This is a genomic window from Acinetobacter sp. C13 (genome assembly GCF_016809775.1).
In the GTDB taxonomy this organism is placed as follows: Bacteria; Pseudomonadota; Gammaproteobacteria; order Pseudomonadales; family Moraxellaceae; genus Acinetobacter; species Acinetobacter pittii.
Window position 1 is genome coordinate 1 of the sequence record NZ_JAFBJL010000008.1, and the last position, 57,671, is coordinate 57,671.

A 57,671-nucleotide genomic window follows, 5' to 3' on the forward strand; every position below is an offset into this window, starting at 1 on the left:
ACCATAGCAAGAGTGAACCACCTGATCCCTTCCCGAACTCAGAAGTGAAACCTCTTAGCGCTGATGGTAGTGTGGGGTTACCCATGTGAGAGTAAGTCATCGCCAGCTCATTATTCTAAACACCCCCATTCCAACGAATGGGGGTGTTTTTTTATGCGCGGAATTTATACCTACAATTCTTTATATGATTATAATGGAAGAAATTCATATCAAGTCTAATAAGGATATAACATGTCTACCGATCAGCAATTTCCAACGCCCAATAATTTAGGTATCGCAGTTTATTCAAATAATGCAGAAGCTATTGGTAATACGCCTTTAGTTCGTATCAACCGTTTAATTAAAACTGGTGCAACTGTATTAGCGAAAATAGAAAGTCGTAATCCTGCCTTTTCTGTGAAATGCCGTATTGGGGCTGCACTTATTGCAGATGCAGAAAAAAGAGGTGTGTTGAAAGAAGGCATGCATATAGTTGAACCAACTAGTGGTAATACAGGGATTGCATTGGCTTTTGTTGCGGCGGCGAAGGGTTATCCAATTACTTTGACCATGCCAGCCAGCATGAGTCTTGAACGCAGAAAAGTATTAAAAGCTTTAGGTGCTAATTTAGTTCTAACCGAACCGGCGAAAGGGATGAAAGGTGCGGTTGATGAAGCGGTACGATTAGCAACTGAGCAGCCAGATGTTTATTTTTTGCCACAACAATTTGAAAACCCAGCCAATCCACAAATTCATGTGGACACAACTGGCCCAGAAATTTGGCAAGCAACAGGTGGGCAGGTTGATATTTTAGTTGCTGGCGTAGGTACTGGAGGTACGATAACGGGTATTTCTCGTTATTTTGAACAGGTCCAAAATAAGCCATTGTACTCAGTAGCAGTTGAACCTGCTGAGTCTCCAATTATTACTCAAACTAAAAATGGTGAAAGTATTACGCCTGCACCTCATAAAATTCAGGGGATTGGTGCAAACTTTATTCCAAAAAATCTTGATTTAGATTTGGTTGATGAAGTCTTACCAGTGAGTAGTGAAGAAGCAATTCAATGGGCGAGAAACTGTGCAACTCAAGAAGGTATTTTGGTAGGTATCTCAAGTGGAGCTGCCTTGGCTGCTGCAGCTAAAATTGCAGAACGTCGTGAAAATGCTGGTAAAACAATAGTTGTTATTCTTCCTGATAGCGGAGAACGTTATTTATCTTCTGTTTTATTTGAAGGTTTATTTGACGAATAAAATTAACTATGTAAAAAAGCCCATTAATAGATGGGCTTTTTTATTTGATCTGAATTTATAATGCACTTTTTAAAGTTTTCTGATGACGTTTCACAGATCGAGCATATTTTTTTGCTTTGTGTCGTGTCCAGAAGCTTCGCTCATATCCAGTCGGTCCCACATTATAATAAGCTGTTGCTTTGAACCAACTATCAGCTGACTGATAATAGTGATTTAAGATATAAGCCCCACATTGGATATTAGTAGTTTCATCATACAAATTCCCAGCACAAGTTTGTTGCCAATAACTCGGAATAATTTGAGTTAAACCGACAGCACCAGTAGGAGAGCGAGCATTACTATTGTAACTAGACTCTTGCCTGATGACTGCTGCGAGTAAAAGAGGGGGGACATTATATTGGTCAGCACTTTGAATAATCATTGGAGATAGCCGATTGGCTGTACTCGCTGGAACAGAATAAGCTTTTTGTAAGCCAGACGAGAGTTTATTGGAGCGCCAAGAAAATGAGCCACTGTTAGGTCCTAAGCTTGTACACCCTGTCATTATTGTCATCAATGCAATAATAAAAAATTTGAGGCTAAGGCGGTGTAATTCTGATGGTTCAAAATGATCTTGAGCTAAAGATGAGGTAAGCAAAATACAAAACCAATAATCAAATTTCAAATGAAATGATGGTATTCAGCCGTACTTATCGGATCAATATAAGTTCTGTTGCTCAGCACATCTATAAAGTAAGAATTTTGTATAATTGAAATGAAAAAACCCCGACATCCTGTCGAGGTTTCTTCGTATTCAGCTTTATGTAGCTAACTCCTGTCAACTACCGCTTCCTGCGTTCTTATTCTTCTTCAATGAGACATCCTGTCTCTCTATGGTTTATATACTATGAAAAAATACTAAAGCTGAATATCCGCAAATCACCGCAAGTTTTGTACGTTTTAACTTACAGGCGTATTTTTTCAACTTTCTTAAATATGATGTCGACTAATTTCTGGGCAATAGGAGCACAAATCAATACACTTGGAAAAGCCAATATCCATGCAATAATCCAAGCCGATACCCACAATGAAAGGAAATGGTGATTTAGTCCCACTACTTTAAAAGTTGAAATGCCTGAAATTATAAAAGACATCATTCCTGATAAAATTAAGAGGAATAAAAGTTTCTGTGCTTTCATGGTCTTATATTCCTTGATAAGCACTTAAGGTTAATGCAAAATTTTCTCCAAATTGTTGAGCAGTTTTAATATCTCCTTCCTCAAACCCATCGGCATTACTGCCATGTTCAGCCTGAGCCATTAAACCTGACCATGAGCCGAGTCGGTTAGCTGCTTGTGTATAGGCAACACCTTGATGTTGTTCTGGTAGAATTGGGTTACCTACCCATAACATGCCATGTTGCATACAAAAGGTAAAAATTGAAATTAGTGTGGATTGTTTATCACCAGCAGGTAGAGATGAAACGGTAAATCCAGCCGCTAATTTTCCTTTAAAACTTTGTTTTTTCCATAATGGACCAGTTGCATCCATGAGTTGTTTTAACTTGGAAGATACACCACCTAAATAAGTGGGGGAGCCCCAAATTAAGCCGTCATATTGGATGAGAATTTCTGGGCTGTTGATAATATCTTCAGTATTGAGTAAATCTGCTTTCATATTTTTATGGCTCAAAATACCAGTTTGAATTTGCTGAGCAATAAATTGCGTATGACCTTGGCGGCTATGGTAAATGATGGCAACAGTCTTCATGAGCAGTCTCCTTTTTATTTAAATTTGAAATAGTTTTGCAGTGAGATATAAGCCACAACCAAAAACACTATGGTTCATTAAACTTTTTAGACAGTTCAAAAAAGGATGGGGTGTTTTTAATGAAGCAAAGCCACTACCCATCGCAGGTTGCATAATAAAAAATGGAATGAGGACGGTGACTACACCAAACATTAGTGCTGAATAAAAATGAGGTTGGCTAAGCCAAGTTGAACCAATAATGAAAAGAAAACTCAATGCAAAGATAATCCCAACACTATAGTGAGCAATCCAACCCAATAAATATTCACCCTTAATTTGTGGGCTTTTTGCAATAGATTGATGGATGAGTTTCCCTTGAAATATCCAACCAACCCAGCGGCCGAGGAAGGCAAAATTTAAGGTCGGAATTTTGAACATCTTTAATATTAATAGCCATATATCCATAACGACGGTTGCACCAATACCAAGACATAAAGCTTGAAAGAACAACGTAGAGGTATTCATTTTTACACCTTGCTTTTATACGTATGAAACGTGATAAATTTATTGTGCAAGTTCAAGTTCACTTGAAGTCAAGAGGCTATTATGGATATCGGTGAAGTTGCTAAAAAGGCAAAAGTCACAACTGCAACGCTACGCTTTTATGAAGAGAAGGGGCTAATTAAGTCGATTGGGCGGCAAGGCTTACGTCGACAATATGGCAAGCAGGTCATTGATCAATTGGCATTAATCTCTTTAGGTCGTGCTGCGGGTTTTTCCTTAAATGAAATCGCAACAATGTTTGGGCAAGATGGTAAGCCTGAGCTTGACCGGCAAAAATTAAAAGATAAAGCTCAACAATTAAAGCAAATGGCAAAACGATTGCATTTTATCAGCCAAGGATTAGAACATGCTGCTGTATGTCCTGCCGAAAATCATATGGAATGTCCAACTTTCCAAAAATTTTTAAAAGCAGCAATTGCTGGAGAATATCAGCCAACGAAACTTTAATTCGTTTTGATGAAGTTATTTAGTTTGTGTTTGTATTGCACAGTTGGGTTTGTCATATTTTCGCCATAAAGATTTCATCTTTTTGAAGTAAAAACTTCATATAAGCTTGATTAAATTTGCTTAATTTTTTACCAACTGTATAAAACCATGAGCAAAAAAACATTAGCGGTATTATTATGCTGTGCCAGTTTAGGATTGGCGGCATGTAATGATGATAACGACCAAGAACAAAATTCACCTACTGAAAATGTTACCGAACCAACCTTAATTTCTTTTGCTAAGTTACCTGTAGAAACTTATGCTGCTGGTCCAGACTCTGGCGCATATGTGAAAGGTGCAAATGGAATTTATCCTCCATTTAAAGGTCAACCTGTACAAGGCTTTTCTGCTGCATTAAAAAATGAAGATGGCAGTTATATGGCAATGGCCGATAACGGTTTTGGCACTCAAGATAATTCATCAGACTTTTTACTTCGTATTTATAAAATAAAGCCTGATTTCAAAACTAAAGCTAAAGGCACGAGCCAAGTTACTGTACAAAGCTTTATCCAACTGCGTGATCCGAATAAATTAATTCCATTTAATATCATCAATGGTAATACACCTGAGCGTTTATTAACGGGCGCTGATTTTGACCCAGAGTCGATGCAGCGTACTAGTGACGGGACCTACTGGATTGGAGATGAATTTGGTCCATATTTACTCCATTTCTCAGCAGATGGCGTGTTATTAGATGCACCGATTGCTCTGCCAAATCCGTTAAATCCGACTCAAGAATTACGTTCACCACAAAATCAGTTTAATAAAGCACAAATTAATTTTGTAGAACCTCTAGTTCAACAAAGTGGCGGTTTTGAAGGAATGGCGATTTCGCCAGATGGGCAGTATCTTTACTCTCTTATAGAAAAGCCAATTAAATCAATTCGAGAAACGGAAAGACAATTATTGATTTCTCAATTTGATGTGAAGAAAAAAGCGTATACAGGAAAATATTATTGGTTCCAGTTAGACAGTAAGGCAACCAATATTGGTGACTTCCAACTCTTTAATGATAAAGAAGGGATCATTATTGAACGTGATGCCACCCAGAATAATTTAGGCGGCTATAAAAAATTAATTCGTATTAAATTAAATGAATCAGGTCAACTAGTTAGCCGTGAAGATTTAGTCGATTTAATTAAAATTGCTAACCCGAATATGTTGTATGGCACAGCTAGAGAGGGTGATATTGGTACGGGACAGGTTTTTGCTTTCCCATTTGAAACCATTGAAGATGTGATTATTGAAAATGGTACGACACTTACTGTTTTCAATGATAATAATTTCCCTGGTTCAACAGGACGTAACGCAAAACTGGCTGACGATAACGAGATTATTCAAATTCGTTTGCCAAAAGCTTTGTTCTAAGTTCTATAAATAAAAAATTCAAACTGCGGCGGATTTTGGTCCGCCGTATTTATTACAAGAATAAAATATTGAATAAACTTTAATCAAATTAATTTCTATATTGTTGTTTTCGCATGTTTTATAAACAGGGAAAATGAATGAAATTCATGTTAAAATGATCGGCTTTCATCTTTAGATGTCTCTCCTCCATTTGCTAGCCGAGATTCGCAAGCCATGTCTACTGCCTACACCATGCAGACTGCGCCCAAAGCGCTGTTTGATTACGACAAATATTGGGCGTCGTGTTTTGAACCAGCGCCATTTTTGCCGATGTCACGAGAAGAAATGGACCAACTCGGCTGGGATGCGTGTGACTTTATTTTAGTCTGTGGTGATGCTTATATTGACCACCCATCATTTGTATCGGGTGTGATTGGACGTGTGCTTGAGGCACAAGGTTTCCGTGTCGGAATTATTGCGCAGCCAGACTGGACCAATGTTGAAAGCTTCCGCGTTTTAGGTAAGCCAACGATTGCTTGGGGTGTAACCGCAGGTAATATGGATTCGATGATTAACCGTTATACGGCAGATCGTAAAATCCGTTCGGATGATGCATATTCTCCAAACAATGAACCGAATAAACGTCCTGACCGCGCAGCAACAGTTTATTGCCAACGTTGTCGAGAAGCATTCCCTGATGTACCTGTGTTATTGGGTGGTATTGAAGGCAGTTTACGCCGTATCGCACACTACGATTATTGGTCAGATAAAGTCCGTCGTTCGATTTTGATGGACTCAAAAGCCGATTTGCTCATGTACGGTAATGGTGAGCGTGCCATTATTGATGTAATGCATCGTTTGGCTAAAGGTGAAAAAATCCACGAGATTACTGATGTTCGTGGTACGGCATTTATTATTAATAAACATAACAAAGCATCAAAAGCAAAGTTTGTTGAAGTTGCAAGTAATGATGTAGATACGGTTGGGCGTGTTGATCCAATTATTAACCCATATGTCATGACAGAAGATATTGATGGCTGTGAGGTTGAAAAAGAAAAGGGTAACTCTTTAGCTCAGTATCAAAATTTCCAAAAAGAGATTGTTGCAAATCCGATTGTGCGTGAAGGCGACAAACTTGATGACGATACTCAAATCGTTCAATTAAAGCCGGCACCGTCAAAAGCGATTAAACACAAATTGCCACCACGAGAGTTGGCGGTTATTCGTTTGCCTTCTTTTGAAGAAGTGGCAAATGATCAAGTGCTTTACGCACATGCAAACCGTATTTTGCACCTTGAAACTAATCCAGGTAATGCTCGTGCATTGGTGCAACGCCATGGTGAACGAGATGTGTGGATTAACCCGCCTCCAATTCCTCTAACTACAGAGGAAATGGATTATGTGTTTGATTTACCTTATGCACGTTTGCCACATCCTACTTATGGTGATGCTCGTTTCCCTGCATTTGATATGATCAAATTCTCGGTCAACATTATGCGTGGCTGTTTTGGCGGCTGTACATTCTGTTCAATTACAGAACATGAAGGGCGTATTATTCAAAACCGTTCGGAAGATTCGATCTTACGTGAGATTGAAAAAATCCGTGATACTGCACCAAACTTCACTGGTATTATTTCAGATTTAGGTGGCCCAACAGCAAACATGTACCGTTTGCACTGTAAAGACCCAGAAATTGAGAAGAACTGTCGTAAACCTTCTTGTGTTTATCCGGGTGTTTGTCAAAACTTACATACCGATCACGCGCCATTAGTGCAGCTTTATCGTAAAGCGCGCGCTATTAAAGGTGTGAAGAAGATTCTGATTGGGTCAGGTCTGCGCTATGACCTTGCTGTACTCAACCCTGAATATGTCAAAGAGCTAGTACAGCACCACGTAGGTGGTTATTTAAAAATTGCTCCTGAACATACCGAGCAAGGCCCGTTATCTAAAATGATGAAACCGGGTATTGGTACGTATGATCGTTTCAAACAAATGTTTGACCGTTTCAGTAAAGAAGCAGGAAAAGAGCAATATTTAATTCCTTACTTTATTGCAGCACATCCGGGTACTTCAGATTATGACATGATGCATCTTGCAATTTGGTTGAAAAAGAATGGTTTCCGTGCCGATCAAGTACAGACGTTCTATCCATCGCCAATGGCAACTGCAACAACCATGTATTATTCGGGCAAAAACCCGCTTGCTAAAGTCGCTCGCTATACTGAAAAAGTTGATATTGTAAAAGGCGAGAAACGCCGTCGTCTGCATAAAGCATTCTTGCGTTATCATGATCCAAACAACTGGCCATTACTTCGTGAGGCCCTAAAAGAGATGGGGCGCGCAGATTTAATTGGTAATTCAAAGCAGCATTTAATTCCGACTTATCAGCCAAAAGGCACAGAAGGGGAATATAAGTCTGCTCGTAAGAAAAATTCGTCTACAGCAGGCGATTCGGTTAAACGAAATAATCAGCAAACGAATCATCATTCGAATCAGAAGCGCCCACAAAAAGGACAGGTTCTAACGCAACATAATGGTTTACCTCCTCGTGAAACAGGAGAAAAAAGACCGTTTGGCGGGAAAAGTAAACCTAAATCTAAAGTTCGTGGATAATGATAAAACAGGCTCTTAAATAGAGCCTGTTTTGTTTTTTATGACTCTATTTAAATCGTATAATGAGATTTTTGAGGATTTAAAGTACAAAAAACGTAACGAATAATGATAAATAGCCAAAATCTGACGAGCTGCACTTGATTGTTATTGATTCTATGATTATAAATAATGTGAGGGTGGCTAAATTTAAGCCAAGCTTGATAACTACAAGTGAAATTACTAAGTGAACCTTTTAAAAAACGGCTGTGTCGTTATCAATTAAAACAAAGTGTGATCTAGCAAAATCATTATAAAAAACTTAAAGGATTAGGCCCATGTATTATTTAATCACGATCTTATTATTATTTCTGGTTGTTGTTATGGCAGTGAAAAGTCTGTCACGAAGGCATCAACATGATAGTGCTTTAAAGCGCCGTGCAGTGTTAACTAGTCATGAGCAAATGACCTTAACCAGACTACAAACTGTTTTGCCCAAATTTACCGTATTAGCGCATGTATCTTTTGATGCACTTTTAACTACGAAATACGCGCATACACGTCGTAAATATCAAAATATGTCAGCTGATTTTGTTGTGCTTGATCAAAATTATCAGGTAGTTGTAGTTGTTGTTCTAGGGGAAAATGGGTTACGCCGAGCGCATCAACAATATGAGCGTCGCCTATTACAATTGGCTGGCTATCGTGTGCTTCATTATAGTAGTGTGCCTGATTATCATGACTTAAGAAGAGACTTATTGAGTTCTGAATCAGAGTTAGCAACTTTGCATGCGACACCCCAGCTAGAAAGAATGTCAAATGCTTTTGTGAAGCCTTAAAAATTCGACATTAGCGCAACTAATCTGAGAGCTCATTTAAGAATATCTTAATAAAATGCTGAAATTCAAAATTTTAAAATTACTAAAAAATTGAGCAATATCACCCAAGATATTGCTCAATTTTACATGGATTTATAATTATAAAAATTATGGAAGTACCGCAACAACCGTCATTTCTACAAGTACATCTGGTGCATAGAGTTTTGATTCTACACATGTACGTGCTGGTGGGTTCCCTTCGCTAATCCATGCATCCCAAACCGCATTCATAGCTGCATAATCTTTTTCAATATCTTTTAAGAAAATCATGACAGAAAGGATATGGGTTTTATCTGTTCCAGCTTCTGCCAATAGACGGTCAATATTATCTAAAGTTTGTTGAGTCTGCCCTGTGATATCTGCGCTTGTATCATCGGCGAGTTGCCCCGCTAGGTGTACCAAATTACCTGAAATCGCAACTTCGCAGTAGCGTGAAGTAACGTGCAGGCGTTGAATCGTCATGATGATGAACCAATAAAAAAAGATGCTTAGAATTGTACTTGATTGAATTAAGCAGTGGAATTTTTTTAGTTGATATTGGTGGCTATAATTAATGACAAGATTTATTATAAATTGCTAATATCTGCATTGAATAAAATAATATATTGGACATGATCATGCAAAAAAAAATAGAGATTATTATATTGGGAGGATTATTGGGAATGACAACAATAACGCATGCTATAAATCCTGATCAAGAATATATATTGTTCTTTGAAAAATATAAACAGTTATCGAATGAGAGTGATCCGAAAGGAATGGAACTCTATGCAGACAATGCCAAACTTCATCAAAAACAAATCACACCGGATGGTATTGAACAAAGCATGAGTATGTCTGGGAAAAAACTAAAAGAACTATTTTTAGAAAATCAAGAAATGCTTCAAAAGCTAGGATATACATCTAACTATAGTGATGTGAAAGTGACGAGAAGTCAAAACTCTGCAAAGATTTCAGCGACGAGATATAGCACTAAGAACTGTTTTACAGATCGTGATTACTATATGGTGGTTTCTCGTGGGGTGGATAAACAGTTATATATTACAGAGGAATATTCTACAAGTGTCCCTCAGAATTTGTGTAAAGAAAGTATTAAGGATGATTTGCCGCTACAGTTAACTTTTGGGGCCAAGATAATCAATAAAAACTTGCCTATGCAAGTAGATCGAGAAACAAATTTAGAGCATGTTGAGGCCCAAGGGAAAGAATTAACGTTGAATTATCGTCTGATTCATATAACGTCTGTGGATATGCCCGCAGAATGGGTACAAGCAATGGAAGTTAATGGTGTTCCTGAAATTGTTAAAGGTGTTTGCAATAATATAAAAATGAAAGAATTATTAAATAAAGGAGCGCAACTTAATTTAAAGTATTTATATAAAGATAATGTACCATTAACTAAAATTAAAATGACCAAACAGGACTGTAATATATAAATGTTTTTATTAAAGAATAAATTATAATAAAAGGGCACATTTGTGCCCTGCAATATTCGGATTTGGTCGTCACGCCAATCACAGGACGATATGCCTAAAGTAAAGGTTGCTTTGGCATGTTGCAAATACATGGGTAATGAATATGCGTGGATTAGGTTACTCTAAAGTTTCAGTAAAAGGGAGTCTATTTTGTTTAAAAGTTGCTCTTTTGAGTGAAAAGTAGTCAATTACCAGAGGTTAAGCTGGAAGTCATCAGCTTGCGTTTGTAATTGATAAACGCCTATACCAATCAAGCGAAACTGGAAATGTTCGGGAATCTGCATTTCATTTAACAATAAAAATAAAACTTGGATTAAGTCCTGTAGCGACTGGATCGGTCTTTTAAAGCTTTTACTATGTTGTAAAGTCTGAAAATTCTTAAGTTTAAGTTTGATATTCACACCACGTGCATTAAGCTGTTTTTTCTCTAGTGTTTGCCACACTTTTTCGGCTAATCCCTGCCAATAGGGCTGACATTGAGCCAAAGTAAAATCACTGTCAAAAGTTGTCTCTTTCGAAATTTGTTGGCGAGCTCTTTCAGCTTGAACAGGTCTATGGTCAATGCCCTGAGCATATAGATAGAGTTGTTGTCCATATTTACCGAAGTGGTGAACCAAAACAGCTTCTTCAATTTTCTGTAAATCACCTAACGTATGTAGCTGAAGCTGTTGTAATTTTTCCTGAGTGACTTTACCCACGCCTGGAATCTTTTTAAGCGGAAGGTCTTGAATAAAAGTAGCAACTTGCGAAGGTTTGATTACACATAAGCCATTAGGTTTGTTCCAATCCGAAGCAATTTTTGCCAAAAACTTATTTGGTGCCACACCAGCTGATGCGGTCAATCCGGTTAATCTAAAAATATCTTCCCGAATATGCATGGCAACTTCAGTTGCACTCGCAATCTGTTTTAGGTTTTCAGTGACATCTAAATAAGCTTCATCTAAAGATAAAGGTTCAATAAGTAGCGTATATTGCTGAAAGATTGAGTGAATTTGAGCGGAAACCGTACGGTATTTTTCAAAATTTGGTTCAATAATGACAACTTGAGGACATAGTTTTCTTGCCTGACTCATCGACATGGCAGAACGCAAACCAAATTCACGGGCAGGATAGGAGGCAGCAGCAATCACAGCTCGCGGATGATGCGAAGATATAACGACAGGAAGATGCTTTAGATCAGGACGCTCTCGCAATTCGACCGATGCATAAAAGGCATCCATATCGATATGAATGATTTTGCGCATATTATTGTGCTTTCACGATGCCTTGCTGCTGTAAAAATTGATGCCACTCTTTGACTGAACCCTCATAAACATTGAGATCTACAGACTTTGTGATTCCTTCAATTTTACCCTGATTACTATGCTGCCAAAAGAGCCATTTTCTTTTGTCTTTCAGCTCAGGTTTTCCTTCGTAATCTCTGACCCAAAGTGGTGTATTAGGGAAACTTCCTATTAATACAATATGGTAAAAAGTTTTGGAAATATAAAAGATAGGCTGTTTGCCATAGTGCTGTTTTAAGCGGTCATGCATGATGCCTATTTCTTTAAGTAATTGTTCTTTGGTGTGCGCATTAATACAGTTACCGTCATATTCTAGATCGATAACAGGAGGAAGGGCATCGGCTTTGTTGGGTACAGTCGCAATAAAGTTATCAGCTTGCGTTTTACCATCACGGCATAGACGATAAAAGTGATACGCGCCTACATGAAACCCATGTTCACGTGCCTTGAGCCAGTTTTCCTGAAATTTTGAATCTTTGTAATCGCCGCCTTCAGTCGCTTTTAAATAGACGAATTGAAATTTTTCCGGTGATATTTTTTTCCAGTTAATATCTCCTTGATGATGAGAAACATCGAACCCTTGCACCGGATAATCCTGTGCAACAGCTTTTTGTTGATAGAACAGACCAAAATAAGCTAAGACTCCCATAACACAAGCTAAGCCAATTCCGATTAGGGTATTGTGCCGTGATGTGAAAAAAGTTTTAGCCAGTTTGCTCATTCAAAACTCGTTAAAATTTGAAGTCGACATCATAGCGTGATTCGCGAGCGAGAAACCATGCTAAAAATGCAACTGCTTATACAGGCGTATCCTTTGGAATTTGCCAGAAAATAAAAGCAGTAATGACATTGATACAACCGAGACAAATGAGAGTGACATGAAACGCTGTTGTCACGTGGTCTGCACCATAATAATGAGTAAAAATATTAATGAGGGTACCTGCCAGTGCAACACCAATACTCATTGATAGCATCATGATCATCGACAAGAAACTATTACCGCTACTCGCATCTTGTTGAGGCAAGTCTTTCAAGGTTAATGTATTCATGCCAACAAATTGCAGTGAATTTAATGTTCCAAACAAGAAAAAGTGCAAGGCTCTAAACCAAGTTGGAGTATCGACGGTCATGATTGCAAAAGAGGCAATACATAGCCCAACTAATGTTGTGTTAATGAGTAAAAAACGTCGGTAGCCAATTTTTTGAATAATAGGTCTGACAATTGGCTTTGAAAATAATGAGCCCAAGACCAAGGGAATCATCATTAAACCTGCAATAAAGGGTTCAAAACCAAAAGCAACTTGTAGCATGAGTGGTAAAACAAAAGGTAAGGCATTCCCACCAAAGCGAGCAAAGAAATTACCTAAAATACCAATCGCATAAATTTTGTTTCTAAAGAGTCGGCTGCGGAATAATGCATTTTGATGAGTATGTGAATGGTAGGCATACCATAGTGTTGCGATTATTCCGACGACTAATAGCGAAATACTAAACCATTTTGAATATTCAGGTGAGGCTAAGTGTTCGATCCCTAAAGACCATCCAATCATAGCCACGACTAATAAGATGAATCCACCCAAATCAAATGTTTTGACTGAGGGTTCTTTTACATTTGGCATGACTTTTAGTGTCATTAATATGCCAAGTATACCCATAGGAATATTAATCAGGAAAATCCAATGCCAAGTTGCAACTTCAACTAACCATCCGCCCAAAGTTGGCCCCGCCAACGGCCCGAGTAAACCCGCAAGGCTCATTAAGCTCATCGCAGCTAAGAACTGAGTTCGAGGAATAATTTTTAAAAGTGATAGCCGGCCAACAGGGAGTAATAAGGCGCCGCCTATGCCTTGGATGACTCGGAAAAATAACAGCTGATTGAGACTCTGAGAAAGTCCACATCCTAAAGAAGCCAGAGTAAAAATTACGATTGCCGACAAAAAAATATTTCTGACACCAAAGCGGTCTGCTAACCATCCACTTAAAGGAATACAAGCGGCAACCGATAATACATAGGCCACCACTACGCTGTGCATGCGTAAAGGATCTTCATTGAGATGATGAGCCATTGCAGGAATCGCGGTATTTACAATGGTTGTGTCCAAGGCCTGCATAAAAAAGCCAATAGAAACCAAAAGAACCAGTAAGCGATATTCGGGTTGCAAAGCTTGGTGTGTCGGCGTGGCATTCATAACATTTGAAAATTAACGTTTTGGTCTAGTGTAAAACAAATTGAATTTAAAAGAAGTAAGCCAATGTTGAATACCCCTTTACTAAATCTAAGTTCTTTTGAAGGCAGAGGTGAAAATAGTTAAAATAAAAAAAGCGGCAGAACCGCTTTTTAAATAGAGTAGGTGGACAACTAGACAACAAATCTTTTTGGCATTTTTAAGTTTTTAATGACGTTATAAATTTGGCCAACATCATCACAGACAATTAATTTAGCTCGGTGCTGAAGGGGAAGGAAACCTTCTTGAACTGCATGGTCCAATTGGGCAATTAATGCATTATAAAAACCATTTACGTTATATAAAATCATGGGCTTTTGGTGTTGGTTGAGTTGGCCCCAAGTAGCAATTTCCAATATTTCTTCAAATGTCCCTAAACCACCTGGTAATGCAATGAATGCACTCGCGCGTTCTGCCATCATGGCTTTACGTTCGTGCATAGTTTCGACCACATGTAATTCAGTTAGACCTGCATGTGCGACTTCATAATCAAGCATAAATTCAGGGATTACACCGACAGCCTCTCCGCCGTTTGCGAGAACGCTATCTGCGACTTGTCCCATTAAGCCGATACTGGCACCGCCGTAGACTAAACCAAAACCTTGGTCAGCAATTCCATGAGCAAGTTCAATTGCTTTTTCTCGGTAAATTGGATTATTTCCTGCACGTGAACCACAATATAATGCAATAAGAGGTTGTTTTGTTTTTACAGCTGTTATTGGTGAATCATTTACTGCCATTGTTAATACGCTATTCATTGCTTTATTTTCACCTTATCACGTTCATATTTCTTGTCTACACTAAGCAAAAGATATGACAACTTTATAAGCAGATTTATAAGAAAGAGTCATGTTTTGTATGGGTTTGGTGAATGCTAATCATGAACAAATAAAAATGATGAATTTATGTTAAATCTTGCCTATACTAAAAATTCGTTTAACAACATATGAACAAATATGGGTAGTGGTTGTAGTCGCTCCGTTTTAATTTCTTGTCTTAAAAAAACATTTTCCTCACTTTGTGAAGGCGCGCCTGTTGTGTTGCCAAATAAAGATAAAATTCAAACAACACAGGAGCAGGATCGATGATCTTTGAATGGATGTCTGATCCCTCTGCGTGGGTGGGTTTAGCAACTTTAATCGTTCTTGAAATTGTATTGGGGATCGATAACCTCGTTTTTATTGCGATTTTGGCTGAGAAATTACCGCCAGAGCAACGAGCTAAAGCCCGTATAATCGGTTTGGTGCTCGCGTTAGGAATGCGTCTTGTACTCTTAGCCTCAATTGCTTGGGTCGTGACACTGACTGAGCCACTCTTCCATATTTTTGATCATCCATTTTCTGGTCGTGATTTGATCTTGTTGTTCGGTGGTGTGTTCTTATTATTTAAAGGCACCATGGAATTGCATGAACGAATGGAAGGAAAACAACTCCATAAAGAAGATAATCCTGTTCATGCAGCGTTCTGGATGGTTATTGTCCAGATTGTTGTACTGGATGCCGTATTCTCATTAGACAGTGTGATTACAGCTGTTGGTATGGTGAAAGAGCTGTCAGTGATGATGGTTGCGGTTGTTATTGCGGTCGGAATCATGTTGTGGGCATCAAAACCACTCATGGACTTCGTCAATAAACATCCAACAGTTGTCATTCTGTGTCTTGGCTTCTTGATGATGATCGGTTTCTCTTTGGTGGTGGAAGGCTTTGGTTTCCATATTCCGAAGGGCTACTTATATGCTGCAATTGGCTTCTCGGTTTTGGTGGAAATTATCAACCAGAGTATGCGCCGCAATCAGGAAAAAATGGTTACCACCACAGACTTGCGTTATCGCACTGCCTCTGCGGTTTTGCGTATGTTAGGGAGCAAAAGCACTGGTTCTGCAGACAATCAATCTTCTGATAAAGAAGATGTATTAGCGACGCAAGCTTTTGCTGATGAAGTTTTTGACGAAGAAAATGGCGCTTATCACAGTGTGCTTGTACAAGGTGTGCTTGGTTTATCAGAGCGTCCTGTAAAATCTGTTATGACTCCACGCCCTGAACTTGAGTGGATTGACTTAGATGATGAGCCTGAAGTTTTAAAAGAACGTTTAATGACGATGACACACTCTCGTTTGATCGTTGCACGCGGTGAACTTGATAATATTGAGGGCATTGCGCTTACGCATAAAGTTTTAAACAACTTTATTGAAACAGGTGTAATTGATTTCCAAAAGCATCTACGTGAACCTGTGATTGTGCATGAAAATGCTCAAGTACTTATGGTAATGGAGCAGTTACGACAAGCACCTTTACAAATGGCGATCGTATTAAATGAATATGGTTCAATCGAAGGTATTGCAACACCAATTGATATTTTAGAAGCAATTGCTGGTGAATTCCCAGATGAAGATGAGTTAGACGCTGCTGCTGAAAGCTTGGCAGATGGTTCATTAATGCTTGAAGGCTCAACTGATATTCGCCATGTATCACTTTTATTAGGTCGTGATCTCGTTGACGAAAGTGAGCAGTATTCAACTTTATCGGGTTACTTGTTATTCCATTTAGGCCGTTTACCAGAAAATGGTGAAGCTGTTGAGGCGGACGGTTATCGATTTGAAGTGATTACGATGGAAGGTCATAAAATTGAGAAAGTTCATATTGTTTCTATCGAACAAGATGAATCAAAAGATTAAATGACGTTTTAAGTCTAGAAACATCATAAAATAGCTCAACTCTGAGCTATTTTTTTTATTTGAGAAATACCAAATGATCCAACAAACTTGTCCATGTGGAAAAGGCAGCTATACACAATGTTGTGAGCCTTTACATTTAGGCACAGCCAAAGCACTAACGGCAGAGCAGCTTATGCGTTCACGTTATAGCGCTTTCGCATTACAGCAAATTGATTATATTGTGCAAACGACTGCTTTAGGTCAGCAAACAACACTTGATAAAGATGCTATCTCAGAGTGGAGCAAACAAAATCAATGGTTGGGTTTAGAGGTGGTTAACGCCAACGAAAAATTAGATAAAACCCATGCACAGGTTGAGTTCAAGGCTCATTATCATGATGGGCAAAAAGCCCAAATTCACCACGAGGTTTCACATTTTGTTTATCATCAGCAAAAATGGTTTTTCCTTGACCCAACGGTCGATATGCAGGTCACCATGAAACAACCTTGTATATGCGGTTCTAGAAAAAAATTTAAGCAATGCTGTGCACAATACCTATAACTTTATCTTAAAATACGCCCACTGTTTGGCCTGAGGGAAAGGGCGATGTTACTCACCGTTATTTATATTATTGCGATTACTGCGGAAGCTATGACAGGCGCATTGTCTGCTGGTCGACGGAGTATGGACTGGTTCGGTGTCGTACTGATTGCCTGTGTGACTGCTTTAGGTGGTGGTTCGGTGCGAGATGTATTGCTTGGTCACTATCCTTTAACTTGGGTAAAACATCCTGAATATTTGGTTCTGACCTGCTGTGCTGCATTTGTCACGATTATTATTGCCAAATGGATGCGTCATTTACATAACATCTTTTTGGTGCTCGATGCTTTAGGCTTGATTGGTTTTACGATCATTGGTTGCCAGATTGCCTTACAAATGGGACATGGTTTTGTCGTCTCGGCAGTAGCTGGAGTGTTGACTGGAGTATCTGGTGGTATTTTACGTGATATTTTATGTAACGATGTTCCATTCGTTTTCCGCCGTGAACTCTATGCGAGTATCTCTTTTGTGGCAGTCATCTGTTACTGGGTTTGTCAGGATTTAGGATTAAGCCTAGAGTTAACCGTTATTTCAACTTTAATTTTTGGCTTTACCTTACGTCTGATTGCAATCTATTTTGGCTTAGAAATGCCTAAATTTATTTATAAAGATGATGATGCAGAATCGGCTTCTTCAACCGATGAACATTAATCATGCAGAATTCGATGTGAGCATGATATAACAATTAAATATATTGTCTTGCTCACTTATTTTTTCCAGTAGAGTTTTTCCTATGGATCTGGTTTCACGTATACAAAATCTTCCAATTGGCAAATTTCACTACACATTACTGTGGGTGGTTGGTTTAGGTTGGATGTTTGATGCGATGGACACCGGTATCATTGCTTTTATCATGACAACGCTTGTTAAAGACTGGGCATTAACACCAGCCGAAAGCGGTTGGATTGTGAGTATTGGTTTTGTAGGAATGGCTATTGGAGCTGTTTGCTCAGGAGCTTTAGCAGATCGCTTTGGCCGTAAGACAATATTTGCAGTTACCATGGCCATCTATAGTATTGCGACTGCCTTATGTGCTTTTGCTCCAGATTTGAAGTGGTTATTAATTTTCCGTTTTATTGTTGGTCTTGGGCTTGGTGGACAGTTACCCGTTGCAGTGACATTGGTGAGTGAATATATACCTGCCCATGTACGTGGTCGTTTTATCGTCCTACTCGAAAGTTTTTGGGGTTTGGGCTGGTTAGTTGCTGCACTCATTTCTTATTTTATTATTCCTAAATTTGGTTGGCACATTGCATTTCTTATGGGTGGCCTCCCACTGATTTATATTTTAGTAATTTGGAAAAAACTCCCTGAATCCATACCTTACCTGATTAACCGTGGACGTGTTGAAGAAGCACATGCATTGGTTCAAAAATTAGAAGCTCAAGCAGGCGTTCAAATTGTTCACCACATTGAAGTCGTGCCTGTAGCCATGCGACAAAAAGTCTCTTTTAAACAACTTTGGAGTGGTCAATTTGCTCGCAGAAGCTTAATGCTTTGGCTCATCTGGTTTGGAATTGTGTATTCCTACTACGGTATCTTTACGTGGCTGCCAAGTTTATTAGTGAAACAGGGCTATGACATCGTTAAATCTTTTGAATATGTTTTGCTTATGATTTTGGCGCAGCTACCAGGCTACTTAGCAGCAGCATGGTTTGTAGAGCGATTGGGTAGAAAAATTACACTCGCTGCATTTATCGGTTTTTGTGCCTTGTCTGCATATTTCTTTGGACAAGCCGATAGTGTAAATAGCATTATGTTTTGGGGTTGTCTCATGTCCTTCTTTAATTTAGGTGCATGGGGAGTGTTATATACCTATACACCAGAGCAATATCCAGCCAACATTCGGGCTTTTGGTTCGGGCTGGGCATCGGCAATGGGCCGTTTAGGTGGAATTTTGGCGCCGATAGTCGTCACTCATATGATGGTTTCCAAAAATGGGTTTAGCCATGTTTTTATGATGTTTACTATTGTTTTAGTTTTGGTTGCAGCTGTAATTTTAATATTAGGTGAAGAAACCCAAGGTAAAAGACTGGAGTCGATAGGTCTCTAGTTTGCCTAACTTTATAGCAAGTAACTAAAAATACAGAGAGATGAGACATAATTTGACGCTCAGGTGACAGAGTCCCTCTTGTGTCTGTAACATAGCCCACTTAGCATAAGACTCACTTAAAATAACGACTGATTTGGAAGATAAGCTGACTATGACCAGCCTTGCGCATCAAGCGACAGAAAACCGCTCTGTAGCCGAATTTACTGAACAGGCTTACCTGAATTATGCCATGTACGTCATCATGGACCGTGCATTGCCACATATCAGTGATGGCTTAAAACCTGTACAGCGCCGTATTGTCTATGCCATGAGCGAGTTGGGCTTAAAAAGCAGTGGTAAGCCAAAAAAATCGGCCCGTACTGTGGGTGACGTACTCGGTAAATACCATCCACATGGCGACTCGGCATGTTATGAAGCCATGGTTTTGATGGCTCAGCCATTTAGTTATCGCTATCCTTTAATTGAAGGTCAAGGGAACTGGGGTTCACCAGATGACCCTAAATCGTTTGCTGCGATGCGTTATACCGAGGCAAAACTTTCTGCCTACAGTGAGTTATTACTAAGTGAGTTAGGACAAGGCACGAGTGAATGGCAAGATAACTTTGACGGTTCATTAAAAGAACCGATTACGTTGCCAGCACGAGTTCCTAATATTCTGCTTAACGGTACAACCGGTATTGCGGTTGGTATGGCGACCGATATTCCGCCACATAATTTGCGTGAAGTAATTAAAGGGACAATTGCTTTAATTCGTAATCCGCAAACATCAGACGAGAAATTGGCTGAATATATTCCAGCGCCAGATTTACCAACCAAAGCTGAAATTATTACGCCGCCCGAAGAATTACTCAAAATCCAGACGACTGGACGTGGTAGTTACCGCATGCGAGCGGTTTATACCATCGAAAAAAATGAAATCGTGATTACCGAATTGCCGTATCAGGTATCGGGTTCTAAGGTGATCACTCAAATTGCCGATCAAATGCAGGCTAAGAAGCTACCATTAGTGGTGGATGTGCGCGATGAGTCGGATCATGAAAATCCAACACGACTCGTGATTGTACTGCGTTCTAACCGTATTGATGCTGAAGCGGTGATGAGCCACTTATTTGCGACTACCGATTTAGAATCAAGCTACCGTGTTAATTTAAACATGATTGGTGAGGACGGTCGTCCTCAGGTTAAGTCGATTCGACGTATCTTGCTTGAGTGGATTGAGATCCGTAAAAAAACGGTTACTCGCCGTTTGGAATATCATTTAAACCGAATTGAAAAACGCCTACATATTTTGGCAGGCCTTTTAATTGCTTATCTCGATATTGATACAGTTATTCGTATTATTCGTGAAGAAGATCAGCCTAAACCTGTATTGATGGACCATTTCAAAATTGATGAGATACAGGCAGAAGCAATTTTAGAACTCAAGTTACGTCATTTAGCAAAACTTGAAGAGATGGAAATCCGTCAAGAACAGGATGAGCTCTCAGCAAAAGCAGCGATTATTCGTGAACAATTAGAAAACCCAGAATCTTTAAAGAACCTGATTATTGGCGAATTAAAAGAAGACGCGAAAAAGTTTGGTGACGAACGCCGTTCTCCAATTGTCGCACGTGCTGAAGCTGTTCAAATTAGAGAACAAGATTTAATGCCGGCTGAAGCAGTAACGGTAGTTTTATCTGAAGCGGGATGGATTCGTGCTGCAAAAGGGGCGGATGTTGATGCAGAGAATTTAAACTATCGTGCTGGTGACCAATATTTAAGTCATGCGGTGGGCAAAACCAATCAACGAATTTATTTCCTTGATGAGACAGGGCGTAGTTATGCCTTGCCTATTAGCAATCTGCCATCAGCAAGAGGCTTAGGTGAGCCATTAAGTTCGAAGCTTGCTCCTGCAAGTGGAGTCGCGTTTATTCAGGTCTATTTAGATGATGAGGAGTCAGAACTTATTGCTGCTAGCTCATCAGGTTATGGTTTTAAAACTCAAGTCAAACAGTTAGATACCAATGCCAAGGCAGGAAAAAGCTTCTTGTCGGTACCTGAAAAGTCAAAAGCGCTACCGTTAATATCTGCCCAAAACATGACACATTTGGCTGTACTCAGCTCAGCAGGTCGACTCCTGATTATTGATTTATTAGAACTGCCAAATTTAAATAAGGGTAAAGGTAATAAGTTGATACAACTTGAAGCGAAAGAGCATATTTTATCCATGACAACCCTGAACTTAGATGAAATAATTCAGGTGGTTGCAGGTCAACAACATCTAAAATTAAAAGGTGATGATCTACAGAAATACATGGGTAAACGAGCTTCAAAAGGTCACCTCTTACCACGTGGATATCAAAAAGCAAATAAACTGTTGATTCAGAGATAAAGCTAGCGTCGGGCAACATAAATACGCTATATATGGCAATAAGTTCAAGCAATGAACTGAACTTATTGGTATTGGATAACGATTAAAAGGACAGCAATTTGGAGTACGCAATTTGTACTCCATGTAAAAAATTTGACAGGGTCAAATTGTCAAAACTTCTGTCTCATAATCTTGTTCGAAAGTGTCATGAATGTGCCAATAAGTTTTAAATATGTTCTGGCACCAAGAAGCTAAAGAATAGCTGGGGCATTGAATAACAGTTATTACTAAGGATTACGAATCGGAGATAATGGCATTATGGAAAAGATTTGGTTTGCAGAATACCAAAAAACAGGGATTCCAGAAACAGTAGCATTGCCTGCGGAAAATACCTCTCTTGTTGATATTTTTGAGAGTAATTTCCAAAAATTTGGTTCTCGTGATGCCTTTATCTTTATGGATAAAGCGATGTCATTTAACGAGTTGGAACTTGCAAGCCGTAAGTTCGCGACCTATTTGCAAAATTTGGGGTTAGCAAAGGGAACTCGTGTGGCAGTGATGATGCCAAACGTATTGCAATATCCTGTAGTTGCATTAGCTGTGTTACGTGCAGGCTTAGTATTAGTGAATGTAAACCCACTTTATACTGCGCGTGAGCTTGAGCATCAATTAAATGACTCGGGTTCAGAAGTACTCGTGATTATCGAAAACTTTGCCAGTGTTTACCAAAGCATTTTAGGTAAAACTCCTGTGAAGCATGTTGTAGTTGCGACAGTAGGAGATATGCTTGGTACGCTTAAAGGTACATTAGTAAATTTTGTATTACGTAAAGTACGTAAGCAAATTCCTGCTTGGAATATTCCAGGGTACGTTAAATTTAATACAGCATTAAATAAAGTAAGTCCGAGTAATTATAAGCGTCCAAATTTAACTTTAAGTGATACTGCCGTGCTTCAATATACGGGTGGTACTACAGGTGTTTCAAAAGGTGCGGAATTAACACATCTTAATTTGGTTGCCAACCTTTTACAGTGTGATGGTATCTTCCAAAGTAAATTTGGTGCAAATGATGGTGCTAAAGGCGACCGTATTGTTTGCGCATTACCGCTTTATCATATTTTTGCGTTCATGGTTTGCGCGATGTACGGTATGTATAAAGGTCAGGCAAATATCTTGATTCCGAACCCACGTGATTTACCAGCGGTAATTAATGAATTACGTAAATATCAGCCATCATTCTTCCCAGCAGTAAATACATTATTTAATGCTTTAGTAAACAATGAAGAATTTAAACAACTTGACCATAGCAATTTAAAAATGGCGATGGGCGGTGGTATGGCAGTTCTACCTTCTACAGCAGAAGCGTGGAAGAAGATTACTGGTACAACCATTATTGAAGGTTATGGTTTGTCTGAGACTTCTCCGGTAGCGACTGCAAACCCTCCTGCATCTACTGAATTTAGCGGCACAATTGGTATTCCATTACCTTTAACAGAAGTTGCTATTTTAGATGATGACGGTAAAGAAGTTGCCTTAGGTGAGCAAGGTGAAATCTCGATTCGTGGTCCTCAAGTCATGAAAGGCTATTGGAAGCGTCCTGATGAGACTGCGAAAGTCATGACTGCAGACGGTTTCTTCCGTACGGGTGATATCGGTGTTATGGATAGCCGTGGATATACTAAAATTGTAGACCGTAAAAAAGATATGATTTTAGTTTCTGGCTTTAACGTTTATCCAAGCGAAATCGAAGAAGTTATTGCTAAACATCCAAAAGTATTGGAAGTTGCAGCAATTGGTGTTCCTGATGAAAAATCAGGTGAAGTGCCAAAACTCTTTATCGTGAAAAAAGACCAAAGCTTAACGACCGAAGAAATTTTGAACTTTGCTAAAGAAAACTTAACAGGTTATAAACGCCCTCGTTATGTTGAGTTTATGGATGAATTACCTAAATCAAACGTAGGCAAAATCTTACGTAAAGACTTACGTAAGCCAGCCTAAAAAGTTAATAAAAAAGCGCCTTAGGGCGCTTTTTTTGTTTTTACATTTTGTTGTGGCTCTTCATAAACCAGCGGTCTATGTAAGGACGACCAATTCCCACCATCCCAACAAAAACTAGCATTGTGCCCAATTGTAAACGCAGATGAGTTAAATCGAGCTGACCATAACTTAAATAATTATCTACTAGGCAATATAGGGTAATCACAATTAACCAATGCCATAAAGGAAGTCGTTTAATACCGACTGCAATAAAAGTAATTGTTAAAATAACAAAGGTGCCTAATGTCGATTGCCAATTTAGATTTGCACAAATCACACTCAATAAAAAAGCGACAATAGGAAGTACGATTTTTAATATACGGTCTACCTGAAGTTGATTTTGTTTTTGCTTCTCTAAGACTTCAAACAATTCTTTTTGATCAGGTTGTTGCATACATAGCCCTATTAATCAGTGATGACAAGTGATTGCATAAAATTTCAGGTAAAAACGCAATGTTATGATAGCATGATCAACAGTATTTTCAGTGATGGATGGCACTATGCAGGGCATCAGCGGCATTATCTATATTATTTTAGTGGCATGTTTGCTGCCATACGCATTTACCGTAATTGCAAAATTTACAGGTGGTTTTCAGCCCGTTGATAATCAAAACCCGAGAGCTTTTTTGGCTAAAACAACAGGCCTTGCTGCTCGCGCTAATGCCGTACAACAAAATAGCTTTGAAAGCCTACCTTTATTCTTAACTGCTATTTTAATGGCTGAATATATGGTTGTTCCGGAATATTTCATTCTGAGATTAGGTTGGGCATATATTATTTTAAGAGTTATTTATGGCATTTGCTATTTAAGTAACTGGGCAACTTTACGCTCGATTGTTTGGTTCTTATCGATATTGTGTCCAATCTTTTTACTTGTGGTCACGATAAAACTGACTTGAGTGTCATTCTGTCATCATTCATATCAACTTTCGCGTGTGCCCATTGTATAATCGGCATCATTTTGATGATATCCACGCTATAATCGAGTGGATTTTACATCTGACTTCATAACGAAAGAGTATTGATATGAGTTACAGCAATATCCCAGCAGGTAAAGATGCGCCAAATGACATCTATGTCATCATTGAAATTCCTGCAAATGCAGCACCAATTAAATATGAAATCGATAAAGATTCTGATGCATTGTTTGTAGACCGTTTCATGGGTACAGCAATGTTCTATCCAGCAAACTATGGCTATGTTCCAAATACTTTGTCTGAAGATGGCGACCCACTAGACGTACTTGTTGTAACTCCACATCCTGTTGCTGCTGGTTCTGTAATTCGTTGCCGTCCAGTGGGCAAATTAAACATGGAAGATGATGGTGGTATTGATGCGAAATTAATCGCTGTTCCACACGAAAAATTATCTCCACTTTACAAAGACGTGAAGGAATATACAGATCTTCCTCCGTTATTGATTAGCCAAGTTGAGCATTTCTTCAGTCACTATAAAGATTTAGAACCAGGTAAGTGGGTAAAAATCAGTGGTTGGGAAGGTGCTGATGTTGCTAAAGCAGAAGTATTAAAAGCAATTGAAGCTGCTAAATAAGCTTTAATTGATAAGCTCAGAATTTCTGAATTGATATTCTGAGCTTAATAAAAAACCTACATCTGTTGCCAGACGTAGGTTTTTTTATGCTTGATAGATTTGTGAATTAGAATAATTTCACAGGAATATCAAGGAAGATACGCCATTCATTAGTATCTGGCATATAGTCTGTAGTATAAGCGCTGTCTGCACGGTAGATCGAATTACGTAAACGTAAGCTTGAACCTTTAGCAAAACCACTTTGAACTGTATATTTTACTTGGTTGAAGAATTCGCTTTCGTTTGAGTCGTCTGCACCGTTAGATGTTTTGATATCCCAGCCATACACATAAGCTGTAGTCCAGTTTAGACCAGGTAATACACCTAACTTCCCAAAGTCGAGGTTATATTGGATTTGTGCAGATTTTTCATCATTACCAATGAAGTCAGACAAATAAGAGTTTGGCAAGTAAACACTTTGACCGCCGTCTTGGTTTACACCATAGTTATAACCAATGTTACCGCTGTTTTGTTGGTACGCCAGCATCACACTATGTGGGCCAGTCGCATAAGTACCTGAAATTGCCCAAATATTGTTGGTTTTGTCTTCACCAGCTGGGCCAGTCGCGTACGAAAGATTAGCATCTTTATCAAATTTAGTATGATAACCACTGAAGTCATAAGTAAGTGAGCTGTCATTAGCAAGCGGTTGCTTGTAGTTCACATTGACATAATGACGATTAAGTTTGTCTTTTACATCAACACCGTAGTAAGAACCACTGATTTGATCGTCAAACTTATATTTTGCACCCCAAACCACAGCGCGGTCTAAACCATTTTGGTCAGTAGCAATTTGGTCAGAATATTGGTTTTTAGTAAATTTACCAGCAACCACTTCTAAGTCTTTAATTTCATGGCTAGTTAACAAAGTACCAGTGAAATATTCAGGTACTAAACGAGCCGTGTTGCTTGCAAGCACAGGCAAATCAAGCACTTGAGTACCATAACGTACAGTTGTATTTGAGAAACGTGCTTTTACGTTAGCACCACCACGCGCCCAATGATCGTAAGCTGAACCATCGTTATGTTGTGGAATCATGTTATTACCAGCGTTTTTATTTTCGCCGATTTTAAATGAGCCGTCACCAACAACGCCAACACCGAAACCAACAATACCAGGAGTAAAGCCAGAGTCGATATTTACAATTGCCGTTTGAGCAAATGAGCTATTATCAGCCCTTCCATCTTTTTTATCACGACTGATATAACCGGTACGGAAGAGAATAGAACCGTTCGCATCTTCAACAAATCCTTTTGCCTCACTTTGCTCGCTTGCCTGAGCTGAGGAAATTATTGCCGCAGAAATGAGAACTGCTAATGTAAGTTTTTGTGCTTTTAGCATATTTAAAGAACCTCATAAAAACGATAAATCCTGTGCCTTGTTATTGTTCAAAGCCTAGGATTTCCATCAATTGTATAAGTAATCTATAAAAAAGATATATTTTTGTTGATTTTATTTTATATATGCTATGCAGAAATTGATTAATGTGCTACTGGTTATTAATAAATTTACTAATAGTCTTTTATACTTAATCTATTGTTTAAAATAAAAAAAGTAATTTATTTTTTAGTGGATTTTTACCATTTATTTTATATTTAAACTTCAAAAAATAGTTGAATCTTGTGTTCATTTTTTACGCTTTTTTGTTGGATATGTTTACTTTTTAATCTTATTTTAAGTTTCTTTTTTCGTCACTTTTATTTTTATACCTTTTAAATTATTACTATATAACGTTATTTTAAAAATGGAATGTACAAAAATAGATCACTAACAGTTGATCAATAGAATATGTTTGGGTTGATCAAATTTAGTGCAATACGTTGCTTGTATTTTGTGCACTACTCTTTTTATCTATATTATTGCTTAAAAAAGACCCAAAATAGTACATCTACTTTAAACAAGGAATAAATAAACAAATCCAATGAGTAGAAATGCGCAATCACAGATCATTACAAGCACTGTCCTCCAGAAATTTACATATTTTTTATATCTCTCCTCTAAGATTAAATAGAAAATTTATGTGCAACAAATGAATACTTCACGCCTCGCTCATTAATTTCCGATAAGGGGTTTTCGTATGTTTAGTATTTTTTGTCGCATAAGAATTTTATTTTATCACTATGTTTTTTATAGATATATTTTTATAAAAATTACAGAGAAATTTTATAATAAAGTGAGTTTGATCTCAAAATTAATGAAGAGCACTGATAGCAAATTTGTACTTGGCACAGCAATTGCTAAAGCTCAAGTAACACAATTTATTTAATTCCTATAAATCGTGCATTCATTGTGGGGGAGATCAAAATGATGAAATTTGCACTTAAGGCAGTAACTCTTGGTATCTTTGCAGCAGGGTCAACTATGGCTATGGCTGAAGATGCTCCATCTTTTTATGGAATCACGGCAACAGGTAATGTAGCCGCGACCACAGACTACCGTTTTCGCGGTGTTACTCAATCTTCAAATAACCCAGCTATTCAAGGTGGGTTCACTTTTTCACACAAGTCAGGGGCTTATTTATCGCTCTGGGGCTCAAGTGTTGATTTTGGTGTAACTGGGAACTCAACAGAAACTGATGTCGCGTTGGGATATACCAATACTTTAAAATTATCCGATACGCTTGCGCCAACGTATGATATCGGTGTAATTCATTATGGTTATATTGGTTCTGGTCATAGTTTTGACCGTAATGGCATAGGTTATGATGGTAAAAATGGTCTAGATTTTAATGAAGTTTACGGTAAATTAACTTTTGCTAATTCTTTACTTAAAGGCGATGCACTCAGTGTAGGTGTGAACTATTCAGATGACTACTGGGCTAATTCTAAGCAGTTCTGGTATTTTAATGTCGGTTATTCTGCGCCAATTGCAGATACAGGATTTACAGGACTTGCTTCAGTTGGCTATAACAAATTCAAAAATAAAGAAGCTTTAGCCGTAGTTGGTGGTGGCCCTGGTAAAGATGATAGCTATATCGATTATAAAGTCGGCGTAAACTATAATATTTTAGGTATTGTCGCTGAGCTAGATGTTGTTGGTACAGACATTAGTACTTCTGGCATGACTGATGCTCAGAAAAAACCTTATGACACAGGCTTAGTATTTAGTTTAACTAAAACATTCTAAGTTTGAGTTTAAAAAAAGCGGGTGAGTAACCCGCTTTTTTATTAGTTTTCTATTTCAGAAAGTAGCTGTTTTAACTGGTTAAGCTCAATATCCGTAGCTTTAGATAATGGCTTGCGTGGTAAGCCCGCAGAGACACCTTTTAGTTGTAAACCAGCTTTAATCGTTTTAGGTAAACCACCATTTACAATAAAGCGTAGTAGAGGAAGTTGCTGATAAAATGACTTCTGGGCCTGTTCCAATTCACCATTTTTCACATGTTCAATAAGCTGTTGAGGTCGCTGACCTAACAGGTTCGGTGCTGCTGTACACCAACCGCTTGCTCCCGCACATAAAGCTTCTAAAGCCAGAGGGTTACACCCGTTATAAAAAGGGAGTTCTCCTTTTGATAACTCATAAATTTTATGCATGCGCTGAATATCACCGCTACTTTCTTTCACCATCGTAATATTTGTAATGCTATTAAACATACGCACAATTAACTCTGGAGACATATCAACACCGCTAGTCGCGGGGTTATTATAAATCATAATTGGTAGTGTAATTTCTTCGGCAATTGCTTGATAATATTCAAAAATCTCTTGGTCTGTTAGCTTCCAATAAGATATAGGAATCACCATAAGTGCATCTGCACCATAGCTTTGCGCGACTTGCGCCTTTTTGATGGCTTGATCAGTCGTGAGTTCTGAAATTCCAATAATGACAGGCACGCGTTTATTAATACTTTCAATTGAAGTTTTTGCGACTAAGCACCATTCATCCCATTCAAGATAAGCGCTTTCGCCTGTACTGCCTAAAGGCGCAATTGCATCGCAGCCGTTTTCAATAAGCAAATCGAGCATCTGTTTTAAAACAGGAAGATTAATGGTGTTGTCATCAGAAAATGGGGTAACAGGGTAGCCAATAATGCCGTTTAGTTTCATGGTGGAAGTCTCTTTTTAAATACAGTTAGAATGTTTTTTCAAAGCTTTACGTGCGTAGTAAGCAAAGTTCACTTTGTTGCGTTTATCGGTAGAAACCCAGTCATGAGCTTCTGTTGCTAAAGCATGGGGGATGGGCTGGATCTGTCCGGCAGACATGGCTAGCAGTTGTAGTTGAGCTGCGCGTTCAATTAAAAGAGCCAAGTTGCAGGCTTCTTCAATGGTTTTTCCTGTAACCAGTTGGCCATGATGAGACAACAAAACAGCACGGTTTTTACCAAGCGCAGAAGAAATCAAAATACCTTCTTCATTGCCTACAGGGACACCTGGCCAATGACCTACAAATGAGCAGTCTTCGTAAAGTGCGCAAACGTCCATTTGGGAAACCATCAATGGAATCTGTAACATCGATAGGGCTGCTACATGGGTAGGATGAGTATGGATAATGCAGTTCACTTCTGGATGTTCTTTATAAATCCATGTGTGAAAACGGTTGGCTGGGTTTGCCATTCCTTCTTGATTGATGGGTTCTAAATCTTGGTTCACTTCAAGTAAGTTTGAAGCAGTAATTTCATCAAAACCTAAACCGAAACGTTGGGTAATAAAGGTTTCTTTATTTTCACTACGGCACGTAATTTGACCTGCCAAACCAGCATCATGACCATGATCAAATAAAATACGACAAGTGAGTGCAAGCTTTTGACGATCAGTTAAATCTGAGTCGCTAATCCACTTTTGCATGTCTTGCTGTGCGTGTTGCATGAGGTCTTGTTTGTTTACAGAAGCAGTCTTCATCTCTTCTCCAGTCCAGTTGACCAAATTAAGTAGGTGAAGGCAGAATAGAAAACAACTGGATGAATCAATACATCCAGTTTTCATAAGTTATATGGTCCAGATGGGGCGAATATGCTAAGACCTTGGCAAGTACATTTTCGTATCGATGAAAGAGAAGAAAAAACGGTTTTTCTAAAGCTTACTAACCTAATTAGTCAGGAAATTTTAAGTGGCCGTTTAGTGCAGGGGACTATGCTGCCCGGGTCCCGTAGCTTGTCAAAAGAACTAGGAATTAATCGAAAAACCGTACAAGCAGTTTACGAAGAATTAGAAGCACAAGGTTGGCTTGTGACTCGTCCCCGAAAAGGTACATTTGTAGCGGATGTTTTGCCGGAAAAACAGCTTCAAATAGAGCCAGTATCTGAACGAAAAGTTAATGATAAACCAATCACTCAAGAAGTGATTCAACGCCCACATAACGATGGTGTGCCAGATCCGAGGCTTATTCCCTACGAACTATTTTCTCGGGCATACCGGCATGCACTGATTAAAATTACGCAAAACCAGTACATGGGATATGGTGACCCACGAGGTATGGTTGAGCTAAGACAGGCTTTACAACAAATGCTATCGATGGAACGTTTTATGAACGTTGCCGAAGATGAGATTTGTATTGTACGTGGTAGCCAGATGGGAATTTTTCTTGCCTCTCGAGCATTACCTAATCGGCAGGGCGTTATCGTTGTTGAAGAATTATATTATCCATCTGCTTTTAAAGCATTTCAGTCAAATGGCTTTCAAGTGGTTTCTGTTAAATTAGATGAACAAGGTATTGTCATTGAAGATTTAGAACGGATTTTACAAGAGCATTCTGTAGCTGCCATTTATACAACTCCGCATCATCAATATCCTACAACTGTAACGATGCCAATGAGCCGTCGTCTTCAACTCTTAGAGCTTTCAAAAAAATGGGGCTTTTATATTATTGAAGACGACTATGACCACGAATTCCACTATGACAGTCGGCCTATGCCACCCTTAGCGAGTTTGCCTCATTCTGAATTGGTCATTCATATTGGTTCATTGTCTAAGGTCTTTGCACCCGGCGTCCGATTGGGATATATGGTAGCGTCCCCAACAATCATTCAATCCATTACTGAAGATATCTTATTGATTGATCGCCAAGGCAATAATATTACGGAACTTGCGTTAGCGGACTTAATGCAGCGAGGTGAAATAAAACGACACATCCGCAAAATGAAAAAGATATATCAGCTACGCCGAGACCATGCATTAACTGAGTTCCATCGAATTTTTGCAGAGAGTGTTCATATACAGCCACCTGCAGGTGGAATGGCTTTATGGGTGAATTTCCATAAACCATTTACTCAAGATCAGCTTATAAAATTAAAAGAACTCAACATTGATACAGAGCAGAAGTTTAAACAGGGGGAGCCTTCTAACCATTGTGTTCGTTTTGGCTTTGCGGCTTTATCAGAGAAAGAAATTACTGCTTTAATCGAGACGTTAAACAGAGTTCTTAATAAAAGAACAGCGGACTTATAATCCGTTGCTCCCCAGTTCAAATCTGGGTGGACCAACGGATTATGAAAGACAAATCAAGATATTACGAATTTGCTCAGGATTATCAGAATATATACCTCCTATCACCATCGCCCTACCACATCGGGCTGGGTCAAAATATGATCATGGTGAAAGGCGGTATTCCCACTATTTATGGATGATCAGGATTAGTTTCTGCATAATCCTTAATCTTCTGTACATTGAAAGCATTAATCGGTATAGCACTATTCATAATATCGTTAGAATAACGTGTAGCTGTATCAGTTGATTTATCGTCAATAACTTCTGATTAGCCTTCCTGCTCATCAGGATATTCTCTATGCCAAGATCGTTCTGCATCGGGTAAATACGCATCAATACGGTCTTGGTCTTCATTGATCTGATCGTATGGGCAATGACGATAACGAATCATCATGTAATACGCCTCTCTAGCACCACGCTGATCAAACATAAAACCATCAGTATTTGCATAAAACCAAGCTGCAGGACCTGATCCAAAATCCTCAGAAAATGGATCTATAGAAGCATCTGCACCATGTTGTAGAAGGAGTTCAACGATTTGAGGTGAATGTGCCAAAACAGCATTCACCAGCGTAGGTGTGCCATCTCCTGCAAAAACATCAGAATGCGCACCAGCATTCATTAATTGTCTTAATACCTCTAGAATTTTGCTCAGTGATATTTCACGGCTAGGCTTGCTATTTCCATAATATTCTTCATATTCTTCAATAGATTCAAATGAATCCAGAGGGGAATAGTGATTGCGCCAATTGTATATGAGCCTATTCATTGGAGTATCGCCATTATCATCAATAATGTTGGGATTAGCACCATTAGCTAAAGCCAGTGTGATCCCTTCAATATCACAAGAATAAGCCGCTTTTAATAACTTCTGATCAACTTCTGTTGGCTTGGCACGCGCATTTTTCCAATTTAAAATAACCAACTCAGGATTAGATAACTCCGTAAAATCATCTTTTATGTCTTTAAACTCAAAACGAATAGGGTGCGTAGATAATTCTGGCTGTCCATTTTGTATGATATCTCGTTCAAGAGTATCCAGTACCTGATCAGTTATGCTATCTACATCATGAATAACAACAAAACGTATATGCTGAGGGTCAATGGTATGATTATAGCTTTTGTTAATATCCAACTGGGATTCAGATAATCCCCAATTTGTACAGGGTTCGCTGAACCAACTTTCAGTGAAAGAGGATGTCTCCTTGTTCGATAGTTCCCAAATAGATGTCCATAAGTAAGAACCACTTAAGCTGTGTTGTTCTGAGTGAAAAACTATTCGACGCTCACCTATGCGATCCCCATGTTCAAAGTGATGCTGGTCATAAAGTGGGAAACGTAATTTGGTCAACTCAAGTGCCTGCTTATAAATAGTTCTGGCAAACCAACACTTCGCAGTAATCACTTCAAGATGAACATGCAGATTCACACCATTAATCTTTGCTTTGAACTCTCGATTTTTCCATCCTAATTCACGTGGTACATATTGGATTGGTATGTAATGCCCAACATGTTCAGGCTCAAAGAAAATATTCCTCCATACCTTTTGAGCTTTTTGGATAAGGCGTAGACGCTCAGGAGAATGCTCCCGAGACCAGATATAAGGTTTCTTATTTGTTTTCATAGTGTCCCCTGTACCTTTTTATATAGGCATCAATAAATTCTTTAATGAACAACTTATATACATATTAAAAAAGCGGATACACGATCCGCTGTTTTATCTTAAGAATGATTGCCACGATAAGAGAGCGCTTCTGTAAGATGAGGACTTTGGATCATCTCACTTTGCGCCAAATCGGCAATGGTACGAGCAACCCGTAAAACGCGATGATAAGCACGAGCCGACAGATTCAAACGTTGTTGAGCCATTTCAATCATTCGTTGAGAAGTACTATCAAGTACAGCATATTGCTCAAGTTGTTTCGGTGAAAGTGCTTGATTTAAACAATCTTGTCTTTGCATTTGTTGTTCATAAGCATAAATCACACGCTGTCTTACAGCCGTAGAGTCTTCAGCAGGCGTTGGATCTTGCAGTTCCTGAGCTTTTAAAGGCGGTACATCAATATGTAAATCGATACGGTCGAGTAACGGCCCCGATATACGGTTTTGATATCGCTTAATACTCTCAGGTGAACATTGACAACGACTATCTTGATTAAATGCATAACCACATGGGCAGGGGTTCATTGCTGCAATGAGCTGAAAGTTTGCAGGATAGGTAATTTGCCGAGCTGCACGTGAAATAATGATTTCTTTTGATTCAAGTGGCTGACGTAAGACTTCTAGAACTTTTCTGTCAAACTCAGGGAGCTCATCTAAAAATAAAACTCCTAAATGAGATAAGGTAATTTCACCCGGTTTAGGATGTGAACCGCCCCCAACTAGTGCAATGGCTGATGCTGTATGGTGGGGCGCGCGAAATGGACGCTGACCAAAGGTATGCGGTGTATTTGAAATAGAATAAATACTCGCGACTTCAAGCGTCTCTTGATTAGAAAGCGGTGGCAAAATTGAAGGAAGGCGTGACGCGAGTAAAGTCTTACCTGTACCTGGTGGTCCTTTAAAGAGCAGCGAGTGCCCGCCTGCGGCGGCAATTTCTAGTGCGCGACGTGGACGTAGCTGACCTTTTACATCTGCCAGATCAAATTTATAAGGCATTTGGTTTGAGGTCGTTGCAGGTTCAATCGAAGATAGTGATTTCATGCCCAAGAAATGATCACAAACTTCTTTTAAATGGCTCACTGGATAACATTCAAGATTCGGTAAATGGCTAATATCCTGACTATTATCGAGAGGTAAAAGCATTTTATGCTTGGCCTGTTGACACGCCATTGCCAAAGTTAAAGTGCCTGGCACTGGCCTTACATGGCCATTTAAAGCTAATTCACCAATTAATTCAAAATCTTCGGCACAGTTTTCTGGGAGCTGGCCAGATGCAATTAAAATACCTATAGCAATAGGTAAATCTAGACGTGATCCATCTTTGGGCAAATCTGCTGGTGCAAGATTAATGGTCAGCCGTTTTGTTGGAAATTGAAATCCACTATTAATAATGGCTGAGCGAACGCGGTCTTTACTTTCTCTTACCGCCGCCTCTGCTAGGCCGACAATAGTAAGAGAAGGTAAGCCTTGACTCACATGTACCTCAACTTCAATCAGAGGTGCATGTAAACCTAAAAGTCCCCGTGTATAAATTTTAGAAAAAGACATCTTATTGTTCCATTATGGTGCTTCATTTTTAATCGTTGTAAAGTATAAATGCGCTACGTTGGTGCTTATTTTTTATTCTTTAAAGTTTCTTCTAACAAACTTACTTGTTTTTGTAGCTCTTCTAAACGTTGATTGGCTGATTGAAGTGCAGTCTTTTGACGGTCGATCTCTTGTTTGGAAACAAGATCCAACTTTTCGACCGCTTCATTTAATAATGCACGTAAATTTTTTTCCAAATCTTTTTTAGGCTCATCAATTTGTTCCAGAATGGCCTGTAGCAAAGTTTCTAGCATGAAATATCCAAAGTGTTGTATTACCTTATGCTTTACAGTTTAACACTGCTTAAGCGCTGGATATAGGTTTCAATTTTTTTAGTGCAAATAGATCATTAAATCAGCATATAACACTACTGAAAATTCATTTTATTTTTGATAGCTCATCTACATCTTGCTCACTAAATAGGTTATAAAGAAAGTTCATGCAAAAGATTCATTTCCCTCAACCTTTGAAATATTGGCATGAAAATTGAACATAAAACCTTACTGGTGAAAAGAAGCCGAAGGAAACAAACATGAAGCTTGTAACTGCAATTGTAAAACCGTTTAAATTGGATGACGTGCGTGAAGCACTCTCTGACATTGGTGTACAAGGGATTACCGTAACTGAAGTTAAAGGTTTTGGTCGTCAAAAAGGGCATACTGAACTCTACCGTGGTGCAGAGTATGTGGTTGATTTCTTACCTAAAGTAAAAATCGAGATTGCGATTAGTGATGAAATGGTCGACGCAGTAATTGAATCAATTACACGTGTAGCAAGCACTGGGAAAATCGGCGATGGTAAGATTTTTGTGACTAACCTGGAACAAGTAATCCGTATCCGTACGGGTGAAACTGGACCGGATGCTGTCTAAATTGGCACAAAGCTTGCTGAGTAGAAAATAACTCGCAAATGAGGTTGGGGGACACGAATGAAAAAAATGCTTATGGCGCTCAGTCTATCAGGCGCTCTTTTGGGTGGTACTGCCGTTTGGGCAGAAGAAGCTGTAACAACACCAACATCGGAAGTTGCGGCTGCATCAACATCTCCAGCTACTGCAACTACTGCAGAAGCACCAGTTGCTGAAACTCCAGCAGCTCCAGCACCGACACCTACGCTTGATACGGGTGATACCTCTTGGATTTTAGTTTCAACCGCATTGGTTCTATTAATGACCATTCCTGGATTGGCATTATTCTATGGCGGTATGGTACGTAAAAAAAATGTACTCAGTACGATGATGTTCAGCCTTTCAGCTGCAATCTTGGTAAGTTTGTTGTGGGTGATTGCTGGTTATTCAATCGCGTTCTCTGGCACAGGTGCATTTTTTGGTGATTTGTCTAAAGCAATGCTAAACGGGGTGGCGTTTGATGCATTAAGTGGGACAATTCCTGAAAGTCTCTTTGTTATTTTCCAAATGACTTTTGCCATTATTACAGTTGCGATCCTTAGCGGTTCTATTGCAGACCGTATGAAGTATTCAGCTTTTATGGTGTTTATTGCAGTTTGGGTGCTCGTTGTTTACGCACCAATTACCCACTGGGTGTGGGCTGCAGATGGCTGGTTATTTAAAGCAGGCGCATTAGATTTTGCTGGTGGTACAGTTGTACATATCAACTCAGGTGTTGCAGGTCTAGTTGCTGCTTACATGCTTGGAAAACGTATTGGCCTTGGCCGCGAATCTATGGCTCCCCATAACCTGACTTTAACTGTAGTGGGTGCAAGCTTACTTTGGGTGGGTTGGTTCGGCTTTAACGGTGGTAGTGCTCTAGGCGCTGGTGCTCGTGCAAGTATGGCAATTTTAGTGACTCAAGTTGCTGCTGCCGCTGCTGCATTCTCTTGGTTAGTTGTTGAACGTATGATCCGTGGTAAAGCATCTGTATTAGGTGGTGCTTCTGGTGCGGTAGCTGGTTTAGTTGTGATTACACCAGCAGCAGGTTTTGTTGGGGTAGGCGGTGCTTTAGTGATGGGCCTTATTGGTGGCGTAGTGTGCTTCTGGGGTATTACAGCACTTAAACGCTTACTTAAAGCCGATGATGCTTTGGATGCGTTTGGTTTGCATGCGGTAGGTGGTATTGTCGGTGCGATTTTAACTGGCGTATTCTACAGTGACGAAATTATTAAAGCAGCCAACGTTGCATTAGCTCCAACATTCGCTGGCCAATTATGGGTACAAGTTGAAGGCGTATTAGCAACCATGGTTTACAGTGGTATCGCGACTTTCATTATTCTTAAAGTGATTGATCTTGTGATTGGTATCCGTGTTAATGCTGATGATGAGCGTATGGGTCTGGATTTAAGCCAACATGGCGAACGTATCGAATAATCATTAACATATCTGTCTTAAAAGAACAGTCTTGCGCTGTGATCAAAGCGATGCTTTGATCTTGCTCAGGACTGTTTTTTTGTCTTGAAGAATGCTGGTTCTGTAAGTGTAGAAATTTTGCTACACTAGGTCAAAGTAATCGACCCTATAAATCCGCTATGCATTGTCCATTTTGCAACGCCGCAGATAGTAAAGTCATCGATTCACGTTTAGCCGCCGAAGGCTGTCAGATTCGTCGACGTCGTGAGTGTGTAAGTTGCGGTGAACGTTTTACCACTTTTGAAAGCTATGAAGTGGTAATGCCCCGTGTGATCAAATCGAATGGAAAAAATGAACCTTTCGATGAGGCAAAATTACGCCGTTCGTTAATGCATGCTTTGCAAAAACGTCCGGTCACACAAGAGCAGATCGAAACAGTTTTAAGTGATATTCAGTTGCAGATTCGCCGTTTAGGTGAGCGTGATGTGAAATCTAGAACAATTGGCGAAATCGTCATGCAATCTTTATTTGCCCTTGACCATGTTGCTTACGTCCGATTTGCTTCTGTCTATCAAGATTTTCAGGATGTTGAAGCATTTCGCCGTCAAATTGAGCAAATGCAACAACGTGAACACTAATCATTTGAGATTTTTATGTCTGAGTTGAAACAAGATCAGTATTGGATGCAGCAAGCTATTGAACTTGCCAAACGAGGACTATATTCGACCAAGCCTAATCCAAATGTTGGTTGTGTGATTGTCAAAGATGATCAGTTAATTGGACAAGGTTTTCATCCTAAAGCGGGTCAGCCACACGCAGAGGTTTTTGCCTTACGCGAAGCGGGTGAACATGCACAAGGTGCAACGGCTTATGTCACGCTTGAACCATGTGCGCATTATGGCAGAACCCCTCCTTGTGCCGTAGCATTGGTGAAAGCTCAAGTTAAAAAAGTAGTGGTTGCTTGTCCTGATCCAAATCCATTGGTGGCGGGTAAGGGTGTTCAGATTTTGAAAAATGCCGGAATTGAAGTAGAAGTTGGCATTTGTGAAGATTTAGCATCAAAACTTAATCAAGGTTTTTTAAAGGCAATGTCTACAGGCATACCTTATGTACGTTTAAAGGTAGCCTCAAGTTTAGATGGGCGTACTGCAATGGCATCAGGTGAGTCGAAGTGGATTACCGGTTCGGCTGCGCGCCAAGATGTACAACATTGGCGTGCCATTTCTGGAGCAGTGATTACAGGTATTGAAACTGTGGTTGCAGATGATTGTCAGCTTAATGTGCGTTCACTCAATAATTTTGATATCGAGACAGTTGCTCAGCCAAAACGTATTGTTTTAGATCGCCAAGGACGTTTACCACTTAACGCTAAGATCTTAGAGAATCCTGAAACTGTGATGGTGATGGGGCCGTATCGTCAAGAACTTGCTGATTTAGGCGTGATACAATTAGAAATTCAGCCTTTAAAAATGCTGTTACAGACCTTATCTAAGCAACATCAAATTTATGATGTGTTGGTTGAAGCTGGCGCAACATTGTCTACTGCCTTTTTGCAAGAAGGTTTGGTGGACGAATTGATCAGTTATATTGCCCCGACATTATTGGGAAAAAGTGCAAGGGCCATGTTCAATGCAGAGTTTGAATATATGGCAGAGCAACTTCGTTTTACACTTCTTGATGTGACACAAATTGATCAAGATATACGCTTAAGGTTAATCCCTACGCAAGAGAAAGTATGAATTCAGAGCCTTCGGTTTATCACAAACGTCGTCATGCAGCCCGTACGACAGACGAATATCTTTTCCATCAGCTTGTGCCGTACTTGGGTAACAAGCGCCGATTGCTCCATCTAATTTTAGAAGCCCTTGAAATTACAGGGACACTGAATAGCAAGAAAAAGAATCCACCGATTTTTGCCGATTTCTTTGCCGGCAGTGGCGTTGTATCTCGTTTAGCACGTCAAAATGGTTACCGTGTGATTGCGAATGACTGGGAACCTTATAGTCATGCTTTAAATCATGCGATTTTAGCCTGTGTAGATGCGCCTGCTTTTAAAGAACTGGGTGGCTATCAAAAGGCAATCGATTATTTAAATCGCTTACCTGAAGTTAAAGGTTGGGTAACGCATAATCTTTGTCCACGTAACGATGATATATACGATCCAACTCGTGACCGTTTATTCTTTAAACGTCGTAACGGTATGCGTATCGATGCAATTCGTCAGCAGATTGCAACATGGCAGGCACAAGGTGCAATTAATGATGTAGAGATGAGTGCTTTACTTGCGCCATTGCTCTATTCAGCTAGTTTTGTCAGTAACACGAGTGGCGTATTTAAAAGCTTTCACCAAGGGTGGGGTGGACGTACTCAAACTGCGCTAGAACGAATTGAGTCATTACTTTGGTTAACACCGAGCCGTTTTTGTGAGATTGGTGATCGCAAACGTCCGGCTGCTGAAATGTGGTGTGTAGATTCACAACATCTAGCAAATCAAATGAGTGGTTTTGAGGTTGATGTTGCCTATCTCGATCCACCATATAACCAGCACGCATATAGTAGTAATTACCACGTTTTAAATGCATTAACTTTATGGGATCAGGTGGATTTACCTTCACCGGATACTAAAGGTTATAAGAGTGGTATTGATAGAGCATGGCGTAAAGAGCGTCCAAGCCCATATAACTCTTCTAAACATGCAAAAGATGCATATGAGAAATTACTTTCAACGATCAATGCACGCTATATTCTGACCAGCTATTCAACTGATGGTAATATCGAACCGAAAGATTTACTTATGGCTAATCTGGAGCGGGGCAAAGTAACCTTGTTAACACAAGATGTGCCGCGTTATCGAGTGAGTAAGCAACGACAGTCTGAACGTGCACGCGTGCTTGAGTTTATTGTAATTACGGATACTCATGCTAAGTCAGGGCCACCATTACGTCAGTTATTAGGCCAGCTTTACCACTTCGCCGAGCTAGGTGGTGTAGATACTTCAGGGAACAGTACGCAGCTTGCACTTTGGTAAGCGCTGCAATTTAAGCAGTGTAAAAAGATTTGGAGATTGAGCCATGTTTACAGGCATCATTGAAAGTTTAGGTAAAGTTGAAAGCCTGCAAAGTGTAGGTGGTGATGTACGTCTACGTATTCAGACAGATCTGGATATGTCTGATGTACATTTGGGTGATTCGATTGCAACCAATGGTATTTGTCTTACAGTGATTGAATGGGGCGATAACTGGTACGCGGCAGATGTTTCTCGTGAAAGTTTAAATCGAACAACATTGGGTAACTGGAAAGTTGGGCAACGTGTCAATGTTGAAAAGGCAATGTTACCGACAACGCGCTTTGGCGGACACATTGTAAGTGGTCACGTTGATGGCGTAGGTGAAATTACCGTAGTGCGTGAAGATGCTCGTTCAATCTATTATGAAGTTACAGCACCGACAGAACTTGCTAAATATTTGGCGGAAAAAGGTTCTGTAACCGTTGACGGAATTAGCTTAACGATTAACCACTTACGTGGAAATATTTTAAGCTTGAATTTAATTCCGCACACCGCAGAACGTACCAATATTGGAACATGGCAAGTAGGCAGTAAGGTCAACCTTGAAGTCGACGTGTTGGCGCGTTATATCGAACGTTTATTGCTAGGTGATAAAGCAGCTGAACAAAAAACTGAGTCAAATATTAGTATGGCTTTTTTAGCTGAAAATGGTTTTTTAAAATAAAAGCCAGATCATCAAAATAAAAAAACCGGACATATGTTCCGGTTTTTTTATTTTTAAAAATTAATGCTTGGTGAGTGTAACCGAATGTGTGCCAACCCATGGTTTAGTATGCTGAGTGCTTGTAATTGAAAACTTACCTTTTTCCGACGCTCGTGTCAGCAAGATTGAAAGCGAATTAAAGTCGTTATGACTCATATAAAGTTCTTGTGCTGAAAATGTCCATTGCTCACCCTGATTAAGCTGCTCAAGTTGCTTTGAAATCTGATGCGGAATGTCCATTTCTTACCCTCATTAATTATCTTAAAAACGCTACTTTCTATTCTCATAATCAATTGATCTACAAGAATAATATTTATGTCTATTTTGTGACATATAGGTGTCAGTTTTATGACAGAAAAAGTTTTACAACATTACTTCTCTATTTTTTCATCAGAAAACTTAGAGTTCTTTAAAATATATTCAATTTCTTCTTGAGCTGCCGAATGTAGTTTGGCTCGGAAAGCCGTTATAGACTCTTCAATTAAGTTTTCAGCTTCAAGTTCTAAACGAATGCGTAAACTTTCAAGCTCAGATAAGATTTGATCATCGGTGATACTAAGTTTTACGCCAGCAGAGTAATTGACGGCTGGGGTTTCAGGGTTTTTCTGATAACGTGCGGTTTGTTCTGCAACTTCTTGTTCTAAATGACTACGTAATGTCTGTAATGTTTCAGTTTGTTCATTAAACTTGCGAATTTCGTCTGCTTGCAACTCCGCAGCATAAGCAGCTTCTGATGCACGTTTGTCAGCAAGCGCTTTTTCTAAAGCGAGCTGACGACGGATACGTGCTTGCTCAATAAGCTCTGCCTTAAGGTCCGCGTAAGCTTGTTCAATTTTTTGCTGCGATTCTAACTGCGCTTTTTCGTCATTTAAAACCCAAAGCTGAATAGGGGTTTGGGGTTCTAATAGGTCGCAAATACGTGCCAGATCCTGTTGATAGGCATGACGGACAGCTTCAGGCGCATTTAACCATCTTTTTTTAAAATCTTGCCCGACATTTAATGCCACCATGCTTCTCCTTTGTTCAACAGTATTTACATTTTAGCGCGTTATAATTTAAAGGTCCGCGGTTCTATACCCAAACGGCGATACATTTTAAATTTTTCTCGACCAATTTGCTTGGCTGTTTCATTATTTTCAACAATTTCTATAATGTGGCTAAAATGATCAACTTGTTCAAGTGCATGATTGTTAAAATTAAATACTAACAAGCCTTGTTCAAGCGGTTGTTTAGCCGAAATACATACAGCAGCTTCAGCTTGGTCAACTCCATGTGGAATGAAACTAACAGGGTCGAAATCCCATAATCTTTCATCAAGAGTTTGTTGTAGCTGCACATCTGGGCAATACCACCAGATTTTAGGATGCTTCTGCAAAATCTTTCGGCATAAACGGCAAGCACTATCGACTTGCCGTTCTTCACTGGTTTCAAACAGATAAAAACTAACTTTAGCCATTCGTATTTACACGATTCGCTAAAAATTGCATGAGTAATGGTACTGGGCGACCTGTTGCACCTTTAGCTGGACCAGATAACCATGCTGTTCCTGCTACATCTAAATGAGCCCAACGGTACTCACGTGTAAAGCGCTCAAGGAAACATGCTGCCGTAATTGCACCGCCGTATGGACCGCCAATATTTGCAATATCAGCAAATGGTGAATCAAGTAATTCCTGATAATCCTCAATCACTGGCATACGCCATACACGGTCAAATGATTGCTCACCCGCTTGTTGAAGTTCAGCTGCTAAAGCATCATCTGGTGAGAACAAACCACTCAGTACTTTACCTAAAGCGACTACACATGCACCAGTTAATGTTGCGATATCAACCACAACTGCTGGGTTGAAGCGTTTGATATAGGTCAATGTGTCGCACAGTACCAAACGACCTTCTGCATCGGTATTTAAGATTTCAACTGTTTGTCCGCTCATGGTTGTCACAATATCACCTGGGCGAGTTGCTTTACCTGATGGCATGTTTTCTGCAGCTGCAATTGCTCCAACGACATGAATAGGAAGTCTTGCCTCGCATAGCGCGCGAATAGTACCTAGTACAGAGGCTGCACCGCACATATCGAACTTCATTTCATCCATGCCTAGGCCTGGTTTTAAAGAAATACCGCCTGTATCAAAAGTAACGCCTTTACCAACAAGCACAACAGGCGCTTGGTCAATTCCAGCTTGGTATTCGAGTGTTACGATACGACCCGGACGTTCAGATCCTTTGCTGACTGCAAGAAAAGCATACATACCTAAATCAGCCATTTGCTGTTCATTTAAGACAGTTACTTTGAGTAAGTCAGGGAATTCTGCAGCTAAAGCTAATGCTTGTTCTGCCAAATATTCAGGGAAGCAAATGTTACCTGGACGGTTTCCAAGGTCACGTGCATACGACTGACCAGATTGTACGGCATGCACTAAAGCCAGTTGTTTTTCATCGAGGCTCGTTGTTGAACTAATTAAATCAACCTGTTGTAACACAAATTCATTTTTTTTCGATTTAAACTCATCATAACCATAAGCTGCTTGAGTTAAGCTTAAAGCGAATAAATAATGGTATTCGACAGGTAACGCAGCAATATCAATTGCGATATGCTTAAATTTATTTTGTGTCGATTTGATAATGGTTTGGGCAAGTTTAGCGAGCTTAACCGCCTGAAGTTCGGCTGTTTTTCCTAAGCCAAGTAATTGGCTATGAGGTTGATTTGAAACTTGCCCGAATAAAGGCAGAGTTTCATTGAAGTTGCCTTTGAATTGGGTGGCAGTAAGAACGCTTTCTAGGTTATTGATTTGATATGTGTTGATGTTGCTTTGTAGCTGTTCTGAATCAACTAAAACCCACAAAGATTCATTAGATGTCTGTTCGGGAAAAGTTGTATAAGTTGTAAATTTCATGGCTGCCGTGATTGCCTATAGAAAGTTATGTTGGATTAAAACATTGAAACACTTTCAAGCATAGCGTTGCAATGTGCGGTTTTATATTTTTAACATTCGGGTAAACTAGCACACGTCCCGATTAGCCTTTTGGAAGTATTACTTTGATTATTCGGCGTTATCTCGTCAAGCAAGTTGTCTCTACCTCATTGGTGGTCATTTCTTTACTGACCTTAATCATGATGGGTGGTCGTCTGATCAAATACTTTGGTGTGGCGGCGCAGGGGCGTTTAGATGCCAGTATCTTATTTAGCATCATTGGATATCGTTTACCTGAATTTCTAACACTCATTTTACCATTGGGTTTTTTCATTGGTTTAATGTTGGTGTTTGGTCGTTTATATGTTGACCATGAAATGGCTGTATTAAATGGTAGTGGTGTAAGCCGTCATCAATTAGCACGATTACTCATTCCAATGACGCTTGTTTATATGGTTTTTCAGTCTGTGCTTATGCTCTGGATGACGCCGTGGGGACTACGTGAGTTTGAAAAACTGACAACAACACAAGCTGTTCGGACAGGTTTCGATTTGGTTCGACCAAGAGAGTTTATTTCCTCTGGGCCATATACGATCTATGCAGGTTCATTGTCAGAAGACCGAAAGAATTTGAAGGATATTTTCTTTTATCAACGCGCTGCTAAAGAAGATAAGCCAGATGTTATGATTTTGGCAAAGGAAGCGACTCGTGTAGAAGTTGCAAATGATACCGCCAATGTCGTTGATCTGGTACAAGGTCGTCGCTATGAAATATTCCCGGGACAACCAAAATATACACAAGCAGAGTTTCAGTCTTATCGTCTACGTTTAGAAAATGACAAAGATGTTAAGTTTGAGAGTGGCGATGTAGAAGCACTATCAACAACAAAACTCTTTTCAAAAACGAATGATCCAGTCATCAGAAGTGAGTTGGGATGGCGCTTATTTGGGCCATTCACCATTGTTATTGCGTTAATGCTATCAGTGGCATTGTCTGAGGTGAGCCCACGACAAGGCCGTTATTACCGTCTTATTCCGGCGATTTTTATTTTTTCCAGTCTGATCGTATTAATGATTGCAATCAAGACTCGTATTAGTAAAGAAGAACTCGATATTTGGGCTTATCCTGCCGTGTTGGTTGTGTATGGCGTTGCTGCCGCTTTATTCTCACGTAAGCAGAAGTTGGGACCAAAAATCAAGAAACAGATCAAGCGAGTGAAATTATAATGTTAGCACGTCGAATAGTCGCCAAATATGTGACGAAAACCACTGCGCTTGCGATGTTTGGCACCACAGTTGTTTTGTCCATTCTTCAGGTCTTATTTACATATCTTGGCGAGTTGGGTGAGCTCAAACCAGACTATAACGCATGGCAAGCTCTCGTCTATGTCTTGTGGGGAGCTCCTCGCTATCTCTATGAAATTTTACCTATCTCTGCCTTGATTGGTGCTGTGATTGGACTGGGCTCATTGGCAACGAGTAGTGAACTCATTGTTATGCGTTCAGTGGGTGTTAGCTTATGGCGTATTGTCGGTTGGGTTATGCGCTCAGCTTTACTGCTTATTATTTTGTCGTTTGCTTTAAGTGAATGGGTTATTCCTTATACCAATGAAAAAGCACAAAGTGTTAAAAGCCATCGTTCAGTAGCTGCTTTAGGTGAAGTTAAAGGCTATTGGTCACGTGAAGGGCAGCGATTTATCTATATCGACTATGCTAACTCTCAAGGCAATTTAAGAGACATTCAAGTGGTCGACTTTGACCAGAACTATTACTTGCAATCATTAATTAATGCTCAGCAAGGACAGTTTATTAAAAATGGTCAATGGGCTTTGAAAAAAGCTGAACAAATGGATATTTTGGCGGCAGGAAATGCCATCAAAACTGACCATGAAGAACAATCGCTTGCTTTAGCATTACAGCCTAAATATGTGCACATGGTGACTTTAGATCCTGAAGATTTATCACCAAGCCAACTGATTAGCTTTATGCGTTATATGGATGAATATAGTCAGGTACCAAAGACGTACCAATTGGCTTTCTGGCAAAAAGTTGCTTCACCATTTTCACTCATTGCATTAGTTCTCGTGGCGTGTTCTTTTATTTTTGGACCATTACGCCAACAATCGATGGGTTTCCGTCTGGTAATCGCATTGTTTATTGGTTTGAGTTTCTATTATTTGCAAGATTTCTTGGGCTATGCGAGCTTGGTTTATTCCCCATCTCCAGCATGGTTCGTACTTGTACCTATCTTGCTAATGTTTGGTGCCGGAAGTTATTTGCTTTACCGCGCTCGTTAGAAATAAGTGATATTTATAGTTTTCATCAATCGCGGATATTGGTGAAAGCCATAGGAATAAATAGAGTCTTGGCCGAAAATTCGGTAAGATATTGTGACGAAATTGTAGACAAAAGAGAAATTGATTATGACGGATGCAACTGCTGGCAAGATCCCTCACGTTCTGGTCATTATGGATGGTGTTGGACACCGTGAAGCGATTGAAGATAATGCTTTTCTTGCAGCAAAAACACCAAATTTGGCGGCAATGAAAGCCAAGCATCCGAATAGTCTAATTTCTGGTTCAGGTGAAGATGTTGGATTGCCTGATGGGCAAATGGGGAACTCTGAAGTTGGCCATATGAATCTTGGCGCTGGCCGTGTGTTATATCAAGACTTTACCCGTATTACTAAAGATATCCGTACTGGTGACTTCTTTAAACATGAAGTGTTGATCGACGCTGTTGAAAAAGCCAAAGCTGCTGGCGGTGCTGTCCATATCATGGGGCTACTTTCAGAAGGTGGCGTCCATTCACATGAAGATCATATTGTGGCGATGTGTGAACTTGCATTAAAACGCGGTGCAAAAGTTTATTTGCACGCTTTCCTTGATGGTCGTGATACACCTCCACGTAGTGCTCAGCCGTCTTTAGAAAAATTAGATGCATTATTTGCTCAATATCCGGGCCAAGGCCGTATCGCAACCATGATTGGTCGCTACTTTGCAATGGACCGTGACAACCGTTGGGATCGCGTTGAGCAAGCTTATCGCTTGTTGACCGAAGGTGAAGCACTTCGTACTGCGCAAACAGCGGTTGAAGGGTTGGAATTAGCTTATGCAGCCAATGAAAATGATGAGTTTGTAAAAGCGACTCGTATTGGTGATATTGCTAAAGTTCAAGATGGTGATAGCGTTGTATTTATGAATTTCCGTGCTGACCGAGCTCGTGAAATTACTCGCGCCTTTGTAGAGAAAGATTTTGCTGGCTTTGAGCGTAAAGTTGTTCCAAATCTTTCTAAATTTGTGATGCTTACACGTTATCAGGCTAGCATTGATGCGCCAGTTGCATACATGCCAGAAGCTCTCAAAAATTCATTGGGTGAATATTTATCTTCACTTGGAAAGACTCAGTTACGTATTGCCGAAACTGAAAAATATGCTCATGTAACATTCTTCTTTAGTGGTGGTCGTGAAGATGAATATCCAGGTGAAAAACGTATTCTAATTCCATCTCCAAACGTTGCGACATATGACCTTAAGCCTGAAATGAGTGCTTATGAAGTCACTGATGAGTTGGTTAAAGCGATTAATTCGGGTGAATACGACTTATTGGTTGTGAACTATGCAAATGGTGATATGGTCGGTCATACGGGTGTGTTTGATGCGGCGGTTAAAGCAGTTGAAGCGGTTGATACCTGTTTAGGTCGTGTCTATGAAGCAGTTATGGCGAAAAAAGGTCATATGCTCATTACTGCTGACCATGGTAACGTTGAACAAATGCAAGACTACGAAAGTGGCCAAGTGCATACTCAACATACAACCGAGCTTGTGCCGTTTATCTATGTTGGCCCAACACAAGCAACAATTGCAGAAGGTGGTGTGCTTGCAGACGTAGCACCGACAATTCTCAATTTAATGCAGATTCCTGTTCCTGCCGAAATGCAAGGACGTAATCTGATTACACTATCTGCATAAGTTAAAGGTGATTGGATGCTGCAACACATTAAATATAAAAAACTTATTGTAAGTATGTTGCTGTGTTGCAGCCAATTTGCTTTTGCAGCGCCAGTTGTAAAAGAAAAAATGTCACCTTTGCACTCTGACTCGGAAGAACCGGAACATAGCTATGCAGAGGTGCCGATCGAGTCGATTCAACAGTTTGTGCAAATCTATGGAATCGTTCGAGATAACTACGTTGATGTGAAATCTGACGATGCCTTGTTTCAACAAGCCATAAAAGGGTTAGTGAGCGGGTTAGATCGTTATTCGCGTTATTTATCGGCAGAAGAATATCGCCAACTGATTCAATACACAGAGGGTGATCTTGCGTCAGTTGATTTTGCATTAAGCCCTGAAACACATGCTCATAAATGGATGATTCGTGATCTTAAAACCGGTTCTGATTCCTATAAATTAGGTTTGAGAAATGGTCAGACGATTCTCAAGATTGATAACCAAGATTTAAAAAATTTAAACCAAGATCAGGTGCTTGGACTACTTTATGGCTCTATAGGAAGTACACTTCAAGTACAAGCAGAAGAGCTAAACGGAAACATTAATTTAGTCCGTAATAAAAAAATAGAAACTGATATAGAACCTGTAATGCTACATAATCAGGTGCTCGTACTCAAAATTAGAGTGTTCCAACAAGACACTGCTAATGAAATTAAAAGATTAATTGAAGAAAATAGCTCCCCACGTTTAAAGGCTGTTTTAATCGATTTGCGAAACAATCCGGGTGGGTTGTTATCGGCAGCAGTTGAGTCGGCAGATTTATTTTTAAATAACGGAATTATTGTTTCGACCAAAAGCCGTTCGGAAGGTAACCAGCAGTTTCAAGCTTTGCCCGGTAATGAATTTCAGAATATAAAACTGGGTATATTAATTAATCACCGCTCTGCATCGGCGGCAGAAGTTTTTACTGCGGCCATGAAAGAACACCAGCGTGCTTGGGTGATGGGTGAAAAAAGTTATGGAAAAGGTGTAGTACAAAAGCTATTTCCTTTGCCAAGTGGGGCGGCTCTACAAATGACAGTCTCTCACTACTACACACCCAATGGCAATATGATTGAAGGACAGGGTATTCAGCCTAACCAGACCTATCCATTACCTGCAGAAATGAAAGAAGAAGTATATTTAGAGCGCGTTGCAGATTTATTCCTAAAGAGGAAGTAATTTTTATACTTCCTCTCCCATTTCAGTATCTAAGCCAAACTTTTTTAGTCGATAGCGTAAAGAACGGAATGTCATTCCTAGCTTTTTAGCGGCCAAAGTTCGATTCCAATGCGTCATGTTCAGAGCATTCAGTAAAATATCTTTTTCGATATTTTCTAAGTAGCGTTCTAAACCTTCCATTGGAAATTTTGGGTGAGTCTGAACAGTCGGTGTTTGATTTAGTTGTTTCGTTACGATTTGCGGGCTCACACTACTACCTCTAAGAGGAGGAGCTAAGTGTGTCAAATCAATGCACTCATCATCACTTAAAGTAATAGCTCGCTCAATCATATTTCTTAATTCACGAACATTACCCGGAAAGTCTTGCTGCAATAAGTAAGTTTCAGCGCTCGCCGTTAATTGCTTGCTTGAAATTCCCCATTCCGTACAAACCTTTTGAATAAAATGATTGGCCAATAGCAAAATATCTCCACCACGGTCACGCAGTGGCGGCAACATAATATCCATCACATGAATACGGAAAAATAAGTCCTGACGGAATTTGCCTTGTTGAACTAATAAATCTAAGTCTTGGTGACTCGCACTGATTACTCGAAAATCAACATCAATTTCCTGATCTGAACCTACAGGGCGAATCTTTTTCTCTTGTACTGCGCGAAGCAATTTAACTTGCATACTTAAAGGCAATTCGGCAATTTCATCTAAAAATAAACTGCCGCCGTGTGCCGATAAAATAAGACCTTGTTTATCTTGAGTCGCTCCAGTAAAGCTCCCTTTTTTATGCCCGAAAAGTTCACTTTCCATGAGCTCAGTTGGGATTGCTCCACAGTTAATTGCAATAAATGGTCCTTCACTGCGGTTGCTTAAACGGTGAATCAGATTAGCAACAACTTCTTTGCCTGTACCAGACTCGCCTGTAACAAATACAGGAGCTTGGGAGCGGGCTATTTTTTTAATAGCTGTCCGTAAGTTTTGTATAGGTGGCGAACGCCCAATTAATAAGTCATTCTCTAGAGTTGTTTCACCAAATTCATGCTCTGGTTTTGGCTGGTTGAGCGCCTTTTTTAACAGCTGATCTAAATGAATTTGGTTAATTGGTTTGCTGACAAAATCAAAAGCTCCCGCTTTTAATGCTGCAATTGCAATATCCATATTGCCGTATGCAGTTAAGACTGCAATGGGAGTGTGGGGGTAAGTTTGAGAAACATGTTGGACCAATTCTAAGCCACTACCGTCAGGTAGATTTAAATCGGTCAAGCACGCATCGTAATGAAACTGAGTAAAGAGCTGTTTGGCCTGTTCAACCCGATAAGCAAGCTGTGTCTTAATCCCCATTCGTGCAAGAGTCATTTGCATTAACAGGCACAAATCTTCTTCATCGTCTACAAGCAAAACGAGTGGTTGCTGTTCTGCCATTTCCCCAAAAACCTAATAAAAAAATCAATATATTATTGGGCATTCTATTCTGAAGCATGCCCCTTGTTTTTGCTCTACATAAGTGAGCTTTGCATGGTTTGCCTCACAAAAACTATGAGACAAATATAATCCTAAACCAGTTCCATTAATTTCGGTACTAAAAAATGGTTTAAATAATTGAGATATATCACGTTTTGAAACACCTTCACCGTAATCGATCACATCAATATAAATTTTATTTGTTTGTGAATGGATATTGATCAGAACATAGGGAGAGTCGGGTGCATTGTGGCGTAGAGCATTCCTAACAAGGTTAATGAGGACTTGTCTGAGTTGCTTTTCATCAAACAATAGCTTTAAGGATAAATCAGAACTTTTAAGCTGGATCGTATGTTTAACATCAGATAAATCTTCATCTAATAACGTTTTTAAGAAGTCATTTAATTCAATCTGGATGGGATACGTTCTTTCACTGCGGGCAAGTCCTAACGTATCTTGAACAATACTATCAATGCGTTTCGTTTGCTTGCCAATCATATTGCGCAAAGTATTTTGCTGTTCCGCGTCACTATCTTTGAGTAATTCATTTGCTTGAACAATAGCTGCAAGAGGATTACGGATCTCATGTGCAATACTTGCTGAGAGTTGTCCTAAAGCGGCAAGTTTGAGTTGTTGAGCTTGCTGATTAATCTGCTGTGCATCTTGTAAGATGAGTAGTGTTAATGCTTGTTGCGGCACCAAAAGATGTTGCACTTTAATATTAATAGAATAAGCCGACAGTCGGGACTCAAAAATAAATCGATCACCTTCTTTTAGGTTATCAAATTTAAGAATTTCAAATAAGTCAGCATGCCATTTTGCTAAGGGATATTTTTCACTGGCAAATTGAGGTGGAATTCCTAAAAGAGAGCAGGCGGCTGGATTACTTAAAACAATGTCGTAGTTTTCATCTAGAACTAAATAGCCCTCTTCAATTTGTTCCAAGATATAGCGGTTAATATTTTGTAGTTGATAGAGTTCTATTGATTGATGGAAAGTTAGCGCTTCAAGTAATTTAAAGCGCTGGACCGCAATTTGTCCGATTCCGTGTACTACAAAAAACAAGAAGGCCAATAAGGCGCTATTACCAATCGTATTTAAATTATTGTAGTCAAATAAACTGCCAACGAAGCGTTGGTAAATAACCGCAATCACTGCAAGTAATGTAATGAGCAACGACATTCTTGCGCTGAGTAAAATCGCCGAGGTGAAGATTGCAATTACATAGAGTAAGCTGAGTTGTAAATTTGGTTCACCCACAGAAAAAGTCAGTAAACTCAAACAAATAATATCAACTACAAAAAATAAAATGAGCTGCCTTGTTGCCTGAGTAGCAATAAACTTAAAGCATAAAAGTTGAAGAAGACTTAAGATCGAATAGCCGAGCAGTGTGTAAGAATATAAAGCGGGTTGTTGTAGACTATTGTCGATTTGAGCATCGGTTAAAACCAAAATAATATTCAGGCTAACCGCAATAATAAGGCGATATAAACCATACCACGTGCCCAAACGAAATATCGTATGGGACAAGGATGAGTTTACGGGAAATTGCATGTAAGTCTGATTAAGGCTTGATCAGACCGTAGCGAATCGCGAGATGAGTTAGTTTAACGTCACTATCAATGGCTAGCTTTTCAAAAATACGGTAGCGGTAAGTATTCACTGTTTTGACACTTACAAAAAGTTTGTCTGCAATTTCTTGAGCGCTAATACAATTTACAACCATCATTGCAACTTGCATTTCTCGTTCAGATAGTGAGTCAAAAGGCGATTGTTGTGTATCGGATAAATATGAACTCGCTAATTGCTCGGCAATATCGGCGCTGAAGTATTTGCCACCTTGCATCACTTTATTAATTGCGCGAACCATTTCTGTAATTGGAGCACCTTTGGTAATGTAACCTTTAGCTCCTGCTTTAAGCAACAGAGATGGGTAAGGTTCTTCTGCTAAGCCACTGACTGCAATCACCTTTGTATCTGGTGCGGTTTGTAGTAAACGGCGGGTTGTTTCTACGCCACCGATGCCAGGCATGTTGACATCAAGTAGAACAACTTGAGGATGTTTCTGACGAACAATAGCAATTGCTTCTTCACCCGATTCGGCTTGTCCAATGACCTCTACATCGGCATGATCTTCTAACATACGGCAGATACCTGTACGTACAAGTTCATGGTCATCCACAACTAAAACTGTAATCAAGAAGACCTCCTTTCTTTCAAAAAACAAGTTTTTTGTTACATAAAGCAAAATTAGCTTGCAATGGAATGACAAAATTAGCAATCCTATTCTTATATAGTGAGCGAATAGTTGTGCACAATTGTGTCGGTAAAAGCGTTATACCTTATCCCTCAAATGTAAGGCATAATTATAGTAAGCGCAAATGTGTATCACCCTGAGTCGAGTATTGTGCCGTGAAAAATTCTAAAAAGTCTTTAATGCATGTGCTAAGCATGTCTATTTTGCTTAGTTTGAGTTCAACAAGCTTTGCAGAACTCGTCAATAACCCGTCCTCAGGGAATAGTGGTACTGCAAGCTTAAATTGGTCAGCAGCGGATGCTAGTCAACTTTTAAATGATGAAGATGATGAACCAACTCCGCAAGGTTCAACATCTGTAACTACAACTTTGCGTGGCAGTAATGCGCCAAAAGTTATTAGCTCTACACCTAGGGTTGCTCCAATCCGTGATACGTCTGGTTACAATGCCCAGCCGAGTGTAAGTGCTCGAGCTGCACTTGTGATGGACGCGCAAACTGGTGAAGTGCTCTACAGTAAAAATACCAACGCTTCTGTACCAATTGCATCTATTACAAAAGTGATGACAGCGGTTGTAACGGCGGATGCCCGTTTAAACATGTCTGAAGAAATTACACTTGAGCAAATTGACTTTGCTGGTGCTGGTGGGAAAAATTCTAGCTCTACCTTACGTGTTGGCGACAAGATGAACCGTGCAGAAGTTCTTTTGTTTGCTTTAATGAAATCTGAGAACCCTGCAGCGGCTGCCTTAGCACGTACTTATCCAGGTGGTCGCCCTGCATTCGTAGCTGCAATGAATGCTAAAGCTCGTGCTTTGGGTATGAATTCGACTCATTACTATGAATCAACTGGTCTAGATCCACGTAATGTATCTTCGGCACGTGATTTAGGTATTTTAGTAAGTACCGCATCTCAATATGGTTTGATTCGTCAATTCTCAACTACACCGACTTATGACTTTAATTTGGGTTATCGCGTGTTGAAATCTAACAACACAAATGCTCTAGTTCGTAACGGTGGTTGGAATATTAACCTGTCTAAAACTGGATATATTAATGAAGCAGGTCGCTGTGTTGTAATGCACACGACTGTAAACTCACGTCCAGCAGTCATTGTATTACTGGGTGAACCAAGTACACAGGCACGTAATAATGATGCAACTAACTTATTGGGTTGGTTAAGTAATTTACCAAAACGTATTTAATTTCAATATTCTAAAAAACGCTTCTATCAAGAAGCGTTTTTTTATGACTATAAAAAGACATAAAAAAACGGCTGTATTAAACAGCCGTTTTTGAAAAATCAGATATTACATATTAGATAAAATAGAATCTTTTACTTGGTCCATTGTTGCATCAATTGATAACATAACTGCATCAGCACATTGTTTGATTGCAGTGTCAGGATCTTTCAAGCCATTACCAGTTACTGTACATACAATTACAGAACCTTCAGCAATTTTACCCGCTTTAATATCACGGATCGCACCGCCGATAGAAGCAGCAGACGCTGGCTCAACAAATACGCCTTCATACATAGAAAGTAAGCGTTGAGCTTCTAAAATTTCGCTGTCTTGAAGTTCATCAAACCAGCCTTTAGAGTCACGTACTACAGCTTTTGCATGGTTCCAGCTTTGTGGATTACCAATACGGATTGCAGTTGCAACAGTTTCAGGGCTTTCAACTGGAGCGCCACGTAAGAATGGAGCTGCGCCAGAAGCTTGGTAACCTACCATAGTTGGTAAACCTTCTGGTTTTGGACCAGTGAATTGATCAGTAGCAGCATCATAAATCACTTGTTCAAACTGATCAGCAGGTTGGTTTGCTACAGCTTCGGTATAACCCATCCAGTGAGCAGTGATGTTACCTGCGTTACCTACAGGTAAGCAGTGGTAATCAGGTGCGCGGCCTAAAGCTTCAACGATTTCATAAGCAATAGTCTTTTGACCTTGCAAACGGTAAGGGTTGATTGAGTTTACAATCGTTACAGGCGCTTGATCAGCGACTTCTTTTACAAGACGCATACCATCATCAAAGTTACCACGAATTTGCATAGTGATCGCACCATACATCATCGCTTGTGCCATTTTACCCATCGCAATTTTGCCTTCTGGAATCAAAACAAATGCTTTGATACCTGCACGTGCAGCATAGGCAGCAGCAGCAGCAGAAGTGTTACCAGTAGATGCACAGATAATCGCTTTAGAGCCTTCTTCAACCGCTTTGGTTACAGCCATGGTCATACCACGGTCTTTAAATGAACCAGTTGGGTTTAAACCCTCGTATTTCACATAAATTTCAACATCTTTGCCAATAATACGTGGAATATTCTCAAGTTTAATGAGTGGGGTGTTGCCTTCACCCAAAGAGATAGCACGAGTAGTTGCCGAAACTGGCAAACGGTCACGATAACGATCTACAAGACCAGTATAACGATTGGCATTAGACATGATGGTGTTCCAATTAGAGATGAAGCGGGAGAGGGAATCTTTCCCTCAACCTGATTAACTATCGAGCGATTCTAAACGAATTCTTACGATTTCGCCACGAATTGCAGGTAATGCTTGAATTTGTGCAAGAGCATCATCCATTTTTGATTCAACGATTGGATCGGTCAGAATCACGATTGGAATAAGGTCTTTTAAACGAGATTGTTGCATGATCGCATCAATACTAATTCCAGCGCGACTTAAGATGGTAGTTACATCTGCAAGTACGCCAGTTTGGTCTTCTGCATTTAAGCGAATGTAATAACCTGTGGTCATTTCTTCACGGCTTAAAATTGGCACATTGGTTAATGCTTCAAAAGCCAACTGAGGAATTGTGCCTGCGCCGTCTTCGGTATAAGAGATGTCACGGACAATATCAATAACGTCGGCAACAACCGCAGAAGCTGTAGGACCTGCGCCTGCACCCGCGCCGTAATAGAGTGTTGGACCTACGGCATTTGCCTGAACTAATACAGCGTTTTTAACGCCGTTTACATTCGCAATCAGCTGCTCATCTGGAATGAGTGTTGGATGAACACGTAACTCAATACCTTTTTCAGCACGACGTGCAATACCGAGATGTTTAATGCGGAAACCAAGATCTTCTGCATATTTGACATCTTGTGCAGTGATTTTGCTGATACCTTCGGTATAAACCTTATGAAGAGGAATACCAAACGCACAAGACGCTAAAATGGTAAGTTTATGCGCAGCATCAATACCTTCAACGTCAAAAGTTGGGTCTGCTTCTGCATAACCGAGTTCTTGAGCTTCTTTTAATACATCATCAAATGCACGACCTTTCTCACGCATTTCAGTCAGAATAAAGTTACCTGTACCATTAATAATACCTGCCAACCATTCTATATGGTTTGCAGCAAGACCTTCACGGATCACTTTAATAATTGGAATACCGCCAGCAACTGCTGCTTCATAAGCAATTTGCACAGCATTGTCTTCTGCTGCTTTAAATAATTCATTGCCGTGTTCAGCGAGTAACGCTTTGTTTGCAGTCACGACTTGTTTGCCGTGTTTGATCGCTTCCATGATAACTTCGTAAGCAGGGTGGATCCCACCCATAACTTCTACAACTACATCAACGTCTGGTTGACGAACGATGTCAAGTAAATCGGCGCTTTGTTTAATCCCTTCCAATTCAAGATCTGGACGAGGGCGGCGTGTTCCAACGTGGGTAATTTGAATTTCTCGACCGGTGCGACGTTTAATTTCAGCGGCATTTTCTTGTAGTAGTTTAAGGGCTCCTCCACCTACGGTTCCTAGACCGAGTATTGCCAGGCGAACTGGTTTCACGTCACACTCCATTCATCATTTAATCATTTAGTTGAAGCTAGATCATAGCTAAAAAAAACGCCAGACTCTAGCGCTTTTAGTGCTTGTTCAATGAATTAGAGTGCGATGTTTGGAAAAGAAGAGTAGATCAGTCTTTAAACAGAGGTTGTTTAAATATTAATTATTGAAAAAACAAAGCGCTGCAATCAGAGCAGCGCTTTTTAAAAGAGATAGATGATTAATCATTCACCAGCTTAAAGGATGTTATTTATCCAGACGTTTAATTAATTCATCCGGTGTTAGGTATCCACCTAAGTACTCGCCATCAACATTGTAAATAGCTGGTGTTCCATTTACACCCATGTTTAAGCCAAGTTGATATTGTTCTCGAACAGGGCTTTTGCATTGAGCAGATGGGATATTAATACCTTGTACTGCTTGATTAAATGCAGCTTTACGGTCTGCACTACACCATACAGCTTCCATGGTCGGCATAAATTGTTCACCGCGTGGCCAAGCGATATAACGTACCTCAATACCTTTTTCATTAATTTCAGGTAAATGCTCATGTAATTTATGGCAATAAGGACAGCTTGCATCGGTAAACACATAAATCACATGTTTAGCCTTACCACCTTTAGCTGGGTAGACAATCAAATCTTCATTTTTTAAAGCAGCAAGATGCTTCTTGTTTTCTGAAGCTTGAAGATTATCGCCAATATTATGCAGTTCTTTACCGCCTAAACGAATGACATCACCTTGAATCAGGTATTTGCCATCACTGGTTGTATAAATCGACGTCATTCCTTCGAGATTTACCCAATATAAGTTAGGCACTTCAGTAGGCTTGATATCTAGAATTTTGGCGTTGATGTTTGCATTCTTAAATTGTTTTTGCAAAGTTTCAATTAAACGTTGTTTAGCATTGCGTTCAATGATGGTTGAAGCTTCCCCAGTAGCAGGTGCGGTCGCAGTGAGCGCATCTTCTTTTTGTGGTTTGTTTTCTTTAGAACAAGCACTGAATAACAGGCTAGAAGCCAACGCACAGGCAAGAAAAAGTTGAGATCGGGTAAAAGACATAGATAACCCTTATTTCATCAGTATTTATAGTCAGAAGCTGCTAAGCATAACAAAAAATCTAGTTTGTATTGTTAAAACTTTCTTAACCTTTGTGAACGAAATCAATTGATTGTTGGGTGTATTTCAAATAATAAGTTTTAAATTTTTTAACCTCTAGGATGATGTTTTTCATGCAATTGTTGCAT

General features: G+C 39.6%; 56 protein-coding genes and 1 rRNA gene (1 of these 57 running past the window's edge). 30 read left to right on the forward strand and 27 right to left on the reverse strand.

Annotated features, from left to right (window positions below; translation table 11 throughout):
• Positions 1-108: ribosomal RNA gene (gene rrf, locus JGE69_RS17015) — 5S ribosomal RNA — on the forward strand; the annotation flags it as partial.
• A gap of 123 nt (positions 109-231) precedes the next feature.
• Positions 232-1,230, forward strand: coding sequence for a cysteine synthase A (cysK, locus tag JGE69_RS17020; RefSeq protein ID WP_199114197.1), 999 nt, complete (start codon positions 232-234; stop codon positions 1,228-1,230).
• A gap of 55 nt (positions 1,231-1,285) precedes the next feature.
• Here the strand turns inward: cysK and JGE69_RS17025 are convergent, their stop codons facing one another.
• The 4 genes from JGE69_RS17025 to JGE69_RS17040 all read right to left on the reverse strand — a co-directional run bounded on the left by JGE69_RS17025 (position 1,286) and on the right by JGE69_RS17040 (position 3,483).
• Positions 1,286-1,894: a lytic transglycosylase domain-containing protein gene (locus tag JGE69_RS17025; RefSeq protein ID WP_014208138.1), complete on the reverse strand. Its 609-nt coding sequence runs from the start codon at positions 1,892-1,894 to the stop codon at positions 1,286-1,288.
• 280 nt (positions 1,895-2,174) lie between these two features.
• On the reverse strand, positions 2,175-2,408 hold the full coding sequence (locus tag JGE69_RS17030) for a DUF2798 domain-containing protein (protein ID WP_199114196.1): 234 nt from the start codon (positions 2,406-2,408) through the stop codon (positions 2,175-2,177).
• Positions 2,409-2,412: 4 nt separating this feature from the next.
• On the reverse strand, positions 2,413-2,979 hold the full coding sequence (locus JGE69_RS17035; RefSeq protein ID WP_199114195.1) for a flavodoxin family protein: 567 nt from the start codon (positions 2,977-2,979) through the stop codon (positions 2,413-2,415).
• A gap of 18 nt (positions 2,980-2,997) precedes the next feature.
• On the reverse strand, positions 2,998-3,483 hold the full coding sequence (locus JGE69_RS17040) for a DUF2938 domain-containing protein (RefSeq protein WP_199114194.1): 486 nt from the start codon (positions 3,481-3,483) through the stop codon (positions 2,998-3,000).
• An 81-nt stretch (positions 3,484-3,564) separates the two neighbouring features.
• Here JGE69_RS17040 and JGE69_RS17045 point away from each other — a divergent pair, with 81 nt between their 5' ends.
• The 4 genes from JGE69_RS17045 to JGE69_RS17060 all read left to right on the forward strand — a co-directional run bounded on the left by JGE69_RS17045 (position 3,565) and on the right by JGE69_RS17060 (position 8,783).
• Complete coding sequence (locus tag JGE69_RS17045) at positions 3,565-3,969, forward strand: helix-turn-helix domain-containing protein (protein WP_057070637.1); 405 nt, start codon at positions 3,565-3,567, stop codon at positions 3,967-3,969.
• Positions 3,970-4,116: 147 nt separating this feature from the next.
• Positions 4,117-5,376 carry an esterase-like activity of phytase family protein gene (locus JGE69_RS17050; RefSeq protein ID WP_199114193.1) on the forward strand — a complete coding sequence of 420 codons (1,260 nt, stop codon included), beginning with the start codon at positions 4,117-4,119 and terminating at the stop codon, positions 5,374-5,376.
• A 213-nt stretch (positions 5,377-5,589) separates the two neighbouring features.
• Positions 5,590-7,968, forward strand: coding sequence for a YgiQ family radical SAM protein (locus tag JGE69_RS17055; protein ID WP_017385842.1), 2,379 nt, complete (start codon positions 5,590-5,592; stop codon positions 7,966-7,968).
• Between the two features lie 314 nt (positions 7,969-8,282).
• Positions 8,283-8,783 (forward strand): DUF2726 domain-containing protein, encoded by a 501-nt coding sequence (locus JGE69_RS17060; RefSeq protein ID WP_057085106.1) that lies wholly within the window; start codon positions 8,283-8,285, stop codon positions 8,781-8,783.
• A gap of 147 nt (positions 8,784-8,930) precedes the next feature.
• On the opposite strand, the gene JGE69_RS17065 is transcribed toward JGE69_RS17060, so the two are convergent.
• Positions 8,931-9,284, reverse strand: a complete 354-nt coding sequence (locus JGE69_RS17065) for a RidA family protein (RefSeq protein ID WP_057085108.1) — start codon at positions 9,282-9,284, stop codon at positions 8,931-8,933.
• 155 nt (positions 9,285-9,439) lie between these two features.
• Here JGE69_RS17065 and JGE69_RS17070 point away from each other — a divergent pair, with 155 nt between their 5' ends.
• Positions 9,440-10,258 (forward strand): hypothetical protein, encoded by an 819-nt coding sequence (locus JGE69_RS17070; protein ID WP_227602455.1) that lies wholly within the window; start codon positions 9,440-9,442, stop codon positions 10,256-10,258.
• 106 nt (positions 10,259-10,364) lie between these two features.
• Complete coding sequence (locus JGE69_RS17075) at positions 10,365-10,481, forward strand: hypothetical protein (RefSeq protein ID WP_002121660.1); 117 nt, start codon at positions 10,365-10,367, stop codon at positions 10,479-10,481.
• A 4-nt stretch (positions 10,482-10,485) separates the two neighbouring features.
• Here JGE69_RS17075 and dinB read toward each other — a convergent pair whose 3' ends face one another.
• The 4 genes from dinB to JGE69_RS17095 form a co-directional block, all read right to left on the reverse strand.
• Positions 10,486-11,541, reverse strand: a complete 1,056-nt coding sequence (gene dinB, locus JGE69_RS17080; RefSeq protein ID WP_002121640.1) for a DNA polymerase IV — start codon at positions 11,539-11,541, stop codon at positions 10,486-10,488.
• Between the two features lies 1 nt (position 11,542).
• A complete protein-coding gene (locus JGE69_RS17085) occupies positions 11,543-12,301 on the reverse strand; it encodes a GH25 family lysozyme (protein ID WP_199114190.1) in 759 nt (252 codons plus the stop codon).
• Positions 12,302-12,377: 76 nt separating this feature from the next.
• Positions 12,378-13,769, reverse strand: a complete 1,392-nt coding sequence (gene mdtD / locus JGE69_RS17090; RefSeq protein ID WP_199114188.1) for a multidrug transporter subunit MdtD — start codon at positions 13,767-13,769, stop codon at positions 12,378-12,380.
• A 170-nt stretch (positions 13,770-13,939) separates the two neighbouring features.
• Positions 13,940-14,563 carry a TIGR00730 family Rossman fold protein gene (locus JGE69_RS17095; RefSeq protein WP_199114186.1) on the reverse strand — a complete coding sequence of 208 codons (624 nt, stop codon included), beginning with the start codon at positions 14,561-14,563 and terminating at the stop codon, positions 13,940-13,942.
• A gap of 326 nt (positions 14,564-14,889) precedes the next feature.
• Here JGE69_RS17095 and JGE69_RS17100 point away from each other — a divergent pair, with 326 nt between their 5' ends.
• From JGE69_RS17100 to JGE69_RS17125, 6 genes are all read left to right on the forward strand, one after another.
• Positions 14,890-16,479 (forward strand): TerC family protein, encoded by a 1,590-nt coding sequence (locus tag JGE69_RS17100; RefSeq protein ID WP_199114184.1) that lies wholly within the window; start codon positions 14,890-14,892, stop codon positions 16,477-16,479.
• A 73-nt stretch (positions 16,480-16,552) separates the two neighbouring features.
• On the forward strand, positions 16,553-17,020 hold the full coding sequence (locus JGE69_RS17105) for a YchJ family protein (RefSeq protein WP_199114183.1): 468 nt from the start codon (positions 16,553-16,555) through the stop codon (positions 17,018-17,020).
• A 45-nt stretch (positions 17,021-17,065) separates the two neighbouring features.
• Positions 17,066-17,710: a trimeric intracellular cation channel family protein gene (locus JGE69_RS17110; protein ID WP_002121256.1), complete on the forward strand. Its 645-nt coding sequence runs from the start codon at positions 17,066-17,068 to the stop codon at positions 17,708-17,710.
• Positions 17,711-17,792: 82 nt separating this feature from the next.
• Entirely contained in the window at positions 17,793-19,112 is a 1,320-nt protein-coding gene (locus JGE69_RS17115) for an MFS transporter (protein ID WP_069122034.1), read from the forward strand.
• 151 nt (positions 19,113-19,263) lie between these two features.
• Positions 19,264-21,483: a DNA topoisomerase IV subunit A gene (gene parC, locus JGE69_RS17120; protein WP_057077476.1), complete on the forward strand. Its 2,220-nt coding sequence runs from the start codon at positions 19,264-19,266 to the stop codon at positions 21,481-21,483.
• Positions 21,484-21,780: 297 nt separating this feature from the next.
• A complete protein-coding gene (locus JGE69_RS17125; protein WP_002121274.1) occupies positions 21,781-23,460 on the forward strand; it encodes a long-chain-fatty-acid--CoA ligase in 1,680 nt (559 codons plus the stop codon).
• A gap of 40 nt (positions 23,461-23,500) precedes the next feature.
• Here JGE69_RS17125 and JGE69_RS17130 read toward each other — a convergent pair whose 3' ends face one another.
• Positions 23,501-23,893 carry a hypothetical protein gene (locus tag JGE69_RS17130; RefSeq protein ID WP_068564771.1) on the reverse strand — a complete coding sequence of 131 codons (393 nt, stop codon included), beginning with the start codon at positions 23,891-23,893 and terminating at the stop codon, positions 23,501-23,503.
• Between the two features lie 106 nt (positions 23,894-23,999).
• Between JGE69_RS17130 and JGE69_RS17135 the strand changes: the two genes are divergently transcribed.
• Both JGE69_RS17135 and ppa read left to right on the forward strand, forming a co-directional pair.
• Positions 24,000-24,398 carry an MAPEG family protein gene (locus JGE69_RS17135; RefSeq protein ID WP_002121258.1) on the forward strand — a complete coding sequence of 133 codons (399 nt, stop codon included), beginning with the start codon at positions 24,000-24,002 and terminating at the stop codon, positions 24,396-24,398.
• Between the two features lie 127 nt (positions 24,399-24,525).
• Complete coding sequence (ppa, locus tag JGE69_RS17140) at positions 24,526-25,050, forward strand: inorganic diphosphatase (RefSeq protein ID WP_002121243.1); 525 nt, start codon at positions 24,526-24,528, stop codon at positions 25,048-25,050.
• Positions 25,051-25,156: 106 nt separating this feature from the next.
• Here the strand turns inward: ppa and JGE69_RS17145 are convergent, their stop codons facing one another.
• On the reverse strand, positions 25,157-26,431 hold the full coding sequence (locus tag JGE69_RS17145; RefSeq protein WP_068564769.1) for an OprD family outer membrane porin: 1,275 nt from the start codon (positions 26,429-26,431) through the stop codon (positions 25,157-25,159).
• 736 nt (positions 26,432-27,167) lie between these two features.
• Between JGE69_RS17145 and JGE69_RS17150 the strand changes: the two genes are divergently transcribed.
• A complete protein-coding gene (locus JGE69_RS17150) occupies positions 27,168-27,356 on the forward strand; it encodes a hypothetical protein (RefSeq protein ID WP_199114182.1) in 189 nt (62 codons plus the stop codon).
• A 38-nt stretch (positions 27,357-27,394) separates the two neighbouring features.
• Positions 27,395-28,216 carry a TorF family putative porin gene (locus tag JGE69_RS17155; RefSeq protein WP_033851261.1) on the forward strand — a complete coding sequence of 274 codons (822 nt, stop codon included), beginning with the start codon at positions 27,395-27,397 and terminating at the stop codon, positions 28,214-28,216.
• Between the two features lie 41 nt (positions 28,217-28,257).
• Here the strand turns inward: JGE69_RS17155 and JGE69_RS17160 are convergent, their stop codons facing one another.
• Together JGE69_RS17160 and JGE69_RS17165 are read right to left on the reverse strand one after the other, a co-directional pair.
• Positions 28,258-29,136 carry a dihydrodipicolinate synthase family protein gene (locus JGE69_RS17160; protein WP_199114181.1) on the reverse strand — a complete coding sequence of 293 codons (879 nt, stop codon included), beginning with the start codon at positions 29,134-29,136 and terminating at the stop codon, positions 28,258-28,260.
• A 15-nt stretch (positions 29,137-29,151) separates the two neighbouring features.
• Positions 29,152-29,928, reverse strand: coding sequence for an aldolase (locus JGE69_RS17165; protein WP_069122040.1), 777 nt, complete (start codon positions 29,926-29,928; stop codon positions 29,152-29,154).
• Positions 29,929-30,039: 111 nt separating this feature from the next.
• On the opposite strand from JGE69_RS17165, the gene JGE69_RS17170 reads away from it, so the two are divergent.
• A complete protein-coding gene (locus JGE69_RS17170; RefSeq protein ID WP_069122042.1) occupies positions 30,040-31,473 on the forward strand; it encodes a PLP-dependent aminotransferase family protein in 1,434 nt (477 codons plus the stop codon).
• A 307-nt stretch (positions 31,474-31,780) separates the two neighbouring features.
• Here the strand turns inward: JGE69_RS17170 and JGE69_RS17175 are convergent, their stop codons facing one another.
• From JGE69_RS17175 to JGE69_RS17185, 3 genes are all read right to left on the reverse strand, one after another.
• Positions 31,781-33,136 carry an ankyrin repeat domain-containing protein gene (locus JGE69_RS17175; RefSeq protein ID WP_069122043.1) on the reverse strand — a complete coding sequence of 452 codons (1,356 nt, stop codon included), beginning with the start codon at positions 33,134-33,136 and terminating at the stop codon, positions 31,781-31,783.
• Between the two features lie 98 nt (positions 33,137-33,234).
• Entirely contained in the window at positions 33,235-34,722 is a 1,488-nt protein-coding gene (locus tag JGE69_RS17180) for a YifB family Mg chelatase-like AAA ATPase (protein ID WP_017481904.1), read from the reverse strand.
• A gap of 65 nt (positions 34,723-34,787) precedes the next feature.
• Positions 34,788-35,015 (reverse strand): accessory factor UbiK family protein, encoded by a 228-nt coding sequence (locus JGE69_RS17185; protein WP_002121136.1) that lies wholly within the window; start codon positions 35,013-35,015, stop codon positions 34,788-34,790.
• 278 nt (positions 35,016-35,293) lie between these two features.
• Between JGE69_RS17185 and glnK the strand changes: the two genes are divergently transcribed.
• From glnK to JGE69_RS17215, 6 genes are all read left to right on the forward strand, one after another.
• Complete coding sequence (gene glnK / locus JGE69_RS17190) at positions 35,294-35,632, forward strand: P-II family nitrogen regulator (RefSeq protein WP_000780326.1); 339 nt, start codon at positions 35,294-35,296, stop codon at positions 35,630-35,632.
• Between the two features lie 57 nt (positions 35,633-35,689).
• On the forward strand, positions 35,690-37,084 hold the full coding sequence (locus JGE69_RS17195) for an ammonium transporter (RefSeq protein ID WP_032063101.1): 1,395 nt from the start codon (positions 35,690-35,692) through the stop codon (positions 37,082-37,084).
• A gap of 158 nt (positions 37,085-37,242) precedes the next feature.
• Positions 37,243-37,701 (forward strand): transcriptional regulator NrdR, encoded by a 459-nt coding sequence (nrdR, locus tag JGE69_RS17200; protein ID WP_000543541.1) that lies wholly within the window; start codon positions 37,243-37,245, stop codon positions 37,699-37,701.
• 15 nt (positions 37,702-37,716) lie between these two features.
• Positions 37,717-38,802: a bifunctional diaminohydroxyphosphoribosylaminopyrimidine deaminase/5-amino-6-(5-phosphoribosylamino)uracil reductase RibD gene (gene ribD / locus JGE69_RS17205; RefSeq protein ID WP_199114180.1), complete on the forward strand. Its 1,086-nt coding sequence runs from the start codon at positions 37,717-37,719 to the stop codon at positions 38,800-38,802.
• Positions 38,799-40,091, forward strand: a complete 1,293-nt coding sequence (locus tag JGE69_RS17210) for a DNA adenine methylase (protein WP_017481906.1) — start codon at positions 38,799-38,801, stop codon at positions 40,089-40,091. Before ribD ends, JGE69_RS17210 begins: the two co-directional genes overlap by 4 nt.
• Before the next feature lie 43 nt (positions 40,092-40,134).
• On the forward strand, positions 40,135-40,794 hold the full coding sequence (locus tag JGE69_RS17215; protein ID WP_002121149.1) for a riboflavin synthase: 660 nt from the start codon (positions 40,135-40,137) through the stop codon (positions 40,792-40,794).
• Between the two features lie 60 nt (positions 40,795-40,854).
• Here the strand turns inward: JGE69_RS17215 and JGE69_RS17220 are convergent, their stop codons facing one another.
• From JGE69_RS17220 to JGE69_RS17235, 4 genes are all read right to left on the reverse strand, one after another.
• Positions 40,855-41,073 (reverse strand): hypothetical protein, encoded by a 219-nt coding sequence (locus tag JGE69_RS17220; RefSeq protein WP_199114179.1) that lies wholly within the window; start codon positions 41,071-41,073, stop codon positions 40,855-40,857.
• A gap of 131 nt (positions 41,074-41,204) precedes the next feature.
• Positions 41,205-41,843, reverse strand: coding sequence for a hypothetical protein (locus tag JGE69_RS17225; protein WP_005804042.1), 639 nt, complete (start codon positions 41,841-41,843; stop codon positions 41,205-41,207).
• A gap of 38 nt (positions 41,844-41,881) precedes the next feature.
• Entirely contained in the window at positions 41,882-42,289 is a 408-nt protein-coding gene (locus JGE69_RS17230; protein ID WP_199114178.1) for a DNA polymerase III subunit chi, read from the reverse strand.
• A complete protein-coding gene (locus JGE69_RS17235) occupies positions 42,282-43,730 on the reverse strand; it encodes a leucyl aminopeptidase (RefSeq protein ID WP_033851247.1) in 1,449 nt (482 codons plus the stop codon). The genes JGE69_RS17230 and JGE69_RS17235 overlap by 8 nt, the downstream gene beginning before the upstream one ends.
• Positions 43,731-43,873: 143 nt before the next feature.
• On the opposite strand from JGE69_RS17235, the gene lptF reads away from it, so the two are divergent.
• From lptF to JGE69_RS17255, 4 genes are all read left to right on the forward strand, one after another.
• Complete coding sequence (lptF, locus tag JGE69_RS17240; protein ID WP_002121169.1) at positions 43,874-44,974, forward strand: LPS export ABC transporter permease LptF; 1,101 nt, start codon at positions 43,874-43,876, stop codon at positions 44,972-44,974.
• Positions 44,974-46,044, forward strand: coding sequence for an LPS export ABC transporter permease LptG (gene lptG / locus JGE69_RS17245; protein ID WP_002121203.1), 1,071 nt, complete (start codon positions 44,974-44,976; stop codon positions 46,042-46,044). Before lptF ends, lptG begins: the two co-directional genes overlap by 1 nt.
• Positions 46,045-46,170: 126 nt before the next feature.
• Positions 46,171-47,718 (forward strand): 2,3-bisphosphoglycerate-independent phosphoglycerate mutase, encoded by a 1,548-nt coding sequence (gene gpmI, locus JGE69_RS17250; RefSeq protein ID WP_017400161.1) that lies wholly within the window; start codon positions 46,171-46,173, stop codon positions 47,716-47,718.
• A 15-nt stretch (positions 47,719-47,733) separates the two neighbouring features.
• A complete protein-coding gene (locus tag JGE69_RS17255) occupies positions 47,734-48,918 on the forward strand; it encodes a S41 family peptidase (protein ID WP_199114176.1) in 1,185 nt (394 codons plus the stop codon).
• Between the two features lie 3 nt (positions 48,919-48,921).
• On the opposite strand, the gene JGE69_RS17260 is transcribed toward JGE69_RS17255, so the two are convergent.
• Genes JGE69_RS17260 through JGE69_RS17270 form a run of 3 tightly spaced genes read right to left on the reverse strand, consistent with a single transcriptional unit; the run spans position 48,922 to position 52,573 of the window.
• Positions 48,922-50,334, reverse strand: a complete 1,413-nt coding sequence (locus JGE69_RS17260; RefSeq protein WP_199114174.1) for a sigma-54-dependent transcriptional regulator — start codon at positions 50,332-50,334, stop codon at positions 48,922-48,924.
• A 24-nt stretch (positions 50,335-50,358) separates the two neighbouring features.
• Positions 50,359-51,927, reverse strand: a complete 1,569-nt coding sequence (locus JGE69_RS17265) for a sensor histidine kinase (RefSeq protein WP_199114172.1) — start codon at positions 51,925-51,927, stop codon at positions 50,359-50,361.
• A gap of 10 nt (positions 51,928-51,937) precedes the next feature.
• Positions 51,938-52,573 (reverse strand): response regulator, encoded by a 636-nt coding sequence (locus JGE69_RS17270; RefSeq protein WP_002121174.1) that lies wholly within the window; start codon positions 52,571-52,573, stop codon positions 51,938-51,940.
• A gap of 212 nt (positions 52,574-52,785) precedes the next feature.
• On the opposite strand from JGE69_RS17270, the gene pbpG reads away from it, so the two are divergent.
• On the forward strand, positions 52,786-53,832 hold the full coding sequence (pbpG, locus tag JGE69_RS17275) for a D-alanyl-D-alanine endopeptidase PBP7/8 (RefSeq protein ID WP_005804058.1): 1,047 nt from the start codon (positions 52,786-52,788) through the stop codon (positions 53,830-53,832).
• Between the two features lie 105 nt (positions 53,833-53,937).
• Here pbpG and thrC read toward each other — a convergent pair whose 3' ends face one another.
• From thrC to xerD, 4 genes are all read right to left on the reverse strand, one after another.
• Positions 53,938-55,077 (reverse strand): threonine synthase, encoded by a 1,140-nt coding sequence (thrC, locus tag JGE69_RS17280; RefSeq protein WP_002048893.1) that lies wholly within the window; start codon positions 55,075-55,077, stop codon positions 53,938-53,940.
• 54 nt (positions 55,078-55,131) lie between these two features.
• Positions 55,132-56,427: a homoserine dehydrogenase gene (locus tag JGE69_RS17285; protein WP_199114169.1), complete on the reverse strand. Its 1,296-nt coding sequence runs from the start codon at positions 56,425-56,427 to the stop codon at positions 55,132-55,134.
• A gap of 243 nt (positions 56,428-56,670) precedes the next feature.
• Positions 56,671-57,486 (reverse strand): DsbC family protein, encoded by an 816-nt coding sequence (locus tag JGE69_RS17290; protein ID WP_039763866.1) that lies wholly within the window; start codon positions 57,484-57,486, stop codon positions 56,671-56,673.
• A gap of 146 nt (positions 57,487-57,632) precedes the next feature.
• Positions 57,633-57,671, reverse strand: the final stretch of a protein-coding gene (gene xerD / locus JGE69_RS17295; protein WP_199114167.1) for a site-specific tyrosine recombinase XerD. The gene runs 882 nt beyond the window's last position; 39 of the gene's 921 nt are visible here — the last part of the coding sequence; the start codon falls outside the window, past its right edge — the gene reads right to left on this strand; its stop codon occupies positions 57,633-57,635.

Coding starts and splice junctions, on each gene's coding strand:
- cysK (WP_199114197.1), top strand. CDS start 232: ATGTCTACCGATCAGCAATTTCCAACGCCCAATAATTTAGGTATCGCA.
- JGE69_RS17030 (WP_199114196.1), bottom strand. CDS start 2,408: ATGAAAGCACAGAAACTTTTATTCCTCTTAATTTTATCAGGAATGATG.
- JGE69_RS17035 (WP_199114195.1), bottom strand. CDS start 2,979: ATGAAGACTGTTGCCATCATTTACCATAGCCGCCAAGGTCATACGCAA.
- JGE69_RS17040 (WP_199114194.1), bottom strand. CDS start 3,483: ATGAATACCTCTACGTTGTTCTTTCAAGCTTTATGTCTTGGTATTGGT.
- JGE69_RS17045 (WP_057070637.1), top strand. CDS start 3,565: ATGGATATCGGTGAAGTTGCTAAAAAGGCAAAAGTCACAACTGCAACG.
- JGE69_RS17050 (WP_199114193.1), top strand. CDS start 4,117: ATGAGCAAAAAAACATTAGCGGTATTATTATGCTGTGCCAGTTTAGGA.
- JGE69_RS17055 (WP_017385842.1), top strand. CDS start 5,590: ATGTCTACTGCCTACACCATGCAGACTGCGCCCAAAGCGCTGTTTGAT.
- JGE69_RS17060 (WP_057085106.1), top strand. CDS start 8,283: ATGTATTATTTAATCACGATCTTATTATTATTTCTGGTTGTTGTTATG.
- JGE69_RS17065 (WP_057085108.1), bottom strand. CDS start 9,284: ATGACGATTCAACGCCTGCACGTTACTTCACGCTACTGCGAAGTTGCG.
- JGE69_RS17070 (WP_227602455.1), top strand. CDS start 9,440: ATGCAAAAAAAAATAGAGATTATTATATTGGGAGGATTATTGGGAATG.
- dinB (WP_002121640.1), bottom strand. CDS start 11,541: ATGCGCAAAATCATTCATATCGATATGGATGCCTTTTATGCATCGGTC.
- JGE69_RS17085 (WP_199114190.1), bottom strand. CDS start 12,301: ATGAGCAAACTGGCTAAAACTTTTTTCACATCACGGCACAATACCCTA.
- mdtD (WP_199114188.1), bottom strand. CDS start 13,769: ATGAATGCCACGCCGACACACCAAGCTTTGCAACCCGAATATCGCTTA.
- JGE69_RS17095 (WP_199114186.1), bottom strand. CDS start 14,563: ATGAATAGCGTATTAACAATGGCAGTAAATGATTCACCAATAACAGCT.
- JGE69_RS17100 (WP_199114184.1), top strand. CDS start 14,890: ATGATCTTTGAATGGATGTCTGATCCCTCTGCGTGGGTGGGTTTAGCA.
- JGE69_RS17105 (WP_199114183.1), top strand. CDS start 16,553: ATGATCCAACAAACTTGTCCATGTGGAAAAGGCAGCTATACACAATGT.
- JGE69_RS17110 (WP_002121256.1), top strand. CDS start 17,066: ATGTTACTCACCGTTATTTATATTATTGCGATTACTGCGGAAGCTATG.
- JGE69_RS17115 (WP_069122034.1), top strand. CDS start 17,793: ATGGATCTGGTTTCACGTATACAAAATCTTCCAATTGGCAAATTTCAC.
- parC (WP_057077476.1), top strand. CDS start 19,264: ATGACCAGCCTTGCGCATCAAGCGACAGAAAACCGCTCTGTAGCCGAA.
- JGE69_RS17125 (WP_002121274.1), top strand. CDS start 21,781: ATGGAAAAGATTTGGTTTGCAGAATACCAAAAAACAGGGATTCCAGAA.
- JGE69_RS17130 (WP_068564771.1), bottom strand. CDS start 23,893: ATGCAACAACCTGATCAAAAAGAATTGTTTGAAGTCTTAGAGAAGCAA.
- JGE69_RS17135 (WP_002121258.1), top strand. CDS start 24,000: ATGCAGGGCATCAGCGGCATTATCTATATTATTTTAGTGGCATGTTTG.
- ppa (WP_002121243.1), top strand. CDS start 24,526: ATGAGTTACAGCAATATCCCAGCAGGTAAAGATGCGCCAAATGACATC.
- JGE69_RS17145 (WP_068564769.1), bottom strand. CDS start 26,431: ATGCTAAAAGCACAAAAACTTACATTAGCAGTTCTCATTTCTGCGGCA.
- JGE69_RS17150 (WP_199114182.1), top strand. CDS start 27,168: ATGTTTAGTATTTTTTGTCGCATAAGAATTTTATTTTATCACTATGTT.
- JGE69_RS17155 (WP_033851261.1), top strand. CDS start 27,395: ATGATGAAATTTGCACTTAAGGCAGTAACTCTTGGTATCTTTGCAGCA.
- JGE69_RS17160 (WP_199114181.1), bottom strand. CDS start 29,136: ATGAAACTAAACGGCATTATTGGCTACCCTGTTACCCCATTTTCTGAT.
- JGE69_RS17165 (WP_069122040.1), bottom strand. CDS start 29,928: ATGAAGACTGCTTCTGTAAACAAACAAGACCTCATGCAACACGCACAG.
- JGE69_RS17170 (WP_069122042.1), top strand. CDS start 30,040: ATGCTAAGACCTTGGCAAGTACATTTTCGTATCGATGAAAGAGAAGAA.
- JGE69_RS17175 (WP_069122043.1), bottom strand. CDS start 33,136: ATGAAAACAAATAAGAAACCTTATATCTGGTCTCGGGAGCATTCTCCT.
- JGE69_RS17180 (WP_017481904.1), bottom strand. CDS start 34,722: ATGTCTTTTTCTAAAATTTATACACGGGGACTTTTAGGTTTACATGCA.
- JGE69_RS17185 (WP_002121136.1), bottom strand. CDS start 35,015: ATGCTAGAAACTTTGCTACAGGCCATTCTGGAACAAATTGATGAGCCT.
- glnK (WP_000780326.1), top strand. CDS start 35,294: ATGAAGCTTGTAACTGCAATTGTAAAACCGTTTAAATTGGATGACGTG.
- JGE69_RS17195 (WP_032063101.1), top strand. CDS start 35,690: ATGAAAAAAATGCTTATGGCGCTCAGTCTATCAGGCGCTCTTTTGGGT.
- nrdR (WP_000543541.1), top strand. CDS start 37,243: ATGCATTGTCCATTTTGCAACGCCGCAGATAGTAAAGTCATCGATTCA.
- ribD (WP_199114180.1), top strand. CDS start 37,717: ATGTCTGAGTTGAAACAAGATCAGTATTGGATGCAGCAAGCTATTGAA.
- JGE69_RS17210 (WP_017481906.1), top strand. CDS start 38,799: ATGAATTCAGAGCCTTCGGTTTATCACAAACGTCGTCATGCAGCCCGT.
- JGE69_RS17215 (WP_002121149.1), top strand. CDS start 40,135: ATGTTTACAGGCATCATTGAAAGTTTAGGTAAAGTTGAAAGCCTGCAA.
- JGE69_RS17220 (WP_199114179.1), bottom strand. CDS start 41,073: ATGGACATTCCGCATCAGATTTCAAAGCAACTTGAGCAGCTTAATCAG.
- JGE69_RS17225 (WP_005804042.1), bottom strand. CDS start 41,843: ATGGTGGCATTAAATGTCGGGCAAGATTTTAAAAAAAGATGGTTAAAT.
- JGE69_RS17230 (WP_199114178.1), bottom strand. CDS start 42,289: ATGGCTAAAGTTAGTTTTTATCTGTTTGAAACCAGTGAAGAACGGCAA.
- JGE69_RS17235 (WP_033851247.1), bottom strand. CDS start 43,730: ATGAAATTTACAACTTATACAACTTTTCCCGAACAGACATCTAATGAA.
- lptG (WP_002121203.1), top strand. CDS start 44,974: ATGTTAGCACGTCGAATAGTCGCCAAATATGTGACGAAAACCACTGCG.
- gpmI (WP_017400161.1), top strand. CDS start 46,171: ATGACGGATGCAACTGCTGGCAAGATCCCTCACGTTCTGGTCATTATG.
- JGE69_RS17255 (WP_199114176.1), top strand. CDS start 47,734: ATGCTGCAACACATTAAATATAAAAAACTTATTGTAAGTATGTTGCTG.
- JGE69_RS17260 (WP_199114174.1), bottom strand. CDS start 50,334: ATGGCAGAACAGCAACCACTCGTTTTGCTTGTAGACGATGAAGAAGAT.
- JGE69_RS17265 (WP_199114172.1), bottom strand. CDS start 51,927: ATGCAATTTCCCGTAAACTCATCCTTGTCCCATACGATATTTCGTTTG.
- thrC (WP_002048893.1), bottom strand. CDS start 55,077: ATGTCTAATGCCAATCGTTATACTGGTCTTGTAGATCGTTATCGTGAC.
- JGE69_RS17290 (WP_039763866.1), bottom strand. CDS start 57,486: ATGTCTTTTACCCGATCTCAACTTTTTCTTGCCTGTGCGTTGGCTTCT.